The organism is Arthrobacter sp. Y-9 (genome assembly GCF_029690065.1).
Classification (GTDB): domain Bacteria; phylum Actinomycetota; class Actinomycetes; order Actinomycetales; family Micrococcaceae; genus Arthrobacter_E.
The window spans coordinates 1,373,268-1,430,020 of the sequence record NZ_CP121463.1 but is presented as its reverse complement, the minus strand read 5'-3'; the positions used below and the strand labels follow the sequence as shown (position 1 = coordinate 1,430,020).

Annotated in this window: 52 protein-coding genes and 1 tRNA gene (2 of these 53 cut by a window edge); 34 read left to right on the top strand and 19 right to left on the bottom strand. The window is 68.7% G+C overall.

Going from position 1 to position 56,753, the window contains the following annotated elements:
* The 6 genes in view from P9849_RS06280 to P9849_RS06255 are tightly spaced (at most 59 nt apart) and all read left to right on the top strand, a layout consistent with a single transcriptional unit that may run on beyond the window.
* Window positions 1-981, top strand: partial view of a GAF domain-containing SpoIIE family protein phosphatase gene (locus P9849_RS06280; protein ID WP_278268785.1) — the 3' portion only. 174 nt of this gene lie to the left of the window's left edge; only the last 981 of its 1,155 coding nucleotides appear in the window; the start codon falls outside the window, past its left edge; it ends in the stop codon at window positions 979-981.
* Entirely contained in the window at window positions 978-2,948 is a 1,971-nt protein-coding gene (locus P9849_RS06275; protein WP_278268784.1) for a glycosyltransferase, read from the top strand. The genes P9849_RS06280 and P9849_RS06275 overlap by 4 nt, the downstream gene beginning before the upstream one ends.
* Window positions 2,945-3,277, top strand: coding sequence for an STAS domain-containing protein (locus P9849_RS06270; protein ID WP_066215631.1), 333 nt, complete (start codon window positions 2,945-2,947; stop codon window positions 3,275-3,277). The genes P9849_RS06275 and P9849_RS06270 overlap by 4 nt, the downstream gene beginning before the upstream one ends.
* Window positions 3,267-3,686, top strand: a complete 420-nt coding sequence (locus P9849_RS06265) for an ATP-binding protein (RefSeq protein WP_278268783.1) — start codon at window positions 3,267-3,269, stop codon at window positions 3,684-3,686. Before P9849_RS06270 ends, P9849_RS06265 begins: the two co-directional genes overlap by 11 nt.
* Before the next feature lie 59 nt (window positions 3,687-3,745).
* On the top strand, window positions 3,746-4,315 hold the full coding sequence (locus P9849_RS06260) for a hypothetical protein (protein ID WP_278268782.1): 570 nt from the start codon (window positions 3,746-3,748) through the stop codon (window positions 4,313-4,315).
* The gene (locus P9849_RS06255) at window positions 4,312-7,269 is read left to right on the top strand and encodes an ATP-binding cassette domain-containing protein (RefSeq protein ID WP_278268781.1); all 2,958 of its coding nucleotides are present in this window, start codon (window positions 4,312-4,314) and stop codon (window positions 7,267-7,269) included. Before P9849_RS06260 ends, P9849_RS06255 begins: the two co-directional genes overlap by 4 nt.
* Here P9849_RS06255 and metH read toward each other — a convergent pair.
* The 4 genes from metH to pdhA all read right to left on the bottom strand — a co-directional run bounded on the left by metH (window position 7,259) and on the right by pdhA (window position 14,871).
* The gene (metH, locus tag P9849_RS06250; protein WP_278268780.1) at window positions 7,259-10,882 is read right to left on the bottom strand and encodes a methionine synthase; all 3,624 of its coding nucleotides are present in this window, start codon (window positions 10,880-10,882) and stop codon (window positions 7,259-7,261) included. The genes P9849_RS06255 and metH overlap by 11 nt on opposite strands.
* A 146-nt stretch (window positions 10,883-11,028) precedes the next feature.
* On the bottom strand, window positions 11,029-12,426 hold the full coding sequence (locus tag P9849_RS06245; RefSeq protein ID WP_278268779.1) for a dihydrolipoamide acetyltransferase family protein: 1,398 nt from the start codon (window positions 12,424-12,426) through the stop codon (window positions 11,029-11,031).
* The gene (locus P9849_RS06240) at window positions 12,426-13,520 is read right to left on the bottom strand and encodes an alpha-ketoacid dehydrogenase subunit beta (RefSeq protein WP_278268778.1); all 1,095 of its coding nucleotides are present in this window, start codon (window positions 13,518-13,520) and stop codon (window positions 12,426-12,428) included. Before P9849_RS06240 ends, P9849_RS06245 begins: the two co-directional genes overlap by 1 nt.
* Window position 13,521: 1 nt before the next feature.
* The gene (gene pdhA, locus P9849_RS06235; RefSeq protein WP_278268777.1) at window positions 13,522-14,871 is read right to left on the bottom strand and encodes a pyruvate dehydrogenase (acetyl-transferring) E1 component subunit alpha; all 1,350 of its coding nucleotides are present in this window, start codon (window positions 14,869-14,871) and stop codon (window positions 13,522-13,524) included.
* A gap of 138 nt (window positions 14,872-15,009) precedes the next feature.
* Here pdhA and P9849_RS06230 point away from each other — a divergent pair, with 138 nt between their 5' ends.
* From P9849_RS06230 to P9849_RS06220, 3 genes are all read left to right on the top strand, one after another.
* The gene (locus P9849_RS06230) at window positions 15,010-15,462 is read left to right on the top strand and encodes an Lrp/AsnC family transcriptional regulator (RefSeq protein ID WP_144628799.1); all 453 of its coding nucleotides are present in this window, start codon (window positions 15,010-15,012) and stop codon (window positions 15,460-15,462) included.
* A 148-nt stretch (window positions 15,463-15,610) separates the two neighbouring features.
* Window positions 15,611-15,928, top strand: a complete 318-nt coding sequence (locus tag P9849_RS06225) for a nucleotide pyrophosphohydrolase (RefSeq protein ID WP_278268776.1) — start codon at window positions 15,611-15,613, stop codon at window positions 15,926-15,928.
* Window positions 15,915-17,633 carry a DNA/RNA helicase domain-containing protein gene (locus P9849_RS06220; RefSeq protein WP_278268775.1) on the top strand — a complete coding sequence of 573 codons (1,719 nt, stop codon included), beginning with the start codon at window positions 15,915-15,917 and terminating at the stop codon, window positions 17,631-17,633. Before P9849_RS06225 ends, P9849_RS06220 begins: the two co-directional genes overlap by 14 nt.
* A 335-nt stretch (window positions 17,634-17,968) precedes the next feature.
* On the opposite strand, the gene P9849_RS06215 is transcribed toward P9849_RS06220, so the two are convergent.
* Together P9849_RS06215 and P9849_RS06210 are read right to left on the bottom strand one after the other, a co-directional pair.
* Window positions 17,969-18,042 (bottom strand) — tRNA-Pro (locus tag P9849_RS06215).
* Between the two features lie 138 nt (window positions 18,043-18,180).
* Window positions 18,181-18,777, bottom strand: coding sequence for a TetR/AcrR family transcriptional regulator (locus tag P9849_RS06210; protein WP_278268774.1), 597 nt, complete (start codon window positions 18,775-18,777; stop codon window positions 18,181-18,183).
* 105 nt (window positions 18,778-18,882) lie between these two features.
* Here P9849_RS06210 and P9849_RS06205 point away from each other — a divergent pair, with 105 nt between their 5' ends.
* The 3 genes from P9849_RS06205 to P9849_RS06195 all read left to right on the top strand — a co-directional run bounded on the left by P9849_RS06205 (window position 18,883) and on the right by P9849_RS06195 (window position 21,716).
* Window positions 18,883-20,037, top strand: a complete 1,155-nt coding sequence (locus tag P9849_RS06205; RefSeq protein ID WP_278268773.1) for an ABC transporter permease — start codon at window positions 18,883-18,885, stop codon at window positions 20,035-20,037.
* A gap of 264 nt (window positions 20,038-20,301) precedes the next feature.
* On the top strand, window positions 20,302-20,775 hold the full coding sequence (locus tag P9849_RS06200; RefSeq protein WP_278268772.1) for a DUF6318 family protein: 474 nt from the start codon (window positions 20,302-20,304) through the stop codon (window positions 20,773-20,775).
* A 170-nt stretch (window positions 20,776-20,945) separates the two neighbouring features.
* Complete coding sequence (locus tag P9849_RS06195) at window positions 20,946-21,716, top strand: hypothetical protein (RefSeq protein WP_278268771.1); 771 nt, start codon at window positions 20,946-20,948, stop codon at window positions 21,714-21,716.
* A gap of 462 nt (window positions 21,717-22,178) precedes the next feature.
* Here the strand turns inward: P9849_RS06195 and der are convergent, their stop codons facing one another.
* The 6 genes from der to P9849_RS06165 all read right to left on the bottom strand — a co-directional run bounded on the left by der (window position 22,179) and on the right by P9849_RS06165 (window position 28,707).
* Window positions 22,179-23,711 (bottom strand): ribosome biogenesis GTPase Der, encoded by a 1,533-nt coding sequence (der, locus tag P9849_RS06190; RefSeq protein WP_107003371.1) that lies wholly within the window; start codon window positions 23,709-23,711, stop codon window positions 22,179-22,181.
* A 9-nt stretch (window positions 23,712-23,720) separates the two neighbouring features.
* Window positions 23,721-24,386, bottom strand: a complete 666-nt coding sequence (locus P9849_RS06185; protein WP_278269116.1) for a lysophospholipid acyltransferase family protein — start codon at window positions 24,384-24,386, stop codon at window positions 23,721-23,723.
* A gap of 139 nt (window positions 24,387-24,525) precedes the next feature.
* A complete protein-coding gene (gene cmk / locus P9849_RS06180; RefSeq protein WP_278268770.1) occupies window positions 24,526-25,329 on the bottom strand; it encodes a (d)CMP kinase in 804 nt (267 codons plus the stop codon).
* A complete protein-coding gene (locus P9849_RS06175) occupies window positions 25,326-26,462 on the bottom strand; it encodes a prephenate dehydrogenase (protein WP_278268769.1) in 1,137 nt (378 codons plus the stop codon). The genes cmk and P9849_RS06175 overlap by 4 nt, the downstream gene beginning before the upstream one ends.
* Before the next feature lie 3 nt (window positions 26,463-26,465).
* Window positions 26,466-27,836 (bottom strand): pseudouridine synthase, encoded by a 1,371-nt coding sequence (locus P9849_RS06170; RefSeq protein WP_278268768.1) that lies wholly within the window; start codon window positions 27,834-27,836, stop codon window positions 26,466-26,468.
* 304 nt (window positions 27,837-28,140) lie between these two features.
* Window positions 28,141-28,707, bottom strand: coding sequence for a hypothetical protein (locus tag P9849_RS06165; RefSeq protein ID WP_278268767.1), 567 nt, complete (start codon window positions 28,705-28,707; stop codon window positions 28,141-28,143).
* Window positions 28,708-28,773: 66 nt separating this feature from the next.
* Between P9849_RS06165 and P9849_RS06160 the strand changes: the two genes are divergently transcribed.
* Window positions 28,774-29,079 carry a hypothetical protein gene (locus tag P9849_RS06160; RefSeq protein ID WP_278268766.1) on the top strand — a complete coding sequence of 102 codons (306 nt, stop codon included), beginning with the start codon at window positions 28,774-28,776 and terminating at the stop codon, window positions 29,077-29,079.
* Between the two features lie 233 nt (window positions 29,080-29,312).
* On the opposite strand, the gene P9849_RS06155 is transcribed toward P9849_RS06160, so the two are convergent.
* From P9849_RS06155 to P9849_RS06140, 4 genes are all read right to left on the bottom strand, one after another.
* Window positions 29,313-29,882, bottom strand: coding sequence for an SMC-Scp complex subunit ScpB (locus tag P9849_RS06155; RefSeq protein WP_278268765.1), 570 nt, complete (start codon window positions 29,880-29,882; stop codon window positions 29,313-29,315).
* Complete coding sequence (locus P9849_RS06150; protein WP_278268764.1) at window positions 29,872-30,849, bottom strand: ScpA family protein; 978 nt, start codon at window positions 30,847-30,849, stop codon at window positions 29,872-29,874. The genes P9849_RS06155 and P9849_RS06150 overlap by 11 nt, the downstream gene beginning before the upstream one ends.
* A gap of 8 nt (window positions 30,850-30,857) precedes the next feature.
* Window positions 30,858-31,748, bottom strand: coding sequence for a ParA family protein (locus P9849_RS06145; protein WP_208188573.1), 891 nt, complete (start codon window positions 31,746-31,748; stop codon window positions 30,858-30,860).
* A gap of 129 nt (window positions 31,749-31,877) precedes the next feature.
* Window positions 31,878-33,230: a cation:dicarboxylase symporter family transporter gene (locus tag P9849_RS06140; RefSeq protein WP_278268763.1), complete on the bottom strand. Its 1,353-nt coding sequence runs from the start codon at window positions 33,228-33,230 to the stop codon at window positions 31,878-31,880.
* 183 nt (window positions 33,231-33,413) lie between these two features.
* Between P9849_RS06140 and P9849_RS06135 the strand changes: the two genes are divergently transcribed.
* The 7 genes from P9849_RS06135 (at window position 33,414) to P9849_RS06105 (ending at window position 41,156) form a co-directional block, all read left to right on the top strand.
* Window positions 33,414-35,102, top strand: a complete 1,689-nt coding sequence (locus tag P9849_RS06135) for a sensor histidine kinase (protein ID WP_347567918.1) — start codon at window positions 33,414-33,416, stop codon at window positions 35,100-35,102.
* Window positions 35,099-35,815 carry a response regulator gene (locus P9849_RS06130; protein ID WP_278268762.1) on the top strand — a complete coding sequence of 239 codons (717 nt, stop codon included), beginning with the start codon at window positions 35,099-35,101 and terminating at the stop codon, window positions 35,813-35,815. Before P9849_RS06135 ends, P9849_RS06130 begins: the two co-directional genes overlap by 4 nt.
* 110 nt (window positions 35,816-35,925) lie before the next feature.
* Window positions 35,926-36,720 carry an SGNH/GDSL hydrolase family protein gene (locus P9849_RS06125; protein ID WP_278268761.1) on the top strand — a complete coding sequence of 265 codons (795 nt, stop codon included), beginning with the start codon at window positions 35,926-35,928 and terminating at the stop codon, window positions 36,718-36,720.
* 75 nt (window positions 36,721-36,795) lie between these two features.
* The gene (locus tag P9849_RS06120; RefSeq protein ID WP_278268760.1) at window positions 36,796-37,494 is read left to right on the top strand and encodes a GntR family transcriptional regulator; all 699 of its coding nucleotides are present in this window, start codon (window positions 36,796-36,798) and stop codon (window positions 37,492-37,494) included.
* A complete protein-coding gene (locus tag P9849_RS06115; RefSeq protein WP_278268759.1) occupies window positions 37,491-39,008 on the top strand; it encodes an MmgE/PrpD family protein in 1,518 nt (505 codons plus the stop codon). Before P9849_RS06120 ends, P9849_RS06115 begins: the two co-directional genes overlap by 4 nt.
* On the top strand, window positions 39,008-39,916 hold the full coding sequence (prpB, locus tag P9849_RS06110) for a methylisocitrate lyase (protein ID WP_278268758.1): 909 nt from the start codon (window positions 39,008-39,010) through the stop codon (window positions 39,914-39,916). The genes P9849_RS06115 and prpB overlap by 1 nt, the downstream gene beginning before the upstream one ends.
* An 88-nt stretch (window positions 39,917-40,004) precedes the next feature.
* Window positions 40,005-41,156, top strand: coding sequence for a bifunctional 2-methylcitrate synthase/citrate synthase (locus tag P9849_RS06105; RefSeq protein ID WP_278268757.1), 1,152 nt, complete (start codon window positions 40,005-40,007; stop codon window positions 41,154-41,156).
* 111 nt (window positions 41,157-41,267) lie between these two features.
* On the opposite strand, the gene P9849_RS06100 is transcribed toward P9849_RS06105, so the two are convergent.
* Window positions 41,268-41,834 (bottom strand): NUDIX domain-containing protein, encoded by a 567-nt coding sequence (locus P9849_RS06100; protein ID WP_278268756.1) that lies wholly within the window; start codon window positions 41,832-41,834, stop codon window positions 41,268-41,270.
* 390 nt (window positions 41,835-42,224) lie between these two features.
* Between P9849_RS06100 and P9849_RS06095 the strand changes: the two genes are divergently transcribed.
* The 7 genes from P9849_RS06095 to P9849_RS06065 are packed head-to-tail and all read left to right on the top strand — an operon-like array spanning window position 42,225 to window position 48,116.
* Window positions 42,225-42,413: a hypothetical protein gene (locus tag P9849_RS06095; RefSeq protein WP_278268755.1), complete on the top strand. Its 189-nt coding sequence runs from the start codon at window positions 42,225-42,227 to the stop codon at window positions 42,411-42,413.
* Between the two features lie 19 nt (window positions 42,414-42,432).
* Window positions 42,433-43,311 carry a TOMM precursor leader peptide-binding protein gene (locus P9849_RS06090; protein ID WP_278268754.1) on the top strand — a complete coding sequence of 293 codons (879 nt, stop codon included), beginning with the start codon at window positions 42,433-42,435 and terminating at the stop codon, window positions 43,309-43,311.
* A gap of 44 nt (window positions 43,312-43,355) precedes the next feature.
* The gene (locus P9849_RS06085; RefSeq protein ID WP_278268753.1) at window positions 43,356-44,495 is read left to right on the top strand and encodes a YcaO-like family protein; all 1,140 of its coding nucleotides are present in this window, start codon (window positions 43,356-43,358) and stop codon (window positions 44,493-44,495) included.
* An 18-nt stretch (window positions 44,496-44,513) separates the two neighbouring features.
* On the top strand, window positions 44,514-45,311 hold the full coding sequence (locus P9849_RS06080; protein WP_278268752.1) for a SagB family peptide dehydrogenase: 798 nt from the start codon (window positions 44,514-44,516) through the stop codon (window positions 45,309-45,311).
* A complete protein-coding gene (locus P9849_RS06075; protein ID WP_278268751.1) occupies window positions 45,308-46,189 on the top strand; it encodes an ABC transporter ATP-binding protein in 882 nt (293 codons plus the stop codon). The genes P9849_RS06080 and P9849_RS06075 overlap by 4 nt, the downstream gene beginning before the upstream one ends.
* Window positions 46,186-46,905, top strand: coding sequence for an ABC transporter permease (locus tag P9849_RS06070; RefSeq protein WP_278268750.1), 720 nt, complete (start codon window positions 46,186-46,188; stop codon window positions 46,903-46,905). Before P9849_RS06075 ends, P9849_RS06070 begins: the two co-directional genes overlap by 4 nt.
* Window positions 46,906-46,961: 56 nt before the next feature.
* Complete coding sequence (locus tag P9849_RS06065) at window positions 46,962-48,116, top strand: hypothetical protein (protein ID WP_278268749.1); 1,155 nt, start codon at window positions 46,962-46,964, stop codon at window positions 48,114-48,116.
* A 70-nt stretch (window positions 48,117-48,186) separates the two neighbouring features.
* Here the strand turns inward: P9849_RS06065 and P9849_RS06060 are convergent, their stop codons facing one another.
* Window positions 48,187-49,479, bottom strand: coding sequence for an MFS transporter (locus tag P9849_RS06060; protein WP_278268748.1), 1,293 nt, complete (start codon window positions 49,477-49,479; stop codon window positions 48,187-48,189).
* 96 nt (window positions 49,480-49,575) lie between these two features.
* Between P9849_RS06060 and P9849_RS06055 the strand changes: the two genes are divergently transcribed.
* From P9849_RS06055 to P9849_RS06035, 5 genes are all read left to right on the top strand, one after another.
* The gene (locus P9849_RS06055; RefSeq protein ID WP_278268747.1) at window positions 49,576-49,920 is read left to right on the top strand and encodes a helix-turn-helix domain-containing protein; all 345 of its coding nucleotides are present in this window, start codon (window positions 49,576-49,578) and stop codon (window positions 49,918-49,920) included.
* Window positions 49,921-50,290: 370 nt separating this feature from the next.
* On the top strand, window positions 50,291-51,277 hold the full coding sequence (locus P9849_RS06050) for a pyridoxal-phosphate dependent enzyme (protein ID WP_278268746.1): 987 nt from the start codon (window positions 50,291-50,293) through the stop codon (window positions 51,275-51,277).
* Entirely contained in the window at window positions 51,274-52,902 is a 1,629-nt protein-coding gene (locus P9849_RS06045; RefSeq protein WP_278268745.1) for an FAD/NAD(P)-binding domain-containing protein, read from the top strand. Before P9849_RS06050 ends, P9849_RS06045 begins: the two co-directional genes overlap by 4 nt.
* A complete protein-coding gene (locus tag P9849_RS06040; RefSeq protein WP_278268744.1) occupies window positions 52,899-54,284 on the top strand; it encodes an alanine racemase in 1,386 nt (461 codons plus the stop codon). Before P9849_RS06045 ends, P9849_RS06040 begins: the two co-directional genes overlap by 4 nt.
* Before the next feature lie 89 nt (window positions 54,285-54,373).
* Complete coding sequence (locus tag P9849_RS06035) at window positions 54,374-54,814, top strand: iron-sulfur cluster assembly accessory protein (RefSeq protein ID WP_278268743.1); 441 nt, start codon at window positions 54,374-54,376, stop codon at window positions 54,812-54,814.
* 58 nt (window positions 54,815-54,872) lie between these two features.
* On the opposite strand, the gene P9849_RS06030 is transcribed toward P9849_RS06035, so the two are convergent.
* A complete protein-coding gene (locus P9849_RS06030) occupies window positions 54,873-55,247 on the bottom strand; it encodes a hypothetical protein (protein WP_278268742.1) in 375 nt (124 codons plus the stop codon).
* Between the two features lie 485 nt (window positions 55,248-55,732).
* Between P9849_RS06030 and P9849_RS06025 the strand changes: the two genes are divergently transcribed.
* Window positions 55,733-56,389, top strand: coding sequence for a hypothetical protein (locus P9849_RS06025; protein ID WP_278268741.1), 657 nt, complete (start codon window positions 55,733-55,735; stop codon window positions 56,387-56,389).
* A gap of 10 nt (window positions 56,390-56,399) precedes the next feature.
* Window positions 56,400-56,753, top strand: the beginning of a protein-coding gene (locus P9849_RS06020) for a LamG-like jellyroll fold domain-containing protein (protein WP_278268740.1). It continues 1,338 nt past the right edge of the window; 354 of the gene's 1,692 nt are visible here — the first part of the coding sequence; the start codon lies at window positions 56,400-56,402; its stop codon lies beyond the right edge, outside the window.

Genomic DNA, 56,753 nt, shown 5'->3' with positions numbered 1-56,753 from the left:
CTGGGCGGCGCCGAAGCCCCCCGCGAGGATTCCTTCTGCGACTACACGGTCCGCCAGGATGCCACCGTGGTCGTCGAGGACGCGAGCACGACCCCGGAGTTCGCGGAGAACCCCTTCGTCCTCGGCGACCCCCATCTGCGGTTCTACGCGGGGCACCCGTTGCACGCGCCGGGCGGCGAACCCATCGGCACCCTGTGCATCCTCGACACCACACCCCGCGAATTCGGAGAGTCCCAGAGCGCCTTGCTCCGGGATCTCGCCTTCTGGGTGCAGACCGAACTGGCCCGTGACCAGGAGCTCGACCACGCCGAGGTCATCCAGCGTTCGCTCCGTCCGCAGGGCAATCCGGAGTTGGACGGTTACACGATCGCGGCCTCGGTCTCGCCCCGCGGACGCCTGTCCGGCGATTTCTACGACGTCGCGCTTCTCGACGGGACCCTGCGCCTGACCCTGGCCGACGTCATGGGCAAGGGCACCGGGCCGGCGCTCGTCGCCGCGGGCGTCCGGGCCTCGCTGCGCACCGCTCCCGGCCGCTCGCTGGCGGAGGCGATAGCCGAAGCCGACCGGCTCGTGGAACAGGACCTCGGGGACACCGGCATGTTCGTGACCGCCGTCCACGCCGACGTGCACCCCGGCGCGGGCCGCGTGGAGCTCGTCGACGCCGGGCACGGCCTCGCCTTCATCATCCGCGCCGACGGCGGCTGGGATCACCTGCGCTCGCCCGGACTGCCGCTCGGCATGGGCCTCGGCACGGCGGAGGAACGCGAGCCCGCCGTCGCGACGCTCGCGCCCGGTGACTGCTTCGTCTGCTGCAGCGACGGCCTGCTCGACGTCCTCGACCCTCAGGACCCCTTCGGACACGTGGAACGCGTCATCCGTGACCTCGGTCCCGAAGGCGCCGCGCGGGAGGCCTCCCGTCTTGCGCATGACGAGCGCGCGAGCGATGACATCACCGTGCTGATCATCCGGAGAGACGCATGACGACGCGCTTCGTGCTCATCCGGATCCTCGCCGTCCTCTCGGTCCTCTTCGGCGTCAACTACATCGTGTGGCGCTGGCTCGCCTCCGTGGACTGGGCCGCGTGGTGGATCGCGGTGCCGCTCGTGCTCGCCGAGACGTACAGCCTGATCGACACCTTCCTCTTCGCCCTCACCATGTGGCGCGCCAAGGACCGGCCCCGCCCGCAGTCCGAACCCCAGGGCACCGCGGACGTCTTCATCACCACCTACAACGAGCCTCTCGAGCTCGTGATGGCCACGGCGCGGGCCGCGCAGCGGATCGCCTACCCTCACACCACCTGGATCCTCGACGACGGCGCCCGCCCCGAGATGGAGCAGGCCGCCGCGGAGGCCGGGATCGGCTACCTGACCCGCTCCGACGACTGGATCGGAAAGCCCCGGCACGCCAAGGCGGGCAACCTCAACAACGCGCTCTTCGAGACCGACGGCGAGTTCCTCCTGATCCTCGACGCCGACCAGGTGCCGGATCCGCTTATCCTGCACCGCACGCTGGGCTACTTCGCCGACGACCCGGAAGTCGCCCTCGTCCAGACCCCGCAGTGGTTCATCAACGTGGACGACGCCGATCCGCTCGGCAGCCAGGCGCCCCTGTTCTACGGACCGATCCAGCAGGGCAAGGACGGCTGGAACGCTGCGTTCTTCTGCGGCTCCAATGCCGTGCTGCGCCGCGAGGCACTCATGCGGCTCGGCATCGTCGGCTACGTGCAGGACGTCACGCAGTCGACCCTGAAAGCCCTGAAAGCCGCGGACACCCTGATCGGCCGGGAAGCCCGGACGGCGAACGACCCGGAGCTGAGCCGCGAACTGGGGGCGCTCCGCGCCGAAATCGTCCGCGCCCGGGAGGCCGTGCTCAGCGGAGCCCCGCTGGCCGAGGCGACCGCCACCCTGAGCGACGCCGTCGACCGTTCCGCCCAGTCCCTCCTGGCGCGTGACTTCGCCGGCATCCGCGAGGACCTGGAGGTCATCGCGAGCCTGCCGATCGAGCGGGACGCGGAACTCGATCTGCTGGTGGTCGACGAGACCCGCCTCGACCGCCTGGCCGCCGCCGAGCTGTCTCCGCTGGGAGCGGTCGAGGCCGTGCAGCGCCTGCTGGAGGCGCTGCGGATCGACCGCGGTTCCGAGGCTCAGCCGATCCTGCCGATGGCGACCATCTCGGTCACCGAGGACATGGCGACCGCGATGCAGCTGCATTCCCAGGGCTGGCGGAGCGTGTACCACCACGAGATCCTCGCCCGGGGCCTGGCGCCCGAGGATCTGCGCACGATGCTGACGCAGCGGCTCCGCTGGGCGCAGGGCACCCTCCAGGTCATGCTCAAAGACAATCCGCTGGTCAAGCGCGGCCTGTCCGGCGGGCAGCGGCTCATGTACTTCGCCACGATGTGGAGCTATCTCTCCGGCTTCGCCGCGCTGGCCTACCTCGCGGCCCCGGTCATCTATCTGGTGTTCGGCGTCCTCCCGGTGACGGCCTGGAGCGGTGACTTCTTCGCCCGGTTCCTCCCTGCGTTCATCGTCAACCAGTTGCTGTTCGTCGTGGTGGCCCGCGGTATGAAGACCTGGCGCGGCCAGCAGTATTCCCTGGCCCTCTTCCCCGTCTGGATCCGCGCCTGCTGGACCGCGGTGGCGAACGTCGCCTTCGGCCGCCCGCTGAGTTTCGCCGTGACCAAGAAGGACGGCCGGGACGCCCGGGGCATCCCGTGGCGGGAGATCTGGCCGCAGCTCACCGCGATCGCGGTGCTCGTCCTGGCCCTCGTGATCGGCGTCGTCCGCGTCATCGCGGGGACGGCGGACGGGACGGGTACGCTCGTGAACACGGCCTGGGTCTGCTACGACCTCCTGGTCCTCAGCGTCATCATCCAGGCCGCCCGGTACCGCGGGCCGGCCGCCGTCGTCGCAGCATCCGAAGAAACCGTCGCCGAAGGAGACTCATGAACCTCACCACCACCGCCCACGACGGTTTCGCGGTCGTCACCATCGACGGCCGGCTGATCGCCTCCGGAGCCCCTCTGCTGCGGCGCGCGGTGGAGGATCTGATCGGCGACGGGACCTCCCGCGTGGTCGTGGACCTGTCCCGCACCGAGTTCATCGACTCCTCCGGGCTCGGCGCGCTCATCGGCGGGCTCAAGCGGACCCGCGTGGCGGGCGGCGACCTCCGCCTCGCGGCCGTGCCGGACGCGGTGCGTTCCGTGCTGCGCCTGACGAACCTGGACCGCGTGCTCGGCGAGTACCCGACGCCGGAGACGGCGTTCGATGAGCGGTGACCACGAGCCGGTGGTCCACGAAGGCGAGGCCTCCCCCGCTTTCGTCGACGAGGTGGTCGACGCCCTCGAAACGCTCTGGCTCGGCACACCCTCCGTGCCGGCTGAGGACCGCACCCTGTTCATGCTGGCGGTCAGCGAAGTGACGACCAACATCGTCCAGCACAGTGAGCCGGGCGTGCGGGTGCACGTGCGGCTCTCCGCCGACGAGGGCCAGCTGCGGGCGGTCGTGCGGGACACCGCGCCCGCCGTCGCGCTCGACCTGGAGTCGGCGGAACTGCCCGACGCGGAGAGCGAATCGGGGCGCGGACTCGCGCTGACCCGTGCGGTCCTGGACGAGTTCCGCCATGACGGCACGGAGGACGGAAACCTGTGGACGCTGCGCCGCGCGATCGGCACGGCACCCCGCTGACCTCGTCACACAACGCCACGGCCTCCGTTTCCGCGGCCCGCTCCCCCTACCCTGGTGACGTGACTCCCACTACATTCCGCACCGCCGCCGCGAGCGCTGTCGCCGCCGCGGCCCTCGTCCTCACCCTGGGCGCCTGTTCCAGCCCGGCGCCGTCCTCGTCGGCGCCGGCTTCCGCGACGTCCACCGCCTCCGGCGCTCCGTCGGCCTCCGCTGCCGCGGACGGCCCCTGCGACGGCGTGAAAGTGATCGTGTCCTCCGGCGCGCTGAAGCAGTCCGCCGCCGACGTCGGGCCCGTCTGCGTGCCGGTCAGCGGCCCCACCGCCGCTTCGAAGGTTCTCGCGGACGCGAAGGTGGCCACGGTCGGCACCACCGCCTACCCTAAGGAACTGGTCTGCCGCGTCAACGGCGTCCCCGCCGCCGACTTCGACATCGCCCACAAGGGCGGCACCTACCGTGAGCCGTGCCAGAAGATGCCCGCCGCCTTCGCGTACTGGTCCCTCTGGGTCAAGCCGGCCACCGGGGCCTGGGCCTACGCGCAGGAGGGCCTCGCCACGCTGAAGGTCAGTCCGGGTCAGAGCCTGGAACTGCTCTTCACCGTCGACGGCGCACCGGCCGCGCCCGCGGCGTGACCTTCCGGCCCGCGCCGCTACGCGCCGGGGCGGCCCTCGCCGCCTTCTTCGTGGTGGCGCGGGTCCTCTACCGCGTCCTCTTCAACGGGGCCGACGACGGCGGGACCGTCCTCCTCAACCTCCCGGCCTTCCCGCTCCCGGCTCCGTACTCGTCGGTCACCTTCCTGGGGCCCGTCACCGGGTCCGGCCTCTGGGAAGCGGTCCTGTCGGCCCTCCCGATCGCGGCGGGCATCCTGGCCTTCGCGCTGCTCAACTCGCTGGTCGACGTGGCCCGGGGGTTCACGGTGCTCGCGCGCCGCGGCCCGTTGCGCGGGGCCGCCCGGATGCTCGTGGTGGCGTGGGCCGCGCTGCCCGCGCTGGCGGACGCGGTCCGTTCAGTGCGGCTGGCCTGCCTCCTGCGCGGTGAGCGGTTCGGGGCGCGGGCCCTCGTCCCGGTCCTGGAACGCACTCTCGAGCACGCGAGCCGCGTGGCCGCCGCGCTGGAACTGCGCGGCTTCGCCGGGGCCGGACTGCCGGCGGCGGCCTCCCCTGCGGCGAGCGGCCGTGCGGAAGGCGCCGGCCCTGCCGAGCCCCTCCTCGTCGAGCCCGTCGTGGCCGAGAACGCCACCTTCGGCATCGGCGGCACGACGATCACCGTCCACGCCTTCACGCCCGCGCCCGGGACGCTGACCGTGCTTACGGGCCCCACCGGCTCCGGCAAATCGACGGTGCTGCGCGGCCTGGCCGGGCTGCTGTCCCACGTCGACGGCGGCACCCTTGAGGGCACCGTGCGCGTCGCCGGCATCGACCGTGCGAGCGTCCCGCCCCGCGACACCGCAGGCCTCGTGGGCGTGGTGCTCCAGAATCCTCGCGCCGCGTTCGCCACCACACGAGTCCGCGACGAGATCGCCCTCGCCCTGGAACTGCGCGGCGTCCACGGCCCGGTCGCCCGCGCTCGGGTGCAGGACGTCGCGGCGGCCGTCGGCGTCGAAGTGCTCCTGGACCGCGATCTGACGAACTTGTCCGCGGGTGAAGCGACCCTCGTGGCCATCGCGGCCGCCGTCGTGCAGGAACCGATGCTGCTGCTCGTGGACGAACCGCTCGCCGACCTGGACACCTCCGCGCGGCGCCGCGTCGTCACCGTGCTCGGCGACCTCGCCCACCGCCACGGGGTGTGCGTCCTGGTCGCGGAACATCGCGCCGGGGCGCTGGTCTCCGTGGCCGACACCTGGTGGGCCCTCGACGGCGGCGTGCTGGCGCCGGGCGCCTCTCCCCTGATGACCCGGGCGGAGGACGCCGTCCCGTTCGGGGACGCGACCGGCCCGGTCCCCGGGCCCGACGGCGAGCCCGTCCTCACAGCGACCGGCCTGTCCCTCACACGGCACGGGAAGACCCTGCTCCGCGACGCGTCGCTGGACCTGCACCGGGGTCACATCACGGCGCTGGTCGGGCCCAATGGCGCCGGGAAGTCGTCGCTTCTCGTGGCCCTGGCGCTCTTCGGGAAGCACCGCGACAAGGAACTCCGCGGCACGGTGGCCGGCAGCGGCGTCCGGATCGCTCTCGTGCCCGACGCCTCCGACGACCTCTTCACCCGTGACACCGTCGGCGCCGAACTCCGGGCCGCGGCGCGGCGTGCACCCGGCGACATCACCGAGAGCGACGCCTGGGACCGGTTCCGGCTGCTGCGCGCGGGCGGCCGGATCCCCGACGCCGGCGAGCACCCCCGCGATCTCTCCGCCGGCGAGCGCCGCATCCTCGCCCTCACCCTGCAGAGTCTCGGCGAGCCCGGGGTCCTCGTGATCGACGAACCGACCCGCGGCCTGGATCCCGCGGCCCGGGAAGCGGTCGGCAGAGCACTGGAAGCCGCCGCCGGCACGGGCGCCGCGGTGCTCCTCGCGACCCACGACCGCGACTTCGCCCACGGGCTCGGCGCCCGGATCCTGCCGATGCGCGACGGCGTCACGCCGGTTCCGGGTGACGGTGCGGAGAGCGGGGATGAAGGCGGTGACGACGAGGCCCGAGTCGCGGGAACCGCGGGGCCGTCGACGACCAACCAGCTCTGGGCCCACCCCCTCCCGCCCGCCTCACGGCCCATCGGAGCCCGCCGGGGCACTCAGCGGACCCGGCGCACGTGGCGACCTCGGCGACCCCACCTCCCCCGCGGCGCCGAGGCCGTCACCCTGCTCCTGGCGAATCTTCTGGCGTTCGCCGCCTTCTGCTGGCCCCTGGTGGCGACGGCGCTGCCCGAGGACGCCGCTGCGGCGACCCCGTACGCGGCCCTGGCGATCGCGCCGCTGGCCGCGATCGCCGTCGTGATCTGCCTGGACGGCTCGGTCCGGTCGGCGCACACTGTGGCCCTGCTGGGGGTGCTGGCCGCGGTCGGGTCGGCGGTCCGCGTGGCGAGCACGGGGGTCGGCGGGGTCGAGGCCGTGTTCATCCTGCTGATCCTGGCCGGCCGGGCCTACGGCGCGCGGTTCGGGCTGCTGCTCGGCGCCGCGACGATCGCCCTGTCGAGCGCGGTGTGGGGCGGGATCGGCCCGTGGACGCCGTTCCAGATCTTCGCGTGCGCGTGGGTCGGGGCGGGCGCGGGTCTGCTCCCCCGGCGGGTCCGAGGGGTCGCGGAGCTGTGGATGCTCGGCCTGTACGGTGTGGTGGCGTCCTACCTCTTCGGCCTGCTGACGAATCTGTGGTTCTGGCCGTTCGCGGTGGGCGCCGGCACGGGCATCTCGTACCTGCCGGGCGCGCCGCTGCTCGACAACCTCCGCAGCTTCCTGCTTTACTCCCTGCTGACCTCGACGGCGGGCTGGGACACCCTGCGAGCCGTCACCACGGTGGTGGGGATCGCCGTCGTGGGCCGGGCGGTGCTCGCCGCGCTCCGGCGCGCGAAACCCGTCACGGCACCCGCGCCCCGCCCCGGCTTCCGCCGCGGCACGGCGTCCGAGGACCGGGCCAGGCGGTTGAGCCTCACACCTTGAAGTACTTCGCCTCCGGGTGGTGGAACACGAACGCGTCCGTGGACTGCTCGGGGTGCAGCATGAGCTCATCGCTCAGGATCACGCCCATGCGTTCGGCGTGCAGGAGCTCCATCACCTTGCGACGGTCCTCCATGTCCGGGCAGGCCGGGTAACCGAGCGAGAAGCGCGCGCCGCGGTAGTCCAGCTTGAACAGGCCCTCCTTGTCGGCCGGCTCCTCCGAGGCGAAGCCCAGCTCCTCCCGGATCCGGGAGTGCCAGAACTCGGCCAGCGCCTCGGTGAGCTGCATGACCAGGCCGTGAACCTCGTAGTAGTCGCGGTACTGGTTCGCGGCGAACATCTTGGCCGTGAACTCGTCGATCTTCGCGCCGGCCGTGACGAGCTGCACGGGCAGCACGTCCACCTGACCGGACTCCCGGGAACGTACGAAGTCCGCCAGACACAGGTGCCGGTCCCGACGCTGCCGGGGGAAGTCGAAGCGCAGGCGCTCGGTGCCGATCGGCGCGCCGGAGCCGCCGTCGGGGGCCAGCAATCCGGGCACGCCCAGCACGCCGTCGGGGTCCTCGCCGTGATGCAGCACGACCACCTGGTTCCCCTCGGCGACCACCGGGAAGTACCCGTAGGCGATGGACGGGTCGATCATGCCCTCCGCCAGGATCCGGTCCAGCCAGTAGCGCAGGCGCGGACGTCCCTCGCGCTCCACGAGTTCCTCGTAGCTGGCGCCGCCTTCGCCGCGGCCGGGTTTGAGGCCCCACTGCCCCATGAAGGTGGCGCGCTCGTCGAGGAAGGCCGCGAAGTCCGCGAGCGCGACGCCGCGCACGATCCGGGTGCCCCAGAACGGCGGGGCGGGCACCGCGTTGTCCGTCGCGACGTCGGATCGTCCCGGCATGGCGTCCGGCTCGGTGAGGGTGAGCCCGCCGCCCGTCCGGTGGATCCGCTTCTTCAGCGCCGGAAGGCCGACGGCCTCCGGATCCTCACCGCGGGCGACCCGCACGAGCGGCTCCATGAGGGCCAGCCCCTCGAACGCGTCCTTGGCGTACCGGACCTGACCTTCGAACATCCCGGCCAGATCGTCCTCGACATAGGTGCGGGTCAGCGCCGCGCCGCCCAGGATGATGGGCCACTTCTTCGCCAGGCCCCGCGACTGGAGCTCCTCGAGGTTCTCCTTCATGACCACGGTCGACTTCACGAGCAGGCCGGACATGCCGATCACGTCGGCGTCGTGTTCCTCGGCGGCGGCGATGATGTCCGCGATGGGTTGCTTGATGCCGAGGTTGATGACCTTGTAGCCGTTGTTGGTGAGGATGATGTCCACCAGGTTCTTGCCGATGTCGTGCACATCGCCGCGCACGGTCGCGATCACCATGGTGCCCTTGCCGGACGCGTCGGACTTCTCCATGTGCGGTTCCAGGAGGGCGACCGCGTTCTTCATGACCTCGGCGGACTGGAGCACGAACGGCAGCTGCATCTCGCCCGCGCCGAACCGCTCGCCGACCACCTTCATGCCTTCCAGGAGGTGGTCGTTGATGATGCCGAGCGGGGTCATGCCCTCGGCCCGGGCCAGGTCGAGGTCAGCCTCGAGACCCTTGCCCTCGCCGTCGATGATGCGGCGCTGGAGCCGTTCGCCCGTGGGCAGTGCGGCGAGTTCCGCGGCACGCTGGTCACGCAGCGCCGCGGTGTCGACGCCGGCGAACAGGTCCAGCATCGTCGCGAGCGGGTCGTACGTGACGTTGCCGTCGGCGTCGTATTCGCGGCGGTCCCACACGAGATCCAGCGCGACTTTGCGCTGCTCCTCCGGGAGGGACGCGAGCGGGACGATCTTGGCGGCGTCGATGATGCCGCTGGAGAGACCTGCCTGGACGGCCTCGTGGAGGAACACCGAGTTCAGGACCATGCGCGCGGCCGGGTTGAGGCCGAAGGAGACATTGGAGACGCCGAGGGTCGTGTGGATGCCGGGGTATTTTGCCGTGATCTGGCGGATCGCCTCGATGGTCTCGATGCCGTCGCGGCGGGTCTCCTCCTGGCCCGTGGCGATGGGGAAGGTGAGGGCGTCGACGATGATGTCCTCGACCTTCATGCCCCATTCGCCGACGAGCGAATCCACGAGGCGCGAGGCGATCGCGACCTTGCCCTCGGTGGTGCGGGCCTGGCCCTCCTCGTCGATGGTGAGGGCGATGACGGCCGTGCCGTGCTCCTTCACGAGCGGCATGATCCGGGCGAAGCGGCTCTCCGGCCCGTCGCCGTCCTCGTAGTTGACGGAGTTGACGACGGGGCGGCCGCCGATCAGTTCCAGCCCCGCCTTCAGCACGGGCGGTTCCGTCGAGTCGATGACGAGCGGGAGGGTGGAGGCCGAGGCGAAACGGGACACGACCTGCTGGATGTCCGCCACGCCGTCGCGCCCCACATAGTCCACGCAGACGTCCAGGAGGTGCGCGCCCACGCGGATCTGCTCCCGCGCGATGTCCACGCAGTCGTCCCAGCGCTCCTCCAGCATGGCCTGACGGAAGGCCTTGGAGCCGTTGGCGTTGGTGCGCTCCCCGATCGCCAGATAGGAGGAGTCCTGGTCGAAGGAGACGTGCTGGTACAGCGAGGCGATGCCGGCGTCCTGCTCGCTCGGCGTGCGTCCCCCCGCGCCGGGCTTCCGGAAGGGTGCCAGACGTTCGACGACGGCGGCCAGGTGCTCCGGCGTCGTGCCGCAGCAGCCGCCCACCAGGCCCAGGCCGAACTCGCGCACGAACTGCTCGTGGGCCGTGGCCAGCTCGGCAGGGGTGAGCGGATAGTGTGCCCCGTTGGCGCCCAGGACCGGCAGGCCGGCGTTGGGCATGCAGGCGATCGCCACGGTGGACTGCTTGGAGAGGTGGCGCAGGTGCTCGCTCATCTCCTCCGGACCGGTGGCGCAGTTGAGGCCGATCGCGTCGACGCCGAGCGGTTCCAGCGCGGTGAGGGCGGCGCCGATCTCGGATCCCATGAGCATAGTGCCCGTGGTCTCGACCGTCACCTCGACGAAGATCGGGAGGCGGACGCCGCGGTTCACGATCGCCTGCTTGCACCCGTTGACCGCGGACTTCGTCTGGAGCAGGTCCTGACTCGTCTCGATCAGGAACGCGTCCGCGCCGCCGTCGATGAGTCCCTCCGCCTGCAGCGCGAAGGTCTGCTTGAGGTGGTCGTAGCTGGTGTGGCCGAGGCTCGGGAGCTTCGTGCCGGGGCCCATCGAGCCGAGGACCCAGCGCATCCGGCCGTCCTGTGCCTCCGCCGCCTCGGCGCGTTCGCGGGCGATCGCCGCGCCCTTGCGGGCCAGTTCCTCGATCCGGTCATCGATGCCGTAGTCCGAGAGGTTCGACCAGTTCGCGCCGAAGGTGTTGGTTTCCACCGCGTCGATGCCCACCGCGAAGTAGGCGTCGTGGATGTCCGCGATGACGTCCGGGCGGGTGTCGTTGAGGATCTCGTTGCAACCCTCGAGGCCCTGGAAATCGGTGTCGAGGGACAGCTCGCGGCCCTGCAGCATGGTGCCCATGGCCCCGTCCGCGATGACCACCCGCTGGTTCACGGCGTCCAGGAGCGCCTGGGCTCGGGCGGGGCGGGGCACGGAGTCGATGTCGAGCGCGAAACGAGGCATGGCACCAGACTACGGGCGCGCGGAGTCACGCCTGCTTGTGTTTCCGACTGCTACGGCGGGCCGGTTTTTCGCTTGCGTGCTCAGTAGTTGCGGGTCAGGACGCCGAGGACCCGCAACAACTGAGCACGCAACGCGCCGCGGCGCCCCTACAAGTCCGCCAGGACCGTGCCCGGGCTCTCGATCGCGTCTGCGACGTACCGCAGGAAGCCGCCGGCCGTCCCGCCGTCGCACACCCGGTGATCGAACACGAGCGAGAGCTCCACGACCTTCCGCACCGCGAGCGCCCCGTCGACCACCCACGGCCGGTCGATGATCCGCCCGACGCCGAGGATCGCCGCCTCGGGGTGGTTGATGATCGCCGCGCTGCCGTCCACGCCGAACACCCCGTAGTTGTTGAGGGTGAACGTGCTGCCGGACAGGTCGGCGGGGCTCGCCTTCCCTTCACGTGCGACGCCGGTCAGCCGCTTCAGCTCGCCGTCCAGGGCGCGGGCGCTCAGGCGGTGGGCGGCGCGGATGCTGGGCACCACGAGTCCGCGGTCGGTCTGGGCCGCGAACCCGAGGTTCACGCCGTCGAAGGAAACGATCTCCTGGCCACCGTCCTCCGCCGTCTCGATCCGGGTGTTCAGCTCGGGATACTTCGCCAGCCCGGCCAGCACGAACCGCGCGATGAACGCCAGCAGACTCGGCGCGTTCTCCGGGTCGCGCCGCTTGAGACCGGCACGGAGCTCCACGAGGTCGGTCGCGTCGACATCCACCCAGACCGTCGCTTCGGGGATCTCGGTGCGGCTGCGGACCATCGCCTGGGCGATCGTGCGCCGCATTCCCCGTAGCGGCGTGCGGGCCGCGATCGGCAGGCCGGTCGAGGGGTCGGTCGACGCGTCGGTGCCGGCGCCCTCGGCCGTGCCCTGGCCCACGAGGGTCACGGCCGTGGCTGCCGCGGCCGCCGCGGCACTGGCTGCGGGCGTACCGGCCGACGCCTGCTCGACGTCCCGTCGCAGGATCAGCCCGTCGGGGCCGGAACCGTCGAGGGCGTGCAATGCGACGCCGAGGTCCCGGGCCAGCTTGCGGACCAGCGGGGAGACGACGCGGATGGCGTCCACGGACCCGCGCTCCGCGGGAGCCGGCGAGACCCGCGGAGTCTCCCGGGCTGAGGCGAGCCGTGCGGGAGCCGCGGTTTTGCGCCGGCGGGACCGGCCGGCGTCGGTCGATCCCGAGGTGCCGTAGCCGATGAGGACGTTGCCGGAGCCGGCACGCTCCTCGGTGCGATAGTCGGAAGCCGTCTCCACGACCGGCGTGGCCGACGCGCCGCCCTCGTCGATGCTGATGAGCGGCTTGCCGACGTCGAGCGTCTCGCCCTCCGCGCCGTGCAGCACGGCGACCGTCCCCGCGAACGGCGACGGCACCTCCACCACGGCTTTCGCGGTCTCGACCTCGGCGACGGGCTGGTCGATCGTGACGCTGTCCCCGACGGCGACCAGCCAACGAACCAGCTCCGCCTCGGTCAGGCCCTCCCCCAGATCGGGCAGCAGAAACTCGCGGCTCATCAGTCCTCCCACTGCAGCTCGTCGAGGGCGTCGAGGATGCGGTCGACGCCGGGCAGGTACCAGTGCTCGAATTTGGGCGCCGGGTACGGGATGTCGAAGCCGGTGACCCGGCGGATCGGCGCGGCGAGCGAGTGGAAGCAGCGTTCCTGGACGCGCGCGGTGATCTCCGAGGCGACGGACGCGAAACCCTGCGCCTCTGCGACCACCACGACCCGCCCGGTCTTGCGGACCGAGGCGCTGATGGTCTCGTCGTCGAAGGGGACGATGGTCCGCACGTCAATGACCTCCACGCTCCGCCCCTCAGCTGCCGCCGCTTCGGCTGCGGCGAGCGCGGGCGGGACGGCGGGGCCGTAGGCGATGATCGTCGCGTCGGTTCCTGGACGCACGACGGCGGCCCGGCCTTCCTCGCGGACGCCGGCCGGGGCGCCGGTACCCTCTGACGCAGTGCTCTCGAACGCGTCCCGCAACGCGTCCAGGTCCACCGATTCCTTGGACCAGTACAGCTTCTTGGGCTCCATGAACACCACGGGGTCCTCGCTCGCGATGGCCTCGCGCAGGAGGAGGTACGCGTCCGCGACGCTCGACGGCGTGAAGACCTTGAGCCCCGGCGTGTGCGCGTAGTAGGCCTCGGAGGAGTCGCAATGGTGCTCGACGCCGCCGATCCCGCCCGCGTACGGCACCCGGATGACGAGCGGCAGCGTGATCCGTCCGCGGGTGCGGTTGTGCATCTTGGCGACGTGGCTCGCGATCTGCTCGAACGCCGGGTACGCGAAGGCGTCGAACTGCATCTCGATCACCGGGCGGAGGCCGTTCATGGCCATGCCGAGCGCCATGCCGACGATTCCGGATTCCGCCAGCGGCGTGTCGAAGCAGCGCTGCTCGCCGAACTCCTTCTGGAGCCCGTCGGTGATGCGGAAGACGCCGCCCAGCGTGGCCACGTCCTCCCCGAACACGACGACGCCGGGATCGGCGCGCATCGCGTCCGCCATGGCGGTGGTGAGGGCCTTGGCGAAGGTCACGTGGCTGTGTCCTTCAACAGACGGCCCGGCGGTCGCGGCCGCGCGGGCCGCTGCCGCTTCTGCGACGGTGCTCATCTCAGCGCTCCATTCGGGTGTCGGCGGTGGCGGCGGTGTCTGTGCCGGCTGCGGCGCCCTCGGCGTCGCGTGCGAGCTCGTCCGCCAGGAAGGCGGCCTGCTCGCGCAGCTGCGGGGTGGGCTCGGTGAAGACGTAGCGGAACAGGTCCTGCGGGTCGATGTCGGGCTCCACGCTCAGCCCCTCGCGGAGCCGCTGGGCCACCTGCTCGGCGTCATCCGCGAAGGCGGCTTCGACGTCGTCGGTGAGCTGCCCGGCGGCGCGGAGGTAGTGGCGCATGCGGTTGAGCGGGTCCTTGGCCGCCCACGCCTCGACCTCGGCTTGGTTGCGGTAGCGGGTGGCGTCGTCCGCGTTGGTGTGGGCCTGCATGCGGTAGGTGTTCGCCTCGACCAGGAGCGGACCGGAACCGGAGCGCGCCAAGGTGACGGCGCGGTCGAGGACGGCGAGGAGCGCGACGAGGTCGTTGCCGTCGACCCGCTCCCCCGCCATGCCGTAGCCGACGGCCTTGTGCGCGAGCGACGGCGCCGCGGTCTGGTGCGCGAGCGGCACCGAGATGGCGTACTGGTTGTTCTGGACGAAGAAGACGACCGGCAGACGGAAGACGGCGGCGAAGTTGAGGGCCTCGTGGAAGTCGCCCTCACTTGTGGCGCCGTCGCCGCACATCGCGAGGACGACCGTGTCCTCGCCGCGGAGCTTCGCGGCATGCGCGACGCCGACCGCGTGCAGGAGCTGTGTGGTGAGTGGGGTGCTCTGGATGCCGACGTGGTGGGCGTGCGGGTCGTAGCCGCCGTGCCAGTCGCCGCGGAAGATGGTCATGACCTCCACCGGGTCGACGCCGCGCGTCATGACGGCGACGGCGTCGCGGTAGGTGGGGAACATCCAGTCACTCTTTTGGAGGCACAACGCCGCCGCGACCTGGCAGGCCTCCTGGCCGTGGCTCGACGGGTAGACAGCGAGGCGTCCTTGGCGGACGAGCGCCGAGTTCTGGTCGTTGACCCTGCGCCCGACGACGAGGCGACGGTACGCCTCGAGGAGTTCCTCGTCCGGTGGGACGGGGTATTGGTGGCCGGGGCTGGAGCCGCGGCGGTCTTCAGGGAGCATCATCCCGTCTTCGGCGAGGATCTGGATCTGGCCGTGGACCGGGAGCAGGTAGTCCTCGATGCTGATGCCGAAGTTCTGGACGGCTTCTTGGAGGCTGGTGGTTTGTGGTGCTTTGGTCTGTGGCGAGGTGTCCTGTGGCACGCCCTGCGTCGAGGCGTGGGGCGAGGCCGCACCGGCGGCCGGCGCGCCGTCTGCGGTGCCTGTGTCCTCGACGGACCGGCCGCCTCCGGGCGGGCTGACGGAAATGGTCATGATGCCTCCTTGCAGCATGGTCCTGACAGCGATGTGTTGGGATCAGTATGGTCCGGAGGATCGTTTCGTATCCACGAATCGGCGGAATCCTGGAAATGTGGATTCGAAAGTGAGTATCTTGTAGACGTAACGTCGAATATGAGCTGGATCACAGGAGGTCCCGTGGACGAAGTGGACCGCGCCATTCTCGCGCTGCTCACGGAGGATGCCCGCCAATCGGTGACGACGATCGCGGAGAAGGTGCACGTCTCCCGGGCGCACGCATACAACCGCATCGCGAAACTGCAGGACCAAGGCATCATCACGGGCTTCACCACCAAGATCGACCCCCTCAAGGCCGGCCTGCGCTCGAGCGCCTACGTGACCCTCAAGGTCCGCCAGCACTCGTGGCGGGAGCTACGGGCGAAGCTCAGCGACATCCCCGAGGTCCACCACGTGGCGCTGGTCGGCGGCGACTTCGACGTGATCTTGCTGGTGCGGGCCGTTGATAACGCGGATCTGAGGCGCGTCGTGTTCGATCAGCTGCAGAACATGCCGGAGGTGCTGGATACGCAGACGTTCTTGGTTTTTGAAGATGTCGAGGTTCGGTAGCTTGGCGCAATCCGTCTCGTTCGACATTGCACTTTCTCGGGTCGTGGGAGCCAGCTCGCCCGACAAATCGCAATGTCAACGTCGCGCAGCATCGACGACTCTGACGTTCGACTGCTGGAGTGCATTCAACCTCTGCTAGCTTTGGGGCATGCTCGATCCAGCGGTCATGAACGCCCTTCGCTCCTTCGTCGAAGAGCGAGCGTGGGGCGAATTCCATACACCGGAGAATCTGGCGAAGAGCATCAGCATTGAAGCCGGCGAACTTCTCGAGTGCTTCCAATGGGGTGGGGCCGACCTTCCGAACGCGAAACTCGAGCTGGCGGACGTTCTCACCTACTGCCTGCTCCTTGCGGACCGGCTCGACGTCGATCCTGGAGCTCTCGTACTAGAGAAGCTCGAGCTGACTCGTAGCAAGTATCCGGTGGACAAGGCGAAGGGGCGGAGCGACAAGTATGACCGGCTTTAGTCTCGCTAATGTCGCATTCGACGCAACCGAGATAGCCCGCTGGGGAGCGACTGACAAACGGCACCGCAACTGGCCTGTGGTGTACGTCTTGAACAGTTCCTCCGAGGTGTACGTCGGCGAATCGCTCAACGTCGAGGCGAGACTCAAACAGCATGTCGCGTCACTGGATAAGAGCACCATGACCGACACTCGAGTCATCGTCAATGAGCGCTTCAACAAGTCTGCCTGCCTCGATCTGGAGTCGTTTCTGATCCGGATGTTCGCAGGAGACGGTAACTACACGGTCCTCAATCGGAATGCCGGGATCATCGACTCGGAATACTACGACCGGGAAACATACCGCAAGTCTTTCGAGGAGATCTTTGAAGAACTCCGCACTCAGGAACATCTCTTCACCAGGACGATCCCGGAGATCACTAACAGTGACCTCTTCAAGCTGTCGCCCTTCAAAGCGCTGAACCACGACCAGGCAGGCGCCGTACAGGACATTCTGGATGGCCTGTTTCATGACATCAACGGTGGAAAGACCAGCATCAGCGTGGTCCAGGGCGGTCCCGGGACCGGCAAAACCGTGGTTGCCATCTATCTGCTCAAACTCGTCGAGGATATCCGGCTCCATGATCCTCAAGATCCCATCGATGAAGACTCGATCTTCAGCGACTTCTTCACACCGGGCCATCCAGAGCTTCTCCAAGACTTCCGGGCGGGCATTGTCGTTCCCCAGCAGTCGCTCCGCGAATCGATCAGACGTGTTTTCTCCAAGACGCCCGGGCTCAAGAAGGGGATGGTTTTGTCGCCCTTCGACGTTGGAGAGAGCCAAGAGCCGTTCGACTTGTTGATCGTGGACGAAGCGCATCGGCTCAACCATCGTGCCAACCAGGCTGCCGCCGCACTCAACCGGAAGTTCGCCGACATCAACGTTCGACTGTTCGGGCGCGACGATCCCGAACTGACCCAGTTGGACTGGATCACCCACCAAAGCAAACACACCATCTTCATGCTCGACCGCGATCAGAGCGTGCGTCCGGCAGACCTACCAGGTTCGACAACTCAGGCCCTCATAGACTCAGCCCACTCGAATGGCGCCTTGCATCAGCTTCGTTCGCAGATGCGGATCTCCTCCGAACATGACTATGTCGAGTACATCAAGGCGGTCCTGAGTAACCCGCCCCCTCCCACGCGGCAGGAGTTCCCCGACTACGACCTCCGGTTCTACGACGATCTCGGCGAGATGCGCCGCGCAATTCTGAAGCGAAACGAGGAAGTAGGCCTCTCACGCTTGGTTGCTGGGTACGCCTGGGCCTGGAACAGCAAGGCGGACAAGAGTGCCTATGACATTGAGATCGGCGATGTGATGCTCCGTTGGAACTCCTCTCCAAAAGATTGGATCAGCGCCGCCGGCTCAGAGCTTGAGGTGGGTTCGATTCATACCGTTCAGGGCTATGACCTGAACTACGCAGGCGTCATCATCGGCAAGGACCTCCGACTCGATGAGGAGACCGGATCCATTTACTTCGATCGCTCGAACTACTTCGACAAGAAGGGAATGGAGAACAACACCAAGCGGGGCATCAGGTACTCCGATGCCGAACTGTTGCAACTGGTGAGGAACATCTACACGGTCCTTCTGACGCGCGGGATGCGCGGGACGTACGTCTATGTTCACGATGCAGCGTTGAGGAAGCGCCTGAGCCGGTTCCTCTGATTCATGGTGCTACCGATAAGTCGGGTCTAATCACCGCCGAGGGATTGATCAGACCGCTCTTCCCATAGCGGGCGACCAGCTCGTTCCATGCGCCCACCGACTAAGGGCCAAGCGAGAGGAAGCCGGTCGCCAACCGGCATCGGCGCTAGGTGCAATCTGCATCCCGGCACTTTGTCACCCCAGCTCAACTGCAAACCGTCCGAGGACAAGTCAGCACAGGTATCCCGTTGTCTGAACTCTGAGATCACGGCCACCTTGTTCACATCAGTTGCACTGCACGAGCCCTCCCGGAACCAAAAAAGCCCCGGAAACCAGTGGTCTCCGGGACTTTGCGGTCGGGCTGACAGGATTTGAACCTGCGACCCCTTGACCCCCAGTCAAGTGCGCTACCAAGCTGCGCTACAGCCCGCCTTGCCTGACCGTTATCGCTGTTCGCGGCCGTTCAAGCAACGGGTTCTACCCTATACGAAAACCGGCCCAGATGCGAAATCATCGCCACCCTCGAGACCCCTCGTGTCGCACACCGCCAGCGCACCGTCAGCACCCATCACAACCCACCGACAACGACCGCCACAGCCTCGCGGTACCGGGCCCGCGCGTCGTCGTCGAGGAACACGCTCTGCACCATGTAGCCCTGCACCATGCCGAGCACGGCGGGCGCCACGCGACGGCCCTCAGTCTGCGCTTCGCGCTCCCCGAGCCCGCGGGACTGGCGGAACCAGGCGGCGAAGTAATCCGCGAAGTGACCGCCGATCTCGCCGATGAGCTTCTCCGCCGTCTCGGCCAACGCCGGCGAATGGATCGCCTCGCCCCAGACCTGCACGGCGACGCCGGGGAAGAAGCCATCGTCGGGCATCTGTTCGAGGAAGGCGGGGATGACCTCCGCCGGCGCCGGCACCTGGTCGCGTCCTAGGTACTCCTCCAGCAGGGCGACCCGCTCGCCAAGCACCTTCCGCCCGACGTCGATCGTCAGCTGCTCCTTGCTGCGGTAGTACACGTACACGGCGCCGGCGGACAGCCCCGCCTCCGCGATGATGTCCGACATCGACGTCGACGCGAACCCCTTCCGCGCCACACACGTCAGCGCGGCCTCCAGAATCCGCTGCCGCTGCTTCTCACGGTGCTCGTCGCTGACCTTCGGCATGCCCACTCCTCCATCGATCGACCGAAAACGAATGATCGTTCTTGACAGTCTAGCCTTCGCGAGGACAATAGAGAACGAATATTCTTTTTGTTGAAGGAAGTCACCATGAGCACTCCCCAGTCCACGCCCGCCCACCGGGACACCAGCCCCGCCACCCACGCCCCGCACACCCCGTGGCCGCACGCCCTCCGCGCGGCGGTCCTCGCCGCCGTCGCGGTCTGCGTCATCCTCCTCGCCTTCGCCTGGCCCAGCGTCACGGCGAAGGCACAGCACCTGCCGATCGCGGTCGTCGGGAGCGCTGAGCAGGTCCAGCAGCTGACCGCGAAAGCGCCGGAGGGCATGCTCGACATCCGCACCGTCGCCAGCCGCGACGACGCCCTGACACAGATCAAGAAGCGCGACGTCTACGGCGCCGTCATCCTGCCCGCCACTGCCGAGGCGGGCGCGCCCGAGATCCTGGTCGCGAGTGCGGCGAGCCCCGTCGCGAGCTCCGCGTTGACCCAGCTCGGCGCGGGAATTCAGCGCCAGATCGACCAGCAGGCCATCACCGGACTCACCTCCGCGGTCCAGCAGCTCCAGGCGGGCCTCGCTGCCGCCGCCCAGGGCAAGGCCACGCCGCCCCCTGCCGGAACGACGACGTCGGCTCCGCAGCAACAGCACGCGACCGTCCCCACCGTGGTGGTCACCGACGTCGTACCGCTGTCTGCCGACGACTCCCGCGGCACCGGCCTGGCCGTCGCAGGTCTTCCGCTCGCGATGGGCGGCATGGTCGGCGGCATCCTGATCTCACTCCTCGTGTCCGGCGCATGGCGTCGCCTCGCCGCGGTCGTGAGCTACGGGGTGCTGGGCGGCCTCGGCCTCGCCGGCATTCTGCAGGGCTGGTTCCACACCCTCCAGGGCGACTACTGGGCCAACGCTGCGGCGATCGGACTCGGCATCGCGGCGACGGCGGCGATCATCACCGGCGCGTCGGCCCTGATCGGGCGAGCGGGCATCGCCGTGGGCGCCGTGCTCACGATGTTCATCGGCAACCCCCTGTCCTCGCTGACCCAGCCCAAGGAATTCCTGCCGGCGCCGTGGGGCGACGTCGGCCAGTGGTTCGTGCCCGGCGCCTCCGGCACGCTCCTGCGCGACCTCTCCTACTTCCCCGACGCGGCGACCGCTTTCCCCTGGCTGGTCCTGGCCGGGTGGGCGGTTCTTGGAGTACTCCTGATCGTGACCGGCCACTTCCGTGATCAGTCAGCGGTTGCCGAGGTCTGATCGATCCTGCTGGGCGGGCGGCGCATCGCCCGCCCAGCACTGTGGATAACTTCTGTCATTTGTTGGTCATTTGCCGTAGAGTGGCGTCTGTCTTTACTGCCGACCAACTGGGGGTCCTCCATGAAGCGTGCCGTGTCCTGGTGTCTGCTCGTCCTGCTGTCATGCGTGGGCTTGGTCGCCTGCGGCACCGGTCCCTCTGGTCCGAGCCCTTCTCCCCCACCGACGACGCCGGCGTCAGCCACTGCGTCACCCTCGCCGTCCGCTGTGGCCAAGCCTGCCTACAAGCCGGCGACCGCGACCAGCAAGGCCCTGAACGTTCCCGTGCCCGTGATGCCGGAGGCTGCGAAGAAGGAGACGCCCGACGGGGCGAAGGCGTTCGTGGGGTACTGGGTCGCGATGCTGTCGTATGCGTACGAGACAGGGGACGTGAGCAAACTGAAGGCGCTCCACACCGAGGAGTGCATCACATGTAGGACGGTCCCCGAAAAGATCGAATCTGTATACGAGAAAGGTTGGATCGTCGGAGGGCAGCTCAAGGCCGAGCGAATTGAGCTCCGATCTCAGGCCATTCCAGACAAGCCGATTCTCGTAGCCCAGATCCGGCAGAGCCGGGCGCGGATCCACATCGCATCAGGTTCAGGAAAGTTGTTCAGTGAAACGAACAACGGCTTCGCCTTCCAACTCTGGTGGACCAACTCACGCTGGTTCGTCACCGACTCAAAGCTGATCGTGAGCTAGCCGTGGCTCACTCCCATCAGAAGGTGCCCTGGATTTGGGGCGCGGTGATTCTCGTCGCGATGCTTGTTGGAACTCCGGCAGCTAGAGCCAGCACAGATGTGGATGATCCTTTCCTAGTGGATGACCACGTCGAGCAGGGGGCTACAACGACCAATCCGACTCCTACGGGCGTGATTTTCACATCCGTCCACACCTCGCCTGACGCCCCCAAGTACCAGTGGCTTCTCACGCTCCCCTGCCAGATCGACAAGGCCGGCAGCCAGGACACCAAGTGCCTCGGGTCGAACCGCAATGCCCAGAAGTGTCCGGCCGGCGCGGACCACCGAGAGGCCGGGTACTTGGCGCAGTACCGCTATGCGCCGATCGGGCTGTCGGACCCCGAGTGGTCGCAGTGGACCAACGATGGCTCACCCACGTGTGTCTACAACCCCCGGGAGGCTCAGGCGCTGCTCAACATTCCGGGCTTGATGGCTCGTGAGTTCCAGTCGCGCAAAATCAACGCGGCCGAGTTCGGAGTCCAGCCACAGCCTCACACCTTGGTCGGGTTCAACACCAACTTCTACTCGCACCCGACGAAACAGACGTTCCCCCTGACGCTCCTCGGTCAGAGCATCACCCTGACGGTCTACCCCGTCTCCTCCACGTACGACTATGGCGACGGGACCACGCTCGGCCCGACCGAGCTCGAAGGGACGTCCCTGCCCAACGCGCAATGGGGCACCGAGACCAGGACGTCCCACGCGTACCAGCGCACCGGCGAGTTCGTCGCCAGCGTGACCACCCGGTTCCACGGGAGTTACAGCATCAACGGAGGTCCCACCATGCCGATCCCGGGCGAAGCCACGGTCACGTCCCCGGGGGTGCGGCTGTCCGTCTGGCGTTCCAAGGTCGACTGGTACGCCGATGACTGCAACCAGAACCCCCACGGTGCCGGTTGCTGAACCACCATCGAGCCGGAGCTGGCCCAAGCGGGTCGGAGTGGGCCGGAACCACAGAACCGCGCCTTTGCTGACGTTCCGCTCCCCCTTGAGGCGCCGCCCACCAGAAACGGCGCAACACACCAGGAAGGGCGCGGTACACCAGGAACGGTGCAACGCACGAGGATGAGCGCAGGACGCTTAGAAGGGCGCAGTCCATCTGGAACGGCGCAGGACCCACGGGCTAGCACTGGAAATCGGTGCCCGAAATTCTCTTCGGTGCGGCAATAACCACACCGAGAACACACTCGGGCACCGATGTGACCCGGAACAGACCGCCCCCAGCAAACGCCAACGGCGGGCCTCCCTCTCAGGGAGACCCGCCGCCGTCGTACGTCAAGCGCCGTCACTCAGCCGCCGGCCGCTAGTCGGCCGCCAACCCGCCGCGCATCAGCACGCCCGTCAGCGCCCGACCACCACGAGAACCTACCGGTTCCGCCCACGCTTCTCGCGGACTCGCATCGAGACCTCAATCGGGGTGCCCCGGAAGTCGAAGGTCTCGCGCAGGCGGCGCGTGATGAAGCGGCGGTATCCGGGATCGAGGAACCCGGTGGTGAACAGCACGAACTTCGGCGGGCGGCTGCTGGCCTGCGTCGCGAAGAGGATGCGCGGCTGCTTGCCACCACGCACCGGGTGCGGGTGGGCGGCCACGAGCTCGCCGAGGAACGCGTTCAGCTTGCCGGTCGGGATGCGGCGATCCCAGTTGTCGAGGGCCAGCTCGAGGGCGGGCACGAGCTTGTCCTTGTGCCAGCCGGTCTTCGCGGAGATGTTGACGCGAGGCGCCCACTCCACGTGTGCCAGATCCTGGTCGATCTCGCGCTCCAGGTACCGGCGTCGGTCCTCGTCCAGCAGGTCCCACTTGTTGAAGGCGAGCACCATGGCGCGGCCGGACTCGATCGCCAGCTGCAGGATGCGGACATCCTGCTCGCTCAGGACCTCGTCCACGGCGAGCAGCACCACGGCCACCTCGGCCTTCTCCAGCGCGGCCTGCGTGCGGAGCGAGGCGTAGTAATCCGAGCCGTGCGCCATGTGCTGACGACGGCGGATACCGGCCGTGTCCACGAACTTCCAAGTCTCGCCGCCCAGCTCGATGTACTCATCGACCGGGTCACGCGTGGTGCCGGCGAGGTTGTCGACCACCACACGCTCGGAGCCCGCCAGCTTGTTCAGCAGCGAGGACTTGCCGACGTTCGGGCGTCCGATCAGCGCGACGCGGCGCGGGCCACCCGTGCGCTCGACCGAATCCACGGCGGAGAACTCCGGCAGCACCTTCATGGCATGATCCAGCAGATCGGCCACACCGCGGCCGTGCAGACCGGACACCGGGTACGGCTCACCGAAACCGAGGCCCCACAGTGCGGCGGCCTCGGCCTCCTGCACGAAATCGTCCACCTTGTTGGCCACCAGGATGACCGGCTTCTTGGCCTTGCGCAGCATCTTCATGACCAGCTCGTCCGTCGCGGTCGCGCCGACGGTGGAGTCCACCACGAACAGCACGGCGTCGGAGAATTCCACGGCCACCTCGGCCTGGGCGGCCACGGAGGCGTGGATGCCCTTGGCGTCGTGCTCCCAGCCACCGGTGTCGACGACCGTGAATCGCTTGCCGTTCCACTCCGCCGGGTACATGACGCGGTCACGGGTCACGCCCGGGACGTCCTCCACCACGGCCTCGCGGCGTCCCAGGATGCGGTTGACCAGCGTCGACTTGCCGACGTTCGGGCGCCCGATGATCGCCAGCACGGGAGCGGGCTTGCGCTCCACCTGCTCGAAGTCCTCACCGAGGTGCTCCGCCAGAAGGGCGGCGTCCTCCTCGTCGAGCTCATAATCATCCAGGCCGGCCCGCAGACTCGCGGCCCGGGCTTCCAGCTCGGTCTCGTCCATGGCGGCGAACGTCTCATCGACGTTGTCCGGACCAGCGGGGACGTACTCCTCTTCCTGGCCGTTCAGCTTCTCGCTCATGTTCTCCCTTTACACCTTCTCCAGCCGGGTCCCGGCCGGGTCCACGCTGCCCTCCGGCAGCTGAAGTCCACTTCTCCGCACGACGCGTGACACTTCGGTCACCAGCGCCTGCCTGATCTCCTCGGCCGCCCTGTCCATTGAAGCACGGCCACTTTCCCCCGCCTGGCGGCTCAGCCACAGCGGTTCCCCGAAGCCCACGGCGAATCGCCGACCGGGCCGGGGCACATGATCCAGATGTTCGCCTTCGCGCCGGGTCCCGGTGATCCCCACCGGCACGACGACGGCGTCCGTGTGCAGCGCGAGCCACGCCACCCCGTTGCTGAGGCTCGCGGCCGTCCCGCTCCCCCGGGTGCCTTCCGGCAGGATGCCGACATTCCGGCCCGCATCGAGCAGGGACTTCGCCGTATTCAGCGCCTGGCGGCCGTGCGAACGGTCCACCGGGATCTGCCCCGAGCCTCTCAGGACTCCGCCCAGGAAGCCCGTGAACATCTCCTGCTTGACCAGGATGTGCATGGGCACCGGGCTGGCCCCGAACATCACGGGACCGTCCAGATAGCTCAGGTGGTTCCCGACGAACAGCACCGGAACATCCCGCGGGACGCTCTCCCGGCCGTACACCGTCGTTCGGTACGCCACATGATCCAGGAACCAGCCGACCGGCCGGGCCCACCACATGGTGGCGCGGTGCGGGACCGGCGTCGTCCCACCGGCGCCGGCGGCGCGACCACCGGCGGTACCGGTACGAGCACCGGCAGCACCGGCACCCGAACCACCGGCAGCGGCGCGTGCGGCACCCACGGGCGCCGCGCCGTCGTCAGTCACGCTGTTCAGCGGGCACGGAGCCCAGCATGCCGTGTTCCAGCACCCGGTGCACGATGTCCAGCACCGCGTCCACCGTCTGCTTGAAGTCCAGATCGCTCGAGTCCAGGGTGACGACGCCGTCCGCAGCCCGGGTGAAGTTCACCACGGTCGAGTCCTTCGCGTCACGGGCCAGGACCTGCTGGGCCAGCTGCTCCTTGCTCTGCGTCCCGCCGAGCTGCACGCCGCGGCGGCGCAGGCGTGCCTCCTCGCTGGCGGTCAGCAGGAGCCGGACCTCGGCGCGGGGGGCCACCACTGTGGTGATGTCCCGGCCTTCCACGACCATGCGGTTGCGGTGCTGCTCCATGAGCTCGCGCTGCCGCCGGATGAGCTCGGTCCGGGCGCCCAGGGTGGTCGCCACGGCACTCACATGCTCCGAGATCCGCGGTTCGCGGATCGCCTGAGTGACATCCACTCCGCCGACCCGCACGAATTCCTCATCCGGGCTGGTGCTGATGTGCAGCGCGAGTGCCTCGGCGGCGTTCTCCACGGCCGCGGCGCTGCTCAGATCGACACCCGCATCGAGGCAGTGCCAGGTCAGTGCCCGGTACATCGCGCCCGTGTCCAGGTAGGCCAGGCGCAGCGCACGCGCCGCCGCCTTGCTCACACTGGACTTGCCGGAACCGCTGGGCCCGTCGATGGCCACGAGCAGCGACCTGCCCGGACGGACCACCGCGTGCTCCTCGCCGGAGCGCGAAGCAGCGGCACTGGACGCGGCGGCGGCAGCCACCGTGCCCGGGTTCGGGGTTCCCTCGGTCATTGCAACACCTTCCAGCCGCGCTTGCTCAGTTCTTCCACCAGGGCATCGTGCCTGCTCGGCAGCACCGAAAGCTCCACCATGCCCACATTCTGCCCGGACGAGTGGTCAAGGCGCATGTCTTCCAGGTTCACGCCGATCTCACCGATCTCGGTGAGCAGCCGTGCGATCTGCCCCGGTCGGTCATCCACCAGCACCGTGAGCCACGCATAGCTGCGGGCCTGGCCGCCGTGCTTGCCCGGAATCCGGGCCTGACCGGCATTGCCCTCGCTCATGAGCTGAGCCAGGTCCAGCCGCGCGCCAGGCGCCTCCGGGGCTTCTAGCGTGTTGATGAGCCGGTTCAGGTCATCGCGCACGCCGTGCAGGATCTCGACCATCGGGCCGGCGTTCGCGCCCAGGATCTGCACCCAGAGCTTCGGGTCGCTCGCCGCGATGCGGGTGGTGTCCCGCAGGCCGTTGCCCGCCAGGGAGAGCGAGTGCTCGCCCACCTCCTGAAGGCGGCTGGCCAGCAGCGACGACATCACCTGCGGCAGGTGCGACACGAGCGCCACGGCCTCGTCGTGCTCCGTCGGGGTGAACTCGTAGACGATCGCGCCCAGGTCCAGCGCGAGGGTCCGCGCCGTCTCCTGCGCCTCGGACGACGTCGCCGGTCCGGGGCACAGCACCCACGGCATCGACGTGAAGAGCTCGCCACGCGCCGCGACCGGCCCGGACTTCTCCCGGCCTGCCATGGGGTGCGTGCCGACGTAACGGCTCAGGTCGAGACCGGTCGCCGCCGCGGACTCGGTGAGCGCGGCCAGGATCCCGGCCTTCACGCTCGCGATGTCCACCACCACGGCGTTCGGGTAGGTGTTCAGCGCGGTCTCCACGACGACGGCGGTCACATCCGGCGGCGACGCGACGACGACCAGGCGGACCTCGCCGTCGTCGTGCCCGGCCTCAGCGAAAGCGGACAGCGGGAGCCCCGCGCCGATGTCGACGGCCACGGCCTGGTTGGTGGGCGACGGATCCGAGAGGTACACCTCCACGCCCCGCCCCCGCAGCCCCAGACCGATGCTCGCGCCGAGCAGGCCGGTGCCCAGGATGACGACGGGGCCGGTCAGCTGACCGGGCCCGTGCATGCCGAAGGCGGACATGCCTTACAGCCCCACCGCGGCCATCAGGTGGCCGAGTTCCTGCTTGCCCAGGCGGCGGATGCTGCCCTGCTTCTGGTCGCCCAGGCCGATGGGACCGACCTTGAGGCGCACCAGGCGCAGGACGGGGAAGCCGACGGCGTCGAACAGGCGGCGCACGATGCGGTTCTTGCCCGAGTGCAGGACGACCTCGATCAGCACCTTGCCGGGGGTGGAATCCACCAGACGGAAGGAATCGACGCGGGTCACGCCGTCTTCGAGCTCGATGCCTTCGAGCATCTGCTTGCCGATGCCGTGCGGGAACGGACCGCGCACCTGGACCAGGTAGGTCTTCGGCACCTCGTAGGACGGGTGCGTCAGACGGTTGGCCAGTTCGCCGTCGTTGGTCAGGAGCAGGAGACCCTCGGTCTCGGCATCCAGACGACCGACGTGGAAGAGGCGCTCGCCCCGGAGGAGGCTCGGCTTGATGTAGTCGCTGATGCAACGGCGGCCTTCGGGATCGGTCATCGTGGAGACGACGCCCTTGGGCTTGTTGAACGCGTAGTAGACCATCGAGTCGTTGAGCTGCAGACGGATGCCGTCGACGTGGATGACGACCGTCTCCGGGTCCACGCGCAGGCCCAGCTCGGTGACGATCTGCTCGTCGACCTCGACGCGGCCTTCCAGGATCATCTCTTCGCAGATGCGACGGCTGGCCACGCCGGCCTGCGCCATGAGCTTCTGCAGGCGCACGCCCTCGGTGCTGTGCAGCTCGTGGTCCGGGACGTCGCGACGCGGCGCGCGCCGCGGGGACTTCACCGGGCCCTTGTACTCGCCGAAACGCTCGGAGCCGAAAGCAGCGCTCGACGCCGGACGGCCGGGTGCGGCGACAGGCTTGCGGCCCGCGCCCTTCCGGGTGCCGCCGACGGTTCCGGCGCCACCGCGGCCGGTGCCGGCCTTGGGCTTGCCGTTCTTGTTGAAGCCCGGCTTGTTGGAGTTGGGGCGGTTCGGCTTACGGGCGCCGTCCTTGGTGAAGGCGTCGCGGTCCTGGCCGAAGCGGTCGCCGCCGGAGCGGAAGTCGCCGGAGCGGCCGTCACGGGAATCGCGGCTCGGACGTGAGTCGCGGCCCTGCCACTCGCCACGGCCGGAACCCTGCCCGCGACGGTCGTCGCGGCCGAAGCCGCCGGAGGAGGCGCGGCCCGCGCCCTGGCCACGGCTGCCGCTGGAGCTGCCGCCCTGGCCGTAGCCGCCCGAGCGGCGTCCGCCGTCGTCGTTGCGGCCGCCCTGCTGGGCATCCCGTCCGTACTTGCTGAAGCCCGAAGAGGCTTGGCGGCGGCTGCCGCCCTGGTTACGGGCGTCGCCGCCCCGGTGTGAACCCTGTCGTCCCGACTGTGTCATTACCTGGCCTTAAATTGTGGTGTTACCTGATGCTGCGCTCGACCCGTAGTCCCGGTGGACCGGTTCCGGGGAGCGCCTGGCAGCCTCGTGGCATGCCGAAAAGAGGGCCGAAGCCCTGGACCAGTCTACCGGACGGTCGCGTCATAGGGAGGGAGACGTTGGTTACAGGGGTCCGGATGCCCGTGTTTGCCGGCTCGCATCGTGAACCCCGGCCGAAACAGTGTGTTTCCGCTGAAACAGTGTGTTGTGCTCACTGTCTCGGCGGAAACACACTGTTTCAGCGGACCGTGCCCGCCGTCGCCGTTCAATCGGCCCGAGCCCGAGCCTTCGCCCAGGCCGCATGAATCCGGCGTTTCACACCGGCCGGATCCTCAAGGTCCTTCCAATCCAGACGGACGAAGATCCAACCCATTTCCATGAGCCGACGCTCTCGCACGCGTTCATCAAAAACCGCCTCATCCGTCGGCACGCTCCCGAAGTACTTCACCCGGCCATCGAATTCCAGCGCGACCTTCAAGTCCGGCCAGGCGAAGTCGAGGCGTCTGAGGCCGCGATCCGTCATGACGGGGAACTGGGAGACCGGCATCGCGATGTTCTCGAACCACAGCAGGAATCTCGTCCGGGTCTCCCCCATCGACTCGCTCCGCGGATCGCCGAGTTCCAGGGCATGGCGCAGGTTCACCACACCCCGGTGGCCGGTCATCCGCTTGACGTACCCCTCCAGCACCGCGCGGTCCGCGCCGAGGCGCAAGGCCTGATCCATGACGACAACGCTCCCCTCAAGATCCAGGATGCGGCAGCAGTCGACGACGGTCCGCTCCAACGAAGTGGTTTCGCTGGCCCCGAAGGAACAGATTTCGTCGGGAAGCACCGGAAGATGATGGAGCACGGTCGATGGACCGAGTCGGAGCGTCGACGTCCTGGTCCGACAGGTGGCGTGGACCTGCTCGTCAGCATGCCACAGCTGACAACCGTGCAGGCGGGCAGCGGAGGTGTGGCTGTACACGAAGGCCCGGTTCCGGCGTCGCGCGTGGACTTTCTTATGAGCCCGCAACCGCAACTCGGCGCGACCCGACTTTGGGAGGCCGACAGCGTGTTCCCGTCGGGCGTAAGCGCCCCTCTGGACCCGGACGAGAACACCCGATTCCACGAGGCGGCTTCGTTGAGCATGCCGGACACCCAGCAGGTCGAGTTCGGCGGATGTCCAGAGGACTTCGTCGGGATCGAGCCGAAGATGTGGTGATTTCATACCGACCACGGTGCGCTGGTCCCGAGTCCCGGTGGTCCACTTCTGCCCGTATGTGGATTGTCTGATCACGGGACGGTGTGGGTGAGGCCTCGCCGAAACAGTGAGTTTCCGCTGAAACAGTGAGCACAACACACTGTTTCAGCGGAAACTCACTGTTTCGCGGGTAGGGCGAGGCGGCGGGTAGGGCGAGGGACCGGGAGGGCCGGGCACCGCGACCCGGAGCACCCCTAAACCCCCGGGTAGAACGCCGTCGACTCGTCCAGGCCCGGGAGGTAAGGGGAGATCGCCGGGAGCTCGGACAGGTCCTTCACCCCGAGTCTCTCGAGGAAGTACGCCGTCGTGCGGTACTGGATGGCTCCGGACTCCGGGTCGGTGCCGCAGTCCTCCACCAGGCCCCGCTGGACCAGGGTCTTCATCACCGAGTCCACGTTGACGCCACGGATCGCGGACACCCGTGCCCGCGACACCGGCTGCCGGTACGCCACCACGGCCAGGGTCTCGAGCGCGGCCTGCGTCAGCCGTGCCGTCTGGCCGTCCATCACGAAGCGCTGCACGGCCTCGGCATGCAGCGGCCGCGAGTAGATGCGCCAACCGCCGGCGAGGTTCCGCAGCTCGAAGCCGCGCATGCGGGCGCCGGGCACCGCGCCGTCGTACTCGGCACGAAGCGCCTGCAGTCCGGCCTCGACCTCCTCCTCGGGGATCTCCAGCGCGGACGCGAGCTGCACCGTGCTCACCGGCTCGTCCACCACCATGAGGACCGCCTCCAGCGCGGACAGCAGTCCGTCGTCACCGCTCATCGTGAGCACCTTCCTCGGCGGCTGCAGGTTCCGCCGGTTCATCGAAATCGGAGCCACCCGAGAGCAGCGGAGCGCCGTCCCCCTCGTGCTCATGGCCCGTCCACCGGACGGTCAGCTCCCCCAGGGCTTCGAGCTGTTCGAACGCCACGGCCCGGTCCCGGAACAGCTCCAGGAGCGCCAGGAATCTCGCGATCACCACCTGGGCGTTCAGTGCGTCCGCCACGAGCGACCGGAAGCTCAGCTGATGCTCCGCCTGCAGGCGCAGGGCGAGGAGCTCGGCCTGCTCTCGGACGCTCACGGGCGCGCTGTGCAGGTGGTCGACGCCCACCTGAGGGATCGTCTCCTCTTTGGGCGCGAGGACCTTGGCGGCGAGCTGTGCGAAGTCGTCGGGACCGTGCTTCCACACGAGTTCCGGCAGCAGCGCGGCGAAATGGGGTTCGAGGCTGACCAGGCGCGGGAAGCGCAGCGCCTCCTGGGTGAGGTCCTCGCCCAGCTGGGTCGCGACCTCCTTGAAGGCCTTGTACTGCAGGAGGCGCGCGAACAGCAGGTCGCGGGCTTCCAGCGCGGCAAGGTCCTCTTCGGGATCGAGCTCACCGGCGGGCAGGAGCCGGGCGGCCTTGATGTCGAGGAGTGTGGCGGCGATGACCAGGAACTCGCTGGCCTCATCCAGGGCCCAGTCCTCGCCTTGCTCCTGGAGCGCCCGGATGTACGCGATGAACTCGTCCGTGACGGTCGCGAGGGCCACCTCGGTCACGTCCATCTCGCGCTTGGAGATCAGGCTCAGGAGCAGGTCGAACGGGCCGGAGAAGTTCTCCAGACGGACCTGGAACCCCTGGGCCTGGCCGCTCTCCGGGGCACCGGCCTCTTCGGCGACCACGACGACGGCGCCACCGCCGCCGTCCTGCGCCGACGGAAGGCGCGGGGCGGCGTCGTCGTGCTGCGGCCCGCTCACCTGGTCAGCGGGCATGACGCTGCTTACGGAGCACCGCCGCGCTCGATGAGTTCCTTGGCCAGCTGGCGGTACGCCTCGGCGCCCGGGTGGTTGCTGGCGTACTGCGTGATGGGTTCGGCGGCCACCGTGGCGTCCGCGAACTTGATGGTGCGCTTGATGACGGTTTCGAAGACCTTGTCACCGAACGCCTCGACCAGGCGGGTGATGACCTCGCGGCTGTGGAGGGTCCGCGCGTCGTACATGGTGGCGAGCACGCCGTCCACCTGCAGTCGCGGGTTGAGGCGGTCCTGAACCTTCTCGATGGTCTCCACGAGCAGCGCCACGGCGCGGAGCGCGAAGAACTCGCAGATGAGCGGGATGATCACGCCGTGCGCCGCGGTCAGCGCGTTGACCGTCAGGAGACCCAGGGACGGCTGGCAGTCGATGAGGACCACGTCGTAGTCGTCCTCGACCTTGCGCAGGGCGCTGGCGAGGACCTGCTCGCGAGCCACCTCGTTGACCAGCTGCACCTCGGCGGCGGAGAGGTCGATGTTGGCGGGGAGCAGGTCCACGCCCTCCACCCCGGTGGAGTGGATGGCGTCCCGGATGTCCACCTTGCGGTCCATCAGCACGTTGTAGACCGTGAGGTCCAGCTCGTGCGGGTTGGCGCCGAAGCCGGCGGACAGGGCGCCCTGCGGATCGAAGTCCACCAACAGGACTCGGCGCCCGTATTCGGCGAGCGCCGCGGCCAGGTTGATGGTGGAGGTGGTCTTACCCACGCCGCCCTTCTGGTTCACCATGGCGATGACCCGGGCGGGACCGTGCGATTCCAGGGGCGCTGGGGTGGGGAACTCCCGCCAGGGGCGGCCGGTGGGGCCGAGCCTGACGTCTTCCTCGGTGGTACCCAGCGCGGTCGTACCCTGCTCGCTGCTCACGTGATGATCCACTCTTCCTGCATTGCGATGACTCTTGCCTGACCTCCACCCTAACGGCTACGACACGCTGGCTGGGGATGTTGACAAAGTCGCCTCCGTGAGCCTTGACCCTCAAGTAGAGGGTCAAGGTTAGGCCGGGACCGGGGCCTTCCCCGCGCCTGCGGCAGCCTCCACCGGGGCCGCCGGGCCGTGGCTGTCCGCAAGCATCGAGGACTCGTCGAACGGCCGCTCCCCCGCCAGCACGGAGCGCACCTGAGCGGTGTCGACCTCCTTCACCCACGTCCCGATCAGCACGGTGGCCACCGCGTTGCCCGTGAAGTTCGTCAGGGCACGCGCCTCGGACATGAACCGGTCGATGCCGACGATGATGCCGACCCCGCCCAGCAGTTCCGGCCGGTGCGCCTGCAGACCCGCCGCCAGCGTCGCCAGACCGGCGCCCGTGACGCCCGCCGCGCCCTTGGACGCGATGATCATGAAGACCAGGAGGGAGATCTGCTCCCCCAGGTTCAGGGGCATGTTCATCGCGTTGGCGACGAACAGGGAGGCCATGGTCAAGTAGATGGCCGTGCCGTCCAGGTTGAAGGAATACCCGGTGGGAACGGTCACGCCGACCACCGGCTTCGACACACCCAGGTGCTCCATCTTGGCGATGAGCCGGGGCAGCGCCGCCTCCGAGGATGAGGTGGAGAAGATGAGCAGGTATTCGCGGCCCAGGTACTTCATGAGGCTGAAGATGTTGACGCCCGACACCACCCGCAGGAGCGAGCCCAGCACCAGGACGATGAAGAGGATGCACGTCAGGTAGAACGCCACCATGAGCGTCAGCATGCTGACGATCGCCTTCACACCGGTCGCCCCGACGACGGCGGCGATGGCGCCGAACGCGCCCACGGGAGCCAGCCACATGATCATGACCAGGATGCGGAACACGAGCTTCTGCGCATGCCCGATCGCATTGAGGATCGGGGTCCCCTGCGTGCCCATCTTCTGGACGGCGAAGCCCACCAGGATGGCGACCAGCAGGGTCGGCAGCACGGGGATGTCCCCCGGGATGATCCCGAGGAGGAAGTCCACGGTGCTGTCCGTGGCGGCCTTCTTGTTGGGGTCGTACGGGGTGAGCTTGAGGCCCTCGCCCGGGTGGATGAGGTTGCCCACCACGAGGCCGATGGCCAGCGCAAACGTGGACATGATCACGAAGTACAGGAGGGCGAGGCCGCCCACCTTGCCCACCGTGGCCGCCTTGGCGATCGAGCCGATGCCGAGCACGATGGTGCAGAAGATGACCGGGGCGATCATCATCTTGATGAGCTTGATGAACCCGTCGCCCAGAGGCTTCAGGGATTTCCCCACTTCGGGGAAGAGGATGCCCACCACGGCTCCGAGCACCACCGCGACGATGACGGCGATGTACAGGTAGTGGGATGATTCAAGACGTTTGCCGCGCGCGGGCGCCGCCGTTGGCGCCTGATGCTGCAAGGACATTCGTTGCTCCTTGGGAGTCGTTCGCGCGGCCTGACTGACCGCACCTCGTGGGACCATGGTGGCCGGGGGCGTGACCTGGGTCACTCTTGCGGTCATATTGGTCGCGGGGAGACCACGGAACCAGGCACGACATCAGGCGACGGCGCCGGCCGGCGCTCACCGGACACGGAGGAGACGAGAACCGTGAAGGACCTCATGGGGCGCTGGAGCATCGCCCGGCGTCTCTTCGTGGCGAACCTGCTCCTCGTGCTGACGGCCGCCATCGCCGCGAGCGCCTTCGCCGCCGTCGACATCAGAACGCGCAGTTACGACGACGCCGGGCAGCGCACCCAGAGCGTCGCCGCCACAGTGGCCGCGAGCCCCTTCGTGGTGCAGGCCGCTGTCTCCCCCGAGCCGTCCGTGGTCCTCCAGCCCTACGCCGAGGCGGTCATGCGGCGCGGCCACGTGGACTTCCTGACGATCATGAGCCCGGACACCACCCGCTGGACGCACGCGAATCCGGCCGAGATCGGCAAGAAGTACCTGGGCACGGTCGAACCGGCACTGCGGGGCCAGGACTTCACCGAGACCTACACCGGCACCCTGGGCGCGTCCGTCCGGACGATCGTCCCGGTGAAGAACTCCTCCGGGAAAGTCGTCGCCCTCGTGTCCGCGGGCGTCACCGTACAGAACGTCGACGCCGGCATCACCTGGCGGCTTCTGGCGATCCTCGGTCTGGCGGCGGCACTCGTGACGGGCGGCGCGCTCGTGGCCTGGCTGCTCGGCCGGTACCTGCGCCGGGTCACGCACGGCTGGGGCGCGGAGCAGCTCGCTCAGCTGTTCGCGTATTACGAATCCGTGCTGCACTCGGTCCGTGAGGGCGTGGTCCTCGTGGACACCCGCGGCCGGGTGGTGATCTACAACGACCAGGCGGCGGAGCTTCTGGGCCTCGACTCCCCCGGTTCCCCGGGCGGCACCGCGGCGCCGACCGTGGCGGACCTGCCCCTGGAACCCAGCCTGCGGGAGCTCTTCACCTCCGGTCGTGAGGCGCTGGACGAGGTCCACCTCGCCGGCCCCCGCCTGCTGGTGGTCAATCAACAGGCCGCCGTGGAGCAGGACGCCGGGGCGCGGTCGAGGCCACGGCGTCTCGGAACGGTCGCCACGCTGCGTGACCGGACGGAGATCGAATCCCTCGGCTCCGAGCTGGCCACCACACGGACCCTCTCCGACGCACTCCGCGCCCAGACCCACGAACACGCCAACCGCCTCCACCTCATGGTCTCGCTCATGGAACTGGGGCGGACCCCTGAGGCGCTGGAACTCGCCACCCGGGACCTCGAACTGGGCCAGCGGCTCGCCGATGACCTGCTCGGTTCCGTGGACGAGCCGGTCCTGGCCGCGCTCGTCATGGGCAAGTCAGCGGAAGCCCACGAACGCGGTGTCCTCCTGGAGCTGCACGGCGGCTCCACCCCCGCGGTGCTGGACATCCCGGTGCAGGATCTGGTGACCATCCTCGGCAATCTCCTGGACAACGCCATCGACGCCGCGGCCGCCGCGGAAGCACCTCGGCTGGTGCGTCTCCGCATCACCGCGGACGACGGTTCCGTGGCGTTCTCGGTCCAGGATTCGGGCGCGGGACTCGGCGAAGGGCAGCTCGAGCGGGCCTTCGAGTTCGGGTACTCCACCAAGGCGAGCCGGCACGGCCGCGGGGTGGGGCTGGCACTCGTGCGGCAGACGGTGCGCAGGCTGGGTGGGACACTGGAGGTGGAGGCCGGCCACGCGCCGTCGTCCGTTTCCGCGCCACGGGAGCCGGGGGAACTGCCCGGGGCCCGCTTCGTCGTCACCCTTCCGCTGGAAGGCGGACCGGCAGCACACCCCGAAGGAGAGTCATGAAACCCATCCGGGTCCTCGTCGTGGAGGACGAGGCGATCGCACGGGAAGCGCATGCCGCGTACCTGGATCGCCTGGAGGGATTCGAACACGCCGGAAGCGCCTCCGGCGGGCAGGAGGCCCTCAAGGCGCTCGCCCAGGCCCGCGAGCGCGGCGAGACGGTGGACCTGGTGCTCCTGGACATGAACCTGCCGGACCTGCACGGTCTCGACGTCGCCCGCCGGATGCGGAGCGCGGGCCTCCTGACGGACATCATCGCCATCACCGCCGTGCGGGAACTCGCCGTGGTCCGCGGAGCCATCGCGACCGGCGTCGTGCAGTACCTCATCAAGCCGTTCACGTACTCCACCTTCGCGGAGAAGCTCGAGAACTACCGCGCCTTCCGCCAGACCCTCGGCTCGCCCGGAGCGGACACCGAGGATTCCTCCCCCGCTCCGGTGGACCAGAGCGCCGTGGACCAGGCCTTCGCCACCCTGCGCGCGCCGGTGGAGCTTCCGCTGCCGAAGGGCATCTCGACGACGACGCTCGCCGCCGTCCGCGAACTCGTCACCTCGGCGCCGCACCCGCTCTCCGCGGCCGAACTCGCCGAGCAGGCCAACCTTTCGCGGGTGACCGCCCGCCGCTACCTCGAGCATCTGGTGGGCGCCGGAGTGCTGCGGAGCACCCCGCGCTACGGCACGCCGGGACGGCCGGAGAACGAGTACCGCAGCGTGTGAGACGGCCGGGCCGCCGACACGCCAGGACGACCCCTGCGAGGCTGCACAGGGCAGTGAGAAAGCACAGGGCAGCCAGAAAGCACAGCGCAGACACAGGAACGATGGAGAGCATGAGGAACGTGCAGAACTCACCGGGGCAGCAACGCGCCAGCAGTCGGCGGGCCTTCCTCCTGCTCGCAGTGGGCGGACCGGTCGCGACCCTCCTGGGAGCCTGCGGCACGAGCGCCCAGGCCGCGACCCGCGCCACCCCGGCGCCGCCCGGGCAGTCCAATGTGGTGATCATCGGGGATTCGCTGAGCACCGGATTCGGCACCTCCCCCGAACAGGCGTGGCCCACCCTGCTGAGTCAGCGGTTCGCCACCCAGAAGCCCAGCCTCGTCCTGGTCAACGGCGCGCAGAACGGCAGCGGGTACGTCACCACCGGCTCCGAAGGGGACACGTTCGGGGCCGAAGTGCAGCGGTACGTCAACGCGTGGACGCGGACGGTGCTGTTCTTCGGATCCGACAACGACCTAGGCGAGGATCCCACCCAGATCAGGCAGGCGGCGCTGGCCGCGCTGCAGGATGTCAGGCTCCGCGCTCCTCATGCCCGCCGGATCGTCGTGGGGCCACCCGCCTACTCGGCGGATCCCGACCAGGACCTCCTGGCCATCCGGGACGCTCTCAAGGCCGCGGCCGAGGCGTCGTCCGCCGAATTCGTGGATCCGATCGCCCTGGACTGGATGGCATCCCAGGCGGATACGCTGCTCGGCCCGGACGGGGAGCACCCGAGTCCTGCGGGACACGTGCGACTCGCGGATCTGATGGGCGCGGTCCTGGGTCTGAGCACTGCCACCCCGGCCCCTTCGCCGGCCGCCACGCCGTCCGCAGTTCCTGCAACCGCGTCTCCCACGCCGAGCGGCTGAGCCGGTTTGTATACACAGCTACGGGATTCATACGAATTCACCCTCTTGTGAGCCATTTGTGTATACACTGAGGCCATGCGAGCACGTGACCGGGCGTACGACGCCCTCCGGGAGGACATCATCTCCTGGCGCCTTGCCCCCGGCACGGTCCTCGCCGAAGTGGAACAGGCGGAACGTCTCGGAGTGAGCCGCACCCCCGTGAGGGAGGCGCTCTCCCGGCTCACCGCGGAAGGACTGGCGGTCGCCGAGCGGCGACGCGGGGTCGTCGTGGCCGAACTGTCCGTGGCGGATCTCGACCAGCTCTTCGAACTCCGGGAGACGCTGGAGAGCCGCGCGGCCGCGCTCGCGGCGACACGTGGCGACCGCGAGCGCTTCGCACGCCTCCGGGAGGACTTCATCGCCGCGGAGGCACTGCTGGACACACCGTCCGCCGTCGACGGCTACTACCGGCTGGTCGGAGAGCTCGACGACGCCCTGGACGAGGAGTGCGGCAACGCCTACCTCGCGCAGTCCCTGCGGCAGCTCCGCCCCCACCTTCAGCGTCTGCGCCGTCTGGCGCACGACAACCCGGGCAGACTCCGTGACTCCGCCCGGGAGCACGCGGCGATCGCGGCCGCCGTCGCCAGCGGGAATCCCGGCCTGGCCGCCGCCGCCACCACGGTCCATCTGCAGGCCAGCCTGGACCACCTCCATCACAGCCAGCGGGGCCGCGGCATCCTGTCGCCCACCCGCACCGTCAACGACACCACCCCACAGGAAAGCGAGTCCCGGTGAAAACCCATAACGTCCGCGTCCACCGCAGCGAGGAGAACCTGGCCCGCGAGGACCAGCTGGCCCACAAGATCGCCCGGGTGGCCACCGATCCCGTCCCCGTCGACGCCGACGTCACGGACATGATCATCAACCGCATCATCGACAACGCCTCGGTGGCCATCGCCTCCCTGAACCGCGCGCCCATCGTCGCCGCGCGGGCTCAGGCGCTCACCCACGCGCCGTCCACCGGCGGCCCCGGGTCCACGGTCTTCGGAATCCAGGAACGGGTCTCCCCCGAATGGGCCGCCTGGGCCAACGGGGTCGCCGTGCGGGAACTCGACTATCACGACACGTTCCTCGCCGCCGACTACTCCCACCCGGGTGACAACATCCCGCCCCTGCTGGCGGTCGCCCAGCACGTCGGCTCCTCCGGCGCGGACCTGATCCGCGGCATCGCCACCGGTTACGAGATCCAGGTGGACCTCGTCAAGGCGATCTGCCTCCATGCCCACAAGATCGACCACGTCGCCCACCTCGGACCGTCCGCCGCCGCGGGCCTCGGGACCCTGCTCGGCCTCGACACGGAGACCGTCTTCCAGTCCGTCGGCCAGGCACTCCACACCACCACCGCCACCCGGCAGTCCCGCAAGGGCGAGATCTCCACGTGGAAGGCCCACGCGCCCGCGTTCGCCGGCAAGATGGCCGTGGAATCCGTGGACCGAGCCATGCGCGGCCAGACCTCCCCGGTCCCGATCTACGAGGGTGAGGACGGCGTGATCGCGTGGATGCTGGACGGCCCCGACGCGTCCTACGACGTCCCGCTCCCCGAGCCGGGCGAAGCCAAGCGCGCGATCCTGGACACCTACACCAAGGAGCACTCGGCGGAGTACCAGGCACAGGCCTGGATCGACCTCGCCCGCAAGCTGCACGGCGAGCACCCCGAACTGACGGATCCGGCGAACGTCGCGAGCATCATGATCCACACGAGCCACCACACCCACTACGTGATCGGCTCCGGCGCCAACGACCCGCAGAAGTACAGCCCGACCGCGAGCCGCGAGACCCTGGACCACTCCATCCCGTACATCTTCACGGTGGCGCTCCAGGACGGCCGCTGGCACCACGTCGACTCCTACGCCCCGGACCGCGCGTCCCGCCCGGACACCGTGGAACTGTGGCACAAGGTGACCACCGAGGAGGATCCCGAGTGGACGCGCCGCTACCACTCCCTGGACATCGCGGAGAAGGCGTTTGGCGGCCGCGTGGTCATCACCCTCACAGACGGCAGCGTGATCGAGGACGAGATCGCCGTCGCGGACGCTCACCCGCTCGGCGCCCGGCCGTTCGCCCGCGAGCAGTACATCGCCAAGTTCCGCACCCTCGCGGAAGGTCTCGTGGAGCCGGCCGAGATCGAGCGGTTCCTCGACACGGTGCAGCGTCTGCCGGAACTCGCTGCCGGCGAACTGGACCAGCTGAACATCCAGGCGGCCCCCGGCGTGATCGATCCGGCCGCCGCGCCGAAGGGTCTCTTCTGATGCTGTACTCGACGCGCACGCCCGAGCAGAAGCGCCGCGAGCTGCGGGAGCTGCTCGCCTCCGGCCGCACCGTGCAGTTCCCAGGGGCGTTCAACCCCCTGTCCGCCCGGCTGATCGAGGAGAAGGGGTTCGACGGCGTCTACATCTCCGGCGCGGTCCTCGCCAACGACCTCGGACTGCCGGACATCGGACTCACCACCCTGACCGAGGTGGCGACGCGCGCCGGGCAGATCGCCCGGATGACGGATCTTCCCGCGCTCGTCGACGCCGACACCGGCTTCGGGGAGCCAATGAACGTCGCCCGCACCGTGCAGGAGCTCGAGAACGCCGGACTGGCCGGCTGCCACATCGAGGACCAGGTCAATCCCAAGCGCTGCGGACACCTGGACGGCAAGTCCGTGGTGGACGTCGAGACCGCGACGCGACGCATCCAGGCGGCAGCCCAGGCCCGTCGCGATCCCGGCTTCCTCCTCATGGCCCGCACCGACATCCGGGCGGCGGACGGACTGGGGGCCGCCCAGGAACGCGCACGCGCCCTGGTGGCGGCGGGCGCGGACGCGATCTTCCCCGAGGCCATGAAAACCCTCGAGGAGTTCGCCGCCATCCGAGAGGCCGTGGACGTGCCGATCCTGGCCAATATGACGGAATTCGGGCAGAGTGAGCTGTTCACCCTGGACGAGCTGTCCTCGGTGGGCGTCAACATGGTCATCTATCCCGTGACGCTGCTGCGCAGTGCGCTGGGCGCGGCGGAACGGGTGCTGGACACCCTCAAGGCGGAGGGCACCCAGCAGGCCGCCGTGCCGGACATGCTGACCCGTGCACGGCTGTATGAACTGGTGGACTATCCCGCGTACAACAGCTTCGACACCGGGGTCTTCAACTTCCAGGTGCCCGGCACCCCACGATGACCGCTCGGGCTCTCACGCCGCTCGAAGAGAATTCACAGGAAACAGTCCCAGAATCACACCGAAGGCTTCATCCGACGAAGGAGTCACCATGAGCACCACACCCCAAGAGACCGAGATCAAAAAAGGCCTGGCCGGCGTGGTGGTGGACTACACCGCCATCTCCAAGGTCAATCCGGACAGCAATTCCCTGCTCTACCGGGGTTACCCGGTGCAGGAGCTCGCCGCGGCCAAGAGCTTCGAGGAGGTGGCCTACCTGCTCTGGAACGGGGAGCTGCCGTCCCCCGAGGAGCTCGACGCCTTCCAGTCACGGGAGCGCGCCGGGCGCGCCCTGGATCCCGTGCTGAAGACGGTGATCGACGCACTCCCGCTGAGCTCCCACCCCATGGACGTCTGCCGCACGGCGGCCTCCGTGCTGGGCGCCCGGCATCCGCAGGCGGAGGATTCCAGCCCCGAGGCGAACCTGTCGAAGGCGATCGACCTGTGGGCCGCCATGCCCGCCGTGGTCGCCTACGACCAGCGACGCCGGCACGGCCAGGACGCCGTGGAACCCCGTGACGACCTGGGCTACTCCGCGAACTTCCTCTGGATGTCGTTCGGCGAGGAGGCGGCGCCGGCCGTGGTGGACGCGTTCAACGTGTCGATGATCCTGTACGCGGAGCACTCCTTCAACGCCTCCACGTTCACCGCGCGAGTCATCACCTCGACGCTCGCGGACCTGCACTCGGCGGTCACGGGGGCCATCGGCGCCCTCAAGGGCCCGCTGCACGGCGGGGCGAACGAAGCCGTCATGCACACCTTCGAGGAGCTGGGGATCGACCCCTCCGAGTCCGCCGAGGACGCCGCCGCCCGGGCGAAGTCCTGGATGGAGGAGGCGCTCGCGGCGAAGAAGAAGGTCATGGGGTTCGGACACCGTGTCTACAAGCATGGCGATTCCCGCGTGCCGACCATGAAGGCCGCGCTGGACGCCATGATCGAGCACTACGGCCGTCCCGAGCTCCTCGGCCTCTACAACGGGCTGGAGCAGGCCATGGACGAGGCGAAGAGCATCAAACCGAACCTCGACTACCCCGCCGGCCCCACGTACCACCTGATGGGCTTCGACACCCCGACGTTCACGCCGTTGTTCGTCGCCAGCCGGATCGTCGGCTGGACGGCGCACGTCATGGAACAGGCGGGCGCGAACTCCCTGATCCGCCCGCTGAGCGCCTACAACGGGGTGGAGGAGCGGCACCTGGGCTGACGCCCAGGACACCACGACGACCAGGACCCCACGACGACGGCGCGCGGTCACCTCTCCGGTGGCCGCGCGCCGTCGTCGTCGTATGCGCGTTGTCGTTGTCGCGCCGGCTGTTCAGGCCGCGGGGTGCGGCTCGGCGCGCGGTCCTCCGAGGGTCCATTCGACGCCCGCGACGGCGTGGTTGTCGTCGGCCAGGGTGACTGTCACGTCGAAGGGCTCGGGCGAGCCGCCGGACATCGCCTGCGCCGCGCGGGTCAAGGCCTCCTCCAGCCAGTGCCCGGCGTCGGGCCACATGCGCCGGAACGGCAGGTCGTCGAGTCCGTGCCACTCCGGCGAGATCTCCTCGCTTGGCGAGATATCTCCCTCCCAGCGGTCCGCGGCATACACGACGGAGTTCATGTCCCAGCGCGGCTGAGCCGGGAAGACGAACCGGACCACGCCGAGCTTGGCCAGGGACTCCTGAGGCACCACGACGTCCACCTCTTCCCAGACCTCGCGCTGCAGGGCCTCCTCCGGCGTCTCCCCCGCCTCGACGTGACCACCGATGGCGACCACCTTGCCCTGCCCGAAACCTCGCTTCTTGAGGCCGAGCAGAACATCCCAGAGAGCGGGATCCCCTTCCAGGCCCGAGGCGCCCGAGGGACGCAGGAGGAAGCACAGGACAACGGGGGCGGCACTCATGCTGCTCATGCTATCGGGGCCGGAACGGGGGCACGACCGGCCGAGGTCTGCGCATCGCGGTCGCCTCATCAGGCACGGCCGGTCGATCTGTTGGACATTTGGCCATCGAGTCGCGATACTGATGAGAGCACATTCATCTACCCGGGAGAACTCTGACCTCCCGTCGCGATTTCATAGGATCGAAGAATGTCGCGCCCGGCCCGCGAATAGGCCTTTCTTTTTCATGCGCTGATTATCCTGAAACAACCCCGGAGAACGGGCTTCAAATTTTCTTCCACAGAATATTTATATGCCCTTGACGTGCGACCGAGATCACTTCTAGGCTCATTTCAGCACCTTTGAATATCAGGTGTTATTCCTTAAAAATTCGCTTTGTCCAAAGGAGAGCAAGTGAGCACTGCACTGACGATCGCCCCCGTGGTGGAGACCGAGCCGGGTCTCGTGATGCCGATGGCGCTGAAGGAGCTCGATTTCGAAGCGGGCGGGGCCCTCGTGACCCCGGCGAAGATGAACGGTGACACCGTCACCCTCTCTTCGTCCTGCTCCTCCGCACGTCCCACGTCGCCGAAGGCGCCGTAGGTCCGGAGGCGGAATCACCGTGAGCACCACTTACGTCGTGGCCGAAGGCGTCCGGCAGGCTGATTTCGAGGATTCCTTCGTCCTGGTCTGCGGAAGTTCGATCGTCCGCTTCCGTGAGCATCAGGAATTGGCGCGGGAGCTGTTCCGGTTCCTCGGCACGCCCCGCACACTCGACGAGGTGGCGGAAGGCGTTCCTGGCCTGGGTGGCCAGGAACGCCTTCTGGGCTCGCTGCGCGCCGCCGGCGTGGTGACCGCGCACCGGGGACCGTTGGATCGACTGGCCGGCCTTCCGGAGTTCGATCCGCGGACCGACAGGCCCGCGCTCCGTCTGGACGTCCCCGAGCACTGGGAGGCTAGCGCCCGACGGGTCCTGAAGATGTTCACCGCGATCGACATCGCGGACCGTGACTCCGCGCGGGCCGGGATCCCCACCCTGATCATCCGGCCCTCCGTCCAGGAGGCGATCGATGTCTGCCGCGACGCCTGGGAACAGGGTGAGTGCCACGTCCCGGTCGTCCCCTTCGACGGCGGCAAGCTCGTCGTGGGACCCGCCGTCCTGCCGGGCACGAGCGCCTGCTTCGAGTGCCTCGTGATCCGGCGTGCCGCCACCACCGACTGGCCGGATGAGTATCTGCGATTCCATCGGACGGTCCCGTCAGATGACTTCCCGTCCCACGATTTCGCGCTCGGGGTCCATCTCGCGGCGCGGCTCGCCGTCGCGGCGTTCTACCGCGACGCCTATGACCTCATCGGTTCCTGCAGCGTCATCAATCCAGGAACCCTGACCAGCTACAACTCAAGAGTTTGGAGTGTGCCGCGGTGCCCCTCGTGTTCACAGACCGGGAGATCGTCAACCAGCTATCCCTGGCTCGCCCCAGCCTCCTCCGGACAGGGCTAGCCGGACCGGATCTGGGCCTCATCCCTGGCATCAAGACGCTGAGAATGGGACCAGGAGCCCTGAGCCTCCCCGCACTCATCGACCGCTCCCCTGAACTGCCCACGTTCCTTCAGGCCTGTCTCCCCGAGCAGGCGTCCTGCGGGTTCGGGATCGGCGCGGATCAACTGTACGGCTCGGCCGGGGGCGAGTTCATCGAACGGTACTCGGCCGGTTACCTGCCTGAGCATTTCGACGAGCCCCTCGGGAACCAGATCATTCCGGCCACCGACTTCATGCCGTTCACCGAAGAGCAGTACTCCCGCCCCGGGTTCACCTACACCCATCCGAGTCTTGTGGAGGACCTGCCCTATATCAGAGTGCGCCGCGCGGTCGACCGGTCGGTCCGGGCCGTGCCGGCGGATCTGGTGCATCTGAATCCGGGAGACCGGACCAGGTGGTGTTCCATCACCTCCAACGGCCTCGGGGCCGGGCGGAGCTTCGCGATGGCCGCCCGGGCCGCGGTGTTCGAGCTGATCGAGCGGGACGGGTTCATGCGTGCCTGGTATGGCCGGCGTTCCGGCGCCACGCTGCGGATCCCGGACACCATTCCCAGCCACTTCCCCGCGGCATTGCGGGGTGCCTGCCGGCAGCTGGAGCTCCAGGGCGTGACCGTCACCCTGGTGCGGCTGGAAGGACCCGCCGGCCTGCCGGTGATCCTCTCCTGCGCCCGGTCGGATCAAGTCGGGCTCGCCGTGGGGTGCTCGGCCAAGGCGGACATCAGGGCGGCGATGACCGCGGCGTTCGTCGAGTCACTGCACACCTACAACTGGGGCCTCTCCGAGGTGACATCGGCGGCATCCCTGGACCCTCCGATCGCCTCCGACGTCGAATCGCTGCAGGACCACATCGCTTTCCACGCGAGACCAGCCAACCGGGCCCTGAACGAATTCCTGGACTCCGGTCCGGAGGTGACCGAGGCCGAGTTCGTCGGCGATCACCTGCTCTCCCTGCCCGGCGCACTCCTCGCACTGGAGGACGCCGGCTGGCAGGTGTACCTCGCGGACGTCAGGTCACCCGACGTCGCAGTTCAGGGCTGGCACGTGATCCGGGCGCTCAGCCCTCAGGCCGCCACCCTCGACGTCGACGAACCGCACCTCCGGCAGCATCCCGGCGCAGTCCACACCACTCCTCATCCGTTCCCCTGACCTCCCGGGAGAAACATCATGCATCAGCAATGGGCCCTCGCCACCCCGGCGTTCGACGATCCCGCGGAGACCTTCCACGTGGCCTCGAAGCTCAGCCTCTGGACGAGCGGCTCCGCCACCGGGACGTACTCCACTGAGCTCAGCACCGATCCCGAGGCGCTGAGAATGCTCGGCCGCCCCCATCCGCCCTACCTGTCGTCAGACCGCCGGGCGCTCGACGCCGCCGGGCCGGCTTCCCCGGTCGCCGCGGCGCTCCGGCATCGGCATTCGGCAGCCGGGTTCGCCCCGGCGCCCGTGAGCTTCGGGATCCTGAGCGGCATCCTCCGGGAAACGGCCTGCATCACGGCCGACCACGGACGCGGCGCTCCCTCGGCCGGCGGCCTGTACCCGATCGACATCTATCTGGCCGTCACCGCGGTGGACGGCATCACGCCCGGGATCTATGCGCTGGATCCGCACGAAGCCATGCTCCACCGGCTCTCGGTACCGGTGGATCCCCGGGAATTCCTGCGCGACTGTCTGGTCTTCCAGAACCTCGCGGAGGACTCTGCCTTCCATGTGTTCTTCGTCGGGAGCTTCCTCCGCCAGCGGATCAAGTACGGGCAGCGCGCCTACCGGTTCACCCTGATCGAGGCCGGCCATCTGGCCCAGGCCATGATGCTGTGCGCCGAAGAAGCGGGGATCGGATCGTGCGCGGTCGGAGGATTCCTCGATCAGAAAGTCGACGAACTGCTCTGCCTCGACGGGGTGGAGCAGTCCGTCATCTACAGCGTCGCCTTCGGACAGGTCATCGAGGAAACAGGGGGCCCGGCATGACGGCGATCGCGTCGTGGGAGAACGTGGTCAAGAACTACCGGGGGAAGACGGCCTTGTCGGGCTTCTCGCTCGATCTGGGGCCAGGCGTTCACTGCCTCCTGGGTTCCAATGGCGCCGGGAAGTCGACGGCCCTGAACATCCTGACCGGAATCCGGCAGCCCACCTCCGGCACCGCGTCGGTGCTCGGGCAACGGGTGGTCCGCGGCGGTCCTCAGGTCCGGTACGTGAGCTGTGTGCCTCAGGCGGTGATGTTCCCGCCCACGCTCAAGGTCCGCGAAGTGCTCCGGTTCATCTCCGTGCACTACCCGGATCCTCTGGATTTCGCCGCGGTCCAGGAGGCGCTCTCGCTCGAGGGCATCTTGGACAAGCAGTGCGGCGGACTCTCCGGCGGGCAGCTCCGGCGTCTCGGCATCGCCGGCGCCGTCATCTGCAACGCCCCGGTGATCATCATGGACGAACCTCTCGCGGGGCTCGACATCGAAGGCCGGGCGCAGGTGCGGAACATCATCCTCGAGCAGAGGGAACTCGGCCGCTGCATCATCATGGCGTCGCACGACTACGGGGAGATCGAAGCGACCGCCGACACCGTCACGCTCGTCAAGGACGGCAGGAACATTCTGAGCGAGGACATCGCGTCGGTGAGGCAGCGCCTGGGGCTTCATCGGCTCAGCTTCTCCGCCACAGGTCCCGTGCCGCCGGCGGTTCTCGGGCTCGGCGTCGTCGAGGCGCTGGGCGCAGACCGGTACCAATTGGTGACCGACGATCCGGACGCGGCCAGCAGGGTCCTGCTGGCCGTCCTGGATGATCCAAAACTGAGCGTCCAGCAGTCCTCGCTCGAGGATGCCGTCAGCATGATCCTGAGTGAGGAGAAGGCATGAGATTCGTCGCCGAGTACGTCCGCGTTCAGATCCTGGAGCTCGTGCGGCTGCCCTCGTTCTTCCTGCCGCTCATCGCCTTGCCGGCGGCCTTCTACCTCATGGTCGGGGTGCGGGCGGATCTGCCGCCGGGCCAGATCCTCTTCAGCTACCTCGCCTTCGCGATGCTGGGAACGATGATGTTCCAGTTCGGTGTGGGCATCGCGTCCACCCGGAACGACCCCTGGAACCTGTACCTCTTGACCCTTCCCGTGCCCTCCAGGGTGCGCGTGGCCTCGCAGCTGATCGCCGGATTGTTCTTCTCGGTCCTCTTCTCCGTGCCGCTCCTGGTGCTGGGCGTGATCAACGGCGCGGTCTTCTCCGTCGCGCCCGGGAGGTTTCTGCTCGGGCTGTGCGCGCTCATCGCGGGAGGCCTGGTCCACGGCGCGCTCGGACTCGCCCTCGGGTACTGGCTGCCCTCACGCGGCGCCGTGCCGATCGCGAACCTCATCTACTTCCCGCTGGCCTTCATCGGAGGACTCTTCGGCACCTGGGACCTGGGAGCTCTGCAACCCCTGCACACCTTCAGCCCCACCGGAGCCTGGGCGGACCTCATCAACTCCGCTCTCCAGGGGGAATCCAACGGACTGGCGCTGGTCATTCTCGCGGGCTACCTCCTGCTCTGCGGACTCGCCGCCGTCTGGGGTTATCGGAGGGTGGAGCAGACGCAGTATCAGTGAGGGCAGTACCGGTGACGACGGTGACTTCTGCCCGGTTGTTCGGCGAGAATGGCCGGATGAAGACCGTTCCCTCCCGCAACCGTCTGTCCGAAGTGCTCCGCGTGCTGAGGGCCGAGGAGAACGACCCCCGTGTTCAAGAACTCCTCCGGGAGTTCGGGACCGAGCCTTCCTCCACGCACGAGCGCAGTGTCGGCGAGCCGCCACGGCAGGTCCGTCGGCTGCGGTTCCGCTCCGGTGGCGAGATCATCCTGCACGACGGCGCGGTGGCCGCCGTCGTGCTGCACGTGGCGCAGGGCGCCCGGCACGTCCGTCTGCACGAGTGGGTCGGGGCGGGAAACCGGGCGACGCTGGAGGACCTCGAATCCGCGCTCGGCAAGAAGCCGAGTTTCGCGGGAGTCCGGACGCCGTACTTCGCGTTCGACCGCGGGTTCGTCACCGCGACGTTCACCCCGGACGGCTGGAAGATGCCGGGCAATCTGCTCCGTCTCACGCTCACCGCGCACCAGCCGGGGCTGGTCCCCTCGCCCGAGGACGACGACTGCCCCGGGTGCTCCGATCTGCTGCGGCGGACGTCATCAGGCGCCGTCGACATCGATGCGACCGTGCAGGCCTTGTCCGCCGCGGGTTCCCTGAAGGAGGACGCCCACTGGCTACGGCTGGATGATCTCCTGCCGCTGCATGCCTCCGGTCTCATGGAGCGCGCGGAAAGCCAGTTGCGGTGTCTGCGGTGCGCGCGCACGGTGTGCTTCACCCTCCTCCGCGACGACGGGCCCGAATTCCAGTACTGCAGTTTCGACCAGGCACGACGCCGGCCCATGAGTCCGGTCCCTCCTGTCGAACGATGGGGCGACCCCGGCCGGCTGGCCGCCGAACAACGGGGCATGCGATATGTGGCTCATGCCGCCGGAAGCTGGTTCCTGGTGAGAAAAGGTGAAGATCTCTACCTCGACGCCCGGTACAGCTACAGCGGACTCATCGACAGCTCGGCCCTCATCCGGCTCAACCCATCGGAGGTCCGGCTATACGAGCGCAGCGGGCACACCTTCCTGTCACGGCTCGCTGCGGCCATTCACAACAGTGCTCCCTACCAGCAGGAGTCGCCGTACTTCGCGCGCGATCTCTACCGGCAGTCCGAAGGAACACGGCTCCGTGACGAGGTGAGCGGCGCCATCGCTGAACACACCTGGATCGCGCAGCAGCGGCGAGGGTGACGGCGAGCGCCCGCCTGCGAAGGATGGATCATCCTCACCTCATGAGGTGCGGGGACGCCTGATCCGGCGGCTACCGCCGCCCGACCGCCCGGCGGTAGAGGGCCACGAAGCCCACCCCGAGCAGGAGCACCACCGCTCCGATCCCCCACAGCACCGGGGCGAGCGCCGCTGCGTACACGTCACTATGGCCCGGCTGCCCCGCCGCGATCTGTTCAGCGACGCCGGCCGTCCCTGGCTGCGCCCGGACCGCCGCGGTCAGGACCACCGCGTACAGCGCCACGAACAGGGCTTCGCTCCCGATCCGGAAGAAGTTCAGAAGCCCGGCCGCGGTCCCGCTCCGTTCGGCCGGCACGAAGCTCAGGGCCTTTCCGTCGACGACGCCGAGCGGCAATCCGAAACCGGCGCCGGCCAGGAGCATCGGGAGCACGGCCCACCACACCGGGACGTCGGGTCGCAGCGCGGCGAACCCCGCCGCGGCGAGCAGGAGGCACGCCAGCGCCCCCACGCTGACCACCCCGGCGTCGACCCGTGGACGCCGCGCCATCACCCGGTGCACGAGAGGCGGGGCGAGGAGCACCGGAAGGGTCATCACGAGCATCAGGGATCCCGCCCCACCGGCGGTGAACCCGTGGATCGCCTGCAGCGCCGCGGGCAGGTAGGTCAGAAACGTCACGAACCCGACCGCCCCCGCCACCGGGATCAGCACCATCGCGAGGAAGCCGGGATTGCGGAGCACCCCGACGTCGAACAGTGGACCGCCGGAGACCGGCGCGGTCCGGGGCAGGCGCCGCAGCACGCGACTGCCGGCCAGCGCCGCGATGAGCACGACGGCATGGACTATGAACACGGCGCGCCAGCCCAGCAGACCGATCAGCGCCCCGGACAGGCTCGGGCCCGCCGCCAGCCCCAGACCGTTCACCATGCCGAAGGCCGCGAAGGCCCGCGCCCGCGCAGGCCCCTGGAAGGCCGAGTGGATCGTCGCCGTCGCGCCGGTGATGACGGCGGCCGAGCCCACCCCGGCGAGGACACGGGCGATGTCGAGCACCACGAGGGATGGGCTCGCCGCGCTCAGGATCGAACCCAGGACCACCGCCAGCACGCCGAGGGAGAAAGCCCGCCCGGACCCGATGCGGTCCGCGACCGCTCCCCAGAGCAGCGTGCACACGGCGAACGCGATGTTGAACCCGTTCACGATGCCCTGCAGGAGCACCGGTTCCGCGCCGAGCTCGACCGAGATCGACGGCAGTCCCACCGCGGTGCCGGCGATGGACAGTGGGATGACGAATTGAGCCAGCAGGATCACGGGGAGCACCGCCCGGTGCGGCGCGGTCGTCGTGGGTGTCTGTTCTTCACGCACGGTCATAGAGGTACGCCTTTGAACGAAGGTACGAGCTATTACGAACCTATGATGCCCATCACCAAAGGTATGATGCAAGTAGAACCTTGAGGAGGCGACGAGATGGCGGATGCGGAAGGCCACCCCGACACGGCGGAGATCGAGCTGGGCCACGTCCTCAGCGCACTGAGTGACCCACTGCGGCGACGGGTGATCCACGATCTCCTCCACAGCGAACCCGGAATCGAACGGACCTGCACCAGCTTCGGGCTGCCCGTCACGAAGTCGACCCGGACCCACCATTTCCGCGTGCTCCGCGAGGCGGGTCTCGTGCGCCAGGTCGACCGCGGCAACATGCGAGGCGTCACTCTTCGACGCGAGGACATCGAGGAGCGCTTCCCGGGCCTGCTGGCCCTCATCGCCCGGGACGACGCCGGCGACGTTGCCGACGCCCGTCAAACCCCGTAGAACGTCGATGAATTCCGGCGCGGGCGACTGCTGCCACACCGAAACATAACGCCTGTCCAATACCCCTGCCCTTTCCTCTCCGGGCCTCCTCCCCCGCCCACCTACGGCACTGCCACAAGGGGGGTTATCCTGCGCTGACCAGCGCGATAGGGTCGAATGACCAGGCTTTTCCGATCACAGCCAGGCTTCTCGATCAGGAGCCGGAGAGGGTTTGATGAACAGTCACCTCGGACTACACGGATACACGACCTCGCAGCAGGAAGAGCCTGAATTCGCGGCGCCTGAATGGGGAGCACATGTTCGCGCACCGTTCGATGACGAGAACCCCGGAACCGTCCGCACCTCTGATCACGGGCCGGCCGCAGTGCGCATGCACGACGCGTTCGTCCCCTCGCCCGTGACGTCCCTGGACCGGCTCTTCGGCGACCACTCCCCCGTGCAGGTCGTCGCGAAACTGGATCTCCTGCAGGTCTCCGGGAGCACCAAGGAACGCACCGCGGCGTCCCTGCTGGCCGGACTGATCGAACGCGGCGATCTCGTGCCGGGTGGCACGGTGGTCGAATCCACGTCAGGGAACCTCGGCAGCGCCCTCGCCCGCCAGTGCGCGCTGCTCGGCGTCCAGATGGTCGCCGTCGTCGATGAATTCGCCAACATCGCGGCGCTGCAGGCCATGAAGGCGTACGGCGCGCGCGTGGTGCGGGTGCCGACACCCGAGGACGGCAACCGCCTCCGCGCTCGGGTCCTGAAAGTCGCGGACCTGCTGGAGGAGATCCCCGGCGCGGTGACGACCAATCAGTATGGCAACACCGATAACGCCCGCGCCCACGCTCTCACCACCCTGCCCGAGTTCGTCGCCGCACTCGGCGCGCCCCCGGACCGTCTGTACGTGGCGGTGAGCACCACGGGCACACTGCTCGGCTGCCAGCGCGCCATCGAACGGGCGGGGTGGCCGACCGTCCTGGTCGCGGTGGACGCCGCGGGGTCGGTGCTGTTCGACGGCGAGCGCGGCGAGCGCCGCCTGCCGGGCCTGGGCGCGGGATTCGTGACGGATCTGTCCCGGCAGGCGCGCCCGGAAGCGGTGCGCCGGATCACCGAGCTGGACATGGTGAAGGGCTGTCGACTGCTCGCGCGTCGCGAGGGCATTCTGTCCGGCGCCTCGACGGGCGCGATCGTCGCCGCGATCGGACAGGACCTGGAATCGCTGGACGCAGGAACCACGGTGGGCATGCTGGTCCACGACGGTGGGCTGCCCTACCTCCCGACCGTGTATGACGACGAGTGGGTGGCGGGAAATCTGGGCGACGTCGCGGCGGTCGAGACCGCCCTGGAGCGGGCGAACCCGTTCAGTCCCCGATGACGGCATTCCTCCCGAGCGCAGGTCCCGCCACCACCGGCGCGGCCTGGTGCGACGTCCTGTTCGTCGGCGCAGGCCCGAAGGCGCTGATGGCGCTGGCGGAGCTGGACACCCGTCTGGCCGGGCTCGGTCCCGACCGGCCCCCGCTCCGGATCACCCTGTGCGATCCTGCCCCGCCGGGTCCCGGCGCCGTCTGGGACCCGGAACAGCCCGCACATCTGAGGATGAACGTCGACGCCGGGATCGTGGACCTCCGCTGCCCATCCGTTCCGGAGTCGTACCGCGAATGGGAACGGCGGAGCTATCCCGGAACGGCCGGCGAGACCTTTCCACCCCGCGCCCAGGTGGGCCGCTACCTCGAATGGACCGCCGAGCGGCTGGCCTCCTCGCCCCGGCTCGAGCTCCGGCACTGCGCAGGTCGCGTCACCGAGGTCGAACGGGACGGCGACTCCTGGCGCGCCTCCGTGGCCACCGCGGACGGTCCGGTCTTCTGGCGGTCACCGATCGTCGCGCTCTGCACCGGGCATGCCGATGCCGGCGGGGCGGATCACCGGCTCATCACCCGCGGCGACGGCGCCGACAGGACCGGCCCGCTGACCGTGACCGGAGCCGCCCTGACGGCGATCGACGTCGTGCTGGACGTGACGGAAGGCCGCGGAGGCGCATGGCTCCGCACGCCGGAGGGAGAACTGGAGTACACCGCGTCCGGCGCGGAGCCTCGCCTGATCTCGCTGGCCTCCCGTTCCGGAGAGATGATGCTGCCCAAACCGGCCACCGACCAGCGCCGCGTCCTCGACGCCGTCCTGACCGTGACCTCCGCCGTGCCGACGGGTGGCGAGCCCGATGACGCGTGGTGGAGGACGTTCGCCGACGCCGCGAGCGCCGCGGCGAGGACCGAGGGAATCGAACTCGGCAGCGACGAGCTGATGCGCCATCTGGATCAGGGAACGCCCCGGGCTTCCGCCGCCGTGCAGTGGGCGCAGGGCCTCGCACGGGCCCACGGAGTGCTCGACGGCGACCCGGCCTGGTGGTGGGGCCGCGCCTGGTCGGCCGGGTACCGGGATGTCGTGCGGTCTTTGGAGCGCAGCACCCGGGACCCAGCACTCTGGGAGCGCTGGCGCCGCCGCGCCGCGCGGCTCGAGAAATGGGCGTTCGGTCCTCCTCCGGCCACCGTGTCGAAGCTGCAGGCCCTGCACCAGGCAGGTCTCCTGACGGGCGGCACGACCGGGCGCTCGGACGCATCCGCCACGGTGGGCACTGCCCTCCGCGCGGTGACGGCCGGCCCCGGCGTCCTGACACGGCCGGCGGACGCCTTGGACCCCGCCCCGGCGCACGACGATCTCTGGGCCTCCCTGCTGGCCCGCGGCCACGTGACGGTCCGCGTAGGCGAGCGAGGCGTGTTCACCCGTCCCGACGGGGTCTGCCTGGCGCCGTCCGGACAGCCGTCCCCCGGCCTCGCAGCGCTCGGAAGGCCGACGGAAGACCCGGTGATCGGCCACGACACCCTCAACAGGACTCTCCACCAGGACGGCGAACGCTGGTCCCGGGCGGTGGCGGAATGGGTCGCCGGAGCCCGGTCCCCCATCGCCGCACTCCCCTTCCCCGATCACGAACGGAACTCACGATGACCAGCTTGTGCCATGGCCTCCCGCCGCTGACGGGCCGGACCGAACCCTGGATGGAGCAGCTGCTCGCCGATCCGGACCAGTGTGCCGACCTGCTGTCCGCCCACGGCTCGGCACTGAACCTGCTCGACTTCGGCCCGCTCGGGCGCAACATCGGCGAATTGACCCGCGCCGGCGCGGACCTCGGGGTCGAGGTCGGCGTCTTCGTCGCGCGGAAAGCCAACAAGGCACTCTCGCTCATCTCCGCCGCCGTCGATGCGGGTGCGGGTCTCGACGTCGCCTCCTACGCCGAGCTGAAGCAGTGCCTGGACCGGGGCGTCGAGGCCGGGCGGATCATCGTCACCGCCGCGGTGAAGGACAAGGCGCTCCTGACCCTGGCCATCACGTCCAGGGTGACCGTCAGCCTCGACAACGTGGACGAGACGGCGGATGTCGTAGCCATCGCGGCGAAGGAGGGCATCCGGGCCCGCGTCGCACTCCGCCTCGCTGTGACGCATCCCAGCGTTCCGCCGACGCGCTTCGGTCTCACGGCGGACTCGTGGCTGGCGTTCCTGAGGGACCGCGGCGAGCTGCTGGAGGTCGAGGGGGTGCACTTCCACCTGAACGGCTACGACCGGCAGCACCGCGTCCTGGCATTGGCGGAGGCCTGTTCGTTCATCGACCGGCTCCGGGACGCGGGACATCCGGTCGGGTACATCGACATGGGCGGCGGGATCCCCATGAGCTACCTCGAGGACGAACAGTCGTGGCGGGCTTTCTGGCAGGCGCTGGCCGCGGACGCCGACGGGACGCTGACCTGGCGCGGCGACCGCCTCGGACTCACCGACCCAGCCCTGGACCGGCCGTCCCCCGCCCTCTATCCGTACTGGCAGCGAGAGACCCGCGGAGCCTGGCTGACCGCTCTTCTCAGCACGCCGGTCGATGGGACCACAGCCGCGCAACTCCTGACCTCACGGGGTCTGCAGCTGCGCTGCGAACCGGGCCGCTCCGTCCTGGACGGCTGCGGGGTGACCCTCGCCGAGGTCGTTTTCCGTAAGACGACCAGCGATGGCGTGCCGCTCGTCGGGCTGCAGATGAACCGGACACAGATGCGCTCGACGTCGGCTGACGTCCTGATCGATCCGCGCTGGCTGCGCCCCTCCCGGGCCGGAACACCGTCGGCGCCGGGCGAGGCGTTCCTGGTCGGCGCCTACTGCATCGAGGAGGAGCTGATCCTCCGACGGCGCCTGGCCTTCCCCCAGGGCGTGGCACGAGGCGACATCGCCGTGTTCCTCAACACCGCGGGATATCTCATGCACATCCTCGAGAGTCCGTCCCATCAGCTGCCGCTCGCACAGAATCTCGTGCACCGAGACGGCGACTGGATCCCCGACGGCGAGTCCTGAGGACCCGCTGTCCGCTCGGCACGGAAACTCTCCGCTCGGCACGGAAATTCGGCGGTGGAATGTCAGTGCCGGCAGGTAGAACTTCCCTCATGACGAACACCACATTTCCGCCGTTCACGGTGACACAGGCAGCGATCGCACAGATCGCAGAGCTCGGCGGCACCATCATGATCGACGCCGAAGACGGCGGGTGCTGTGGGTCCGTCTACGCGTTCAGCGTGGTGGATGACGAGTCCCCCGGAGTGACCGGCGCGGAGCGCTACGGCTGCCCTGGGGCGTGGCTCCTCGTGGCTCCACGGGCACGAGGAGTGTTGCCTGGAGCGACGCTGGACTACGCCGCGCGGCTGCGCCCTCCCCGATTCCGGGTGCTACGGAACCCCAACACGCCGCAGGTGTGCGCCTGCCGACGATCATTCGGAGAGCCGTGGCCCGGGCCGGGCCGGCCGGAGTGCTGCTCCTACCGGCCGATGCCGTGGGATGACGACTTCGAACCTCCCGCAGCGTGGAAGCGTCAGACGGGCCATACCTGAGAAGCAGCCGACCACCCGTCGCACGACAAGCGCGGGAGCACCACACGCCGCCGATCGTTCACCGGAGCCGCTTCCCCTCGAGATCCTCCAGCAACCAGACGGTGTGGTCATAGACCGAGGAACAGAGTGCCCTGAATTGTTCGTTCACCACCCCTTCGTCCTCAACGGCGAGCCGATGGCCATTCCGGACCGAGATGACGACGTCATTGAGGCTGCCCATGCCGCCATAAGCCCTTCTGATGTGCGACAGGCCCCGGGTTTCATCGCTTTCCAGAAGGACAAGACCCTGGGACGCCCAGGAAGGCCAGTGCCGCACATCACAGTCGTCTAAAAGTCGTTTCAGATGCGACAAATCTGTCATCAATTCGACACGACGACGCGCCCTCGAGTTCCCGCGCCACGGGAGGGGAATCCGCCAGTTCAATTTCCCCATGATCCGCTCCCCGCCTGACTCAGACATCGCTCGCCCTCCGGCCGGCACGGCATTCCTCGCCGATCTCCGCCGGAATCAGCAGGCGCGGACCGACTCCGGGTTTCTCATTCATGAGGACAAAATACTCCCCGGATCGACACCTCTCGCAGAAAGGCCGGTGACCTCGACGGTTACGGCGCGAGCGCACTCCCGAATACCCTTGACGACCTCAGAATGGGATGACAGAAAAGGCCCTTCGCGCCACGTCCCGTAGGCCCCCATCCGAAGAAATCGGCTAACAGAAAATTTTCGGTATTCCATGCGGCATCTTGTCGGGTCCGCCCGCAATGTTAGGACACCTTTGATGATTGGCAGAAATACCTGACGTCCCCCTATAGTTCACTCGAGTATTGTGAGAACTTTTGCCGTGCCGGGCGACATCGCCGCAGCGCACCGCGGGTTCATGAAGGGCCGCACGGAATGCCGCCCGTTTCTTGGAGGAAACCTTGAAGTCTGATTCGATCACCCCTGCCCGCAAGAGCCGTCTGCGTCGCAATCTGCCCATCGTGATCGCCGGCGCCGTCGGTTCGGTCGCGCTGGCGCTCAGCATGTCGCCGACCCTGGCCGCGTTCACCGCTTCGATCACCAACAGCACCGACACCGCCGGCCTCGGCAGCCTGTCGATGCAGGAGGCGAACCAGGCCGGCACCATCCTGTGCAACAGCACCGACGGCGGCTCGATCTCCACCAACACCGCGACCTGCGCGACGATCAACAAGTACGGCGGCAACCTGGCCATGGTGCCGGGGCAGACCGTCTCGACCCAGATCACCATCAAGAACACCGGCACCGTCCCGGCGTCGGCCTTCAACCTCAGCCCCGCCGCCTGCGCGCAGAGCAACAACGGCCCGGTCAACGGCACGGCCACGGACCTGTGCTCCAAGGTGACCCTCGTGGTGACCTCGGGCTCCAGCACGATCTACAGCGGCACCCTGGCCGCCTTCAACGCCCCGGTGGACATCCTGGCCAAGACGGCTGCCTCCTCGGTTCCGGCCGGCACCACGGTGCCTTTCACGTTCGCCGTGACGGTCCCCGCGGCCACGGGCAACACGTACTCCGGCCTGCAGCTGAGCCAGCCGCTGACCTGGACGTTCTCCTCCTGAGGTCTGTCCCTTGAGCATTCTGGTTCGCAGACGCCCGGCTCTCGCCCTCTGGGGGGCGGGGGCCGGGATTCTGTTCGTCGTCGGCGTCGCCGTGTTCCTCCTGAGCGGGTACCGCGTCTTCGCGGTCACCACGCCCAGCATGGGCACGACGCTGCCGGTCGGCTCCCTGGTGGTGGTTCATCCGCAGCCGGCGTACGACGTCGGGGAGATCGCGACGTTCCGTGTGGACAACCGCGTCTACACGCACCGGATCATCGCCGAGACGCCTCAGCGGCTGACCACGAAAGGCGATCTGAACGGCGCGGTGGACGGCTGGCGCGTGCCCACCGACGACGTCGTGGGTTCGGTCGTGTGGAGCAGCCGC

What these genes read in the sequence shown, in the direction of transcription:
- P9849_RS06050 (WP_278268746.1), top strand. Translation starts at nt 50,291, where the DNA reads ATGCACGACGCGTTCGTCCCCTCGCCCGTGACGTCCCTGGACCGGCTC.
- P9849_RS06230 (WP_144628799.1), top strand. Translation starts at nt 15,010, where the DNA reads ATGAGCTGGATCACAGGAGGTCCCGTGGACGAAGTGGACCGCGCCATT.
- metH (WP_278268780.1), bottom strand. Translation starts at nt 10,882, where the DNA reads ATGCCTCGTTTCGCGCTCGACATCGACTCCGTGCCCCGCCCCGCCCGA.
- P9849_RS06265 (WP_278268783.1), top strand. Translation starts at nt 3,267, where the DNA reads ATGAGCGGTGACCACGAGCCGGTGGTCCACGAAGGCGAGGCCTCCCCC.
- P9849_RS06150 (WP_278268764.1), bottom strand. Translation starts at nt 30,849, where the DNA reads ATGCCCGCTGACCAGGTGAGCGGGCCGCAGCACGACGACGCCGCCCCG.
- pdhA (WP_278268777.1), bottom strand. Translation starts at nt 14,871, where the DNA reads ATGACCATTTCCGTCAGCCCGCCCGGAGGCGGCCGGTCCGTCGAGGAC.
- P9849_RS06225 (WP_278268776.1), top strand. Translation starts at nt 15,611, where the DNA reads ATGCTCGATCCAGCGGTCATGAACGCCCTTCGCTCCTTCGTCGAAGAG.
- P9849_RS06055 (WP_278268747.1), top strand. Translation starts at nt 49,576, where the DNA reads ATGGCGGATGCGGAAGGCCACCCCGACACGGCGGAGATCGAGCTGGGC.
- P9849_RS06185 (WP_278269116.1), bottom strand. Translation starts at nt 24,386, where the DNA reads ATGTGGTGGGCCCGGCCGGTCGGCTGGTTCCTGGATCATGTGGCGTAC.
- P9849_RS06130 (WP_278268762.1), top strand. Translation starts at nt 35,099, where the DNA reads ATGAAACCCATCCGGGTCCTCGTCGTGGAGGACGAGGCGATCGCACGG.
- P9849_RS06065 (WP_278268749.1), top strand. Translation starts at nt 46,962, where the DNA reads ATGAAGACCGTTCCCTCCCGCAACCGTCTGTCCGAAGTGCTCCGCGTG.
- P9849_RS06100 (WP_278268756.1), bottom strand. Translation starts at nt 41,834, where the DNA reads ATGAGTGCCGCCCCCGTTGTCCTGTGCTTCCTCCTGCGTCCCTCGGGC.
- P9849_RS06070 (WP_278268750.1), top strand. Translation starts at nt 46,186, where the DNA reads ATGAGATTCGTCGCCGAGTACGTCCGCGTTCAGATCCTGGAGCTCGTG.
- P9849_RS06040 (WP_278268744.1), top strand. Translation starts at nt 52,899, where the DNA reads ATGACCAGCTTGTGCCATGGCCTCCCGCCGCTGACGGGCCGGACCGAA.
- P9849_RS06240 (WP_278268778.1), bottom strand. Translation starts at nt 13,520, where the DNA reads ATGAGCACCGTCGCAGAAGCGGCAGCGGCCCGCGCGGCCGCGACCGCC.
- P9849_RS06080 (WP_278268752.1), top strand. Translation starts at nt 44,514, where the DNA reads ATGCATCAGCAATGGGCCCTCGCCACCCCGGCGTTCGACGATCCCGCG.
- P9849_RS06085 (WP_278268753.1), top strand. Translation starts at nt 43,356, where the DNA reads ATGGGACCAGGAGCCCTGAGCCTCCCCGCACTCATCGACCGCTCCCCT.
- P9849_RS06155 (WP_278268765.1), bottom strand. Translation starts at nt 29,882, where the DNA reads ATGAGCGGTGACGACGGACTGCTGTCCGCGCTGGAGGCGGTCCTCATG.
- der (WP_107003371.1), bottom strand. Translation starts at nt 23,711, where the DNA reads ATGAGCGAGAAGCTGAACGGCCAGGAAGAGGAGTACGTCCCCGCTGGT.
- P9849_RS06075 (WP_278268751.1), top strand. Translation starts at nt 45,308, where the DNA reads ATGACGGCGATCGCGTCGTGGGAGAACGTGGTCAAGAACTACCGGGGG.
- P9849_RS06270 (WP_066215631.1), top strand. Translation starts at nt 2,945, where the DNA reads ATGAACCTCACCACCACCGCCCACGACGGTTTCGCGGTCGTCACCATC.
- P9849_RS06275 (WP_278268784.1), top strand. Translation starts at nt 978, where the DNA reads ATGACGACGCGCTTCGTGCTCATCCGGATCCTCGCCGTCCTCTCGGTC.
- P9849_RS06105 (WP_278268757.1), top strand. Translation starts at nt 40,005, where the DNA reads ATGAGCACCACACCCCAAGAGACCGAGATCAAAAAAGGCCTGGCCGGC.
- P9849_RS06210 (WP_278268774.1), bottom strand. Translation starts at nt 18,777, where the DNA reads ATGCCGAAGGTCAGCGACGAGCACCGTGAGAAGCAGCGGCAGCGGATT.
- P9849_RS06245 (WP_278268779.1), bottom strand. Translation starts at nt 12,426, where the DNA reads ATGAGCCGCGAGTTTCTGCTGCCCGATCTGGGGGAGGGCCTGACCGAG.
- P9849_RS06125 (WP_278268761.1), top strand. Translation starts at nt 35,926, where the DNA reads ATGAGGAACGTGCAGAACTCACCGGGGCAGCAACGCGCCAGCAGTCGG.
- P9849_RS06120 (WP_278268760.1), top strand. Translation starts at nt 36,796, where the DNA reads ATGCGAGCACGTGACCGGGCGTACGACGCCCTCCGGGAGGACATCATC.
- P9849_RS06045 (WP_278268745.1), top strand. Translation starts at nt 51,274, where the DNA reads ATGACGGCATTCCTCCCGAGCGCAGGTCCCGCCACCACCGGCGCGGCC.
- P9849_RS06175 (WP_278268769.1), bottom strand. Translation starts at nt 26,462, where the DNA reads ATGTCCGCCTTCGGCATGCACGGGCCCGGTCAGCTGACCGGCCCCGTC.
- cmk (WP_278268770.1), bottom strand. Translation starts at nt 25,329, where the DNA reads ATGACCGAGGGAACCCCGAACCCGGGCACGGTGGCTGCCGCCGCCGCG.
- prpB (WP_278268758.1), top strand. Translation starts at nt 39,008, where the DNA reads ATGCTGTACTCGACGCGCACGCCCGAGCAGAAGCGCCGCGAGCTGCGG.
- P9849_RS06140 (WP_278268763.1), bottom strand. Translation starts at nt 33,230, where the DNA reads ATGTCCTTGCAGCATCAGGCGCCAACGGCGGCGCCCGCGCGCGGCAAA.
- P9849_RS06170 (WP_278268768.1), bottom strand. Translation starts at nt 27,836, where the DNA reads ATGACACAGTCGGGACGACAGGGTTCACACCGGGGCGGCGACGCCCGT.
- P9849_RS06205 (WP_278268773.1), top strand. Translation starts at nt 18,883, where the DNA reads ATGAGCACTCCCCAGTCCACGCCCGCCCACCGGGACACCAGCCCCGCC.
- P9849_RS06030 (WP_278268742.1), bottom strand. Translation starts at nt 55,247, where the DNA reads ATGGGGAAATTGAACTGGCGGATTCCCCTCCCGTGGCGCGGGAACTCG.
- P9849_RS06035 (WP_278268743.1), top strand. Translation starts at nt 54,374, where the DNA reads ATGACGAACACCACATTTCCGCCGTTCACGGTGACACAGGCAGCGATC.
- P9849_RS06060 (WP_278268748.1), bottom strand. Translation starts at nt 49,479, where the DNA reads ATGACCGTGCGTGAAGAACAGACACCCACGACGACCGCGCCGCACCGG.
- P9849_RS06220 (WP_278268775.1), top strand. Translation starts at nt 15,915, where the DNA reads ATGACCGGCTTTAGTCTCGCTAATGTCGCATTCGACGCAACCGAGATA.